The organism is Micromonospora sp. ZG13 (assembly GCF_059359355.1).
Genome location: NZ_JCADBQ010000002.1, coordinates 677,253 through 733,448, shown reverse-complemented (window position 1 = coordinate 733,448; position 56,196 = coordinate 677,253). Strand labels below are relative to the sequence as shown.

At 73.4% G+C, this 56,196-nt stretch carries 56 protein-coding genes, 1 tRNA gene and 2 pseudogenes (1 of these 59 cut by a window edge); 38 read left to right on the top strand and 21 right to left on the bottom strand.

Annotated features, from left to right (window positions below):
- Positions 1-992: the 5' portion of a DUF6311 domain-containing protein gene (locus tag AC5L34_RS07370; RefSeq protein ID WP_441174024.1), read on the bottom strand. It extends 829 nt beyond the left edge of the window; 992 of the gene's 1,821 nt are visible here — the first part of the coding sequence; its start codon is at positions 990-992; its stop codon lies beyond the left edge, outside the window.
- A 212-nt stretch (positions 993-1,204) separates the two neighbouring features.
- On the opposite strand from AC5L34_RS07370, the gene AC5L34_RS07365 reads away from it, so the two are divergent.
- Positions 1,205-1,915 carry a class I SAM-dependent methyltransferase gene (locus AC5L34_RS07365; RefSeq protein ID WP_357717757.1) on the top strand — a complete coding sequence of 237 codons (711 nt, stop codon included), beginning with the start codon at positions 1,205-1,207 and terminating at the stop codon, positions 1,913-1,915.
- 21 nt (positions 1,916-1,936) lie between these two features.
- Here the strand turns inward: AC5L34_RS07365 and AC5L34_RS07360 are convergent, their stop codons facing one another.
- Together AC5L34_RS07360 and AC5L34_RS07355 are read right to left on the bottom strand one after the other, a co-directional pair.
- Positions 1,937-2,470, bottom strand: a complete 534-nt coding sequence (locus tag AC5L34_RS07360) for a YbhB/YbcL family Raf kinase inhibitor-like protein (RefSeq protein WP_494824159.1) — start codon at positions 2,468-2,470, stop codon at positions 1,937-1,939.
- 320 nt (positions 2,471-2,790) lie between these two features.
- Positions 2,791-2,931, bottom strand: a pseudogene (locus tag AC5L34_RS07355) (FAD-linked oxidase C-terminal domain-containing protein); the annotation flags it as partial.
- A 2-nt stretch (positions 2,932-2,933) separates the two neighbouring features.
- On the opposite strand from AC5L34_RS07355, the gene AC5L34_RS07350 reads away from it, so the two are divergent.
- Positions 2,934-3,452 carry a hypothetical protein gene (locus AC5L34_RS07350; protein WP_494824158.1) on the top strand — a complete coding sequence of 173 codons (519 nt, stop codon included), beginning with the start codon at positions 2,934-2,936 and terminating at the stop codon, positions 3,450-3,452.
- 48 nt (positions 3,453-3,500) lie between these two features.
- Here AC5L34_RS07350 and AC5L34_RS07345 read toward each other — a convergent pair whose 3' ends face one another.
- Complete coding sequence (locus AC5L34_RS07345; protein ID WP_494824156.1) at positions 3,501-3,677, bottom strand: GntR family transcriptional regulator; 177 nt, start codon at positions 3,675-3,677, stop codon at positions 3,501-3,503.
- A 149-nt stretch (positions 3,678-3,826) separates the two neighbouring features.
- A tRNA-Ser gene (locus tag AC5L34_RS07340) sits at positions 3,827-3,913 on the bottom strand.
- A 95-nt stretch (positions 3,914-4,008) separates the two neighbouring features.
- On the opposite strand from AC5L34_RS07340, the gene AC5L34_RS07335 reads away from it, so the two are divergent.
- Entirely contained in the window at positions 4,009-4,548 is a 540-nt protein-coding gene (locus AC5L34_RS07335; RefSeq protein ID WP_441174017.1) for an AAA family ATPase, read from the top strand.
- Between the two features lie 9 nt (positions 4,549-4,557).
- Positions 4,558-5,535 (top strand): NAD(P)H-quinone oxidoreductase, encoded by a 978-nt coding sequence (locus AC5L34_RS07330; RefSeq protein WP_494824154.1) that lies wholly within the window; start codon positions 4,558-4,560, stop codon positions 5,533-5,535.
- A gap of 3 nt (positions 5,536-5,538) precedes the next feature.
- On the opposite strand, the gene soxR is transcribed toward AC5L34_RS07330, so the two are convergent.
- A complete protein-coding gene (gene soxR, locus AC5L34_RS07325) occupies positions 5,539-5,997 on the bottom strand; it encodes a redox-sensitive transcriptional activator SoxR (protein WP_441174015.1) in 459 nt (152 codons plus the stop codon).
- A gap of 47 nt (positions 5,998-6,044) precedes the next feature.
- On the opposite strand from soxR, the gene AC5L34_RS07320 reads away from it, so the two are divergent.
- Both AC5L34_RS07320 and AC5L34_RS07315 read left to right on the top strand, forming a co-directional pair.
- Positions 6,045-6,812 carry a thiamine pyrophosphate-binding protein gene (locus AC5L34_RS07320; RefSeq protein WP_494824152.1) on the top strand — a complete coding sequence of 256 codons (768 nt, stop codon included), beginning with the start codon at positions 6,045-6,047 and terminating at the stop codon, positions 6,810-6,812.
- Positions 6,813-6,814: 2 nt separating this feature from the next.
- Positions 6,815-7,717 (top strand): transketolase family protein, encoded by a 903-nt coding sequence (locus AC5L34_RS07315; protein ID WP_494824150.1) that lies wholly within the window; start codon positions 6,815-6,817, stop codon positions 7,715-7,717.
- Position 7,718: 1 nt separating this feature from the next.
- Here AC5L34_RS07315 and AC5L34_RS07310 read toward each other — a convergent pair whose 3' ends face one another.
- On the bottom strand, positions 7,719-8,426 hold the full coding sequence (locus AC5L34_RS07310; RefSeq protein WP_441174096.1) for a glycosyltransferase family 2 protein: 708 nt from the start codon (positions 8,424-8,426) through the stop codon (positions 7,719-7,721).
- 121 nt (positions 8,427-8,547) lie between these two features.
- Between AC5L34_RS07310 and AC5L34_RS07305 the strand changes: the two genes are divergently transcribed.
- Positions 8,548-10,803, top strand: a complete 2,256-nt coding sequence (locus AC5L34_RS07305; RefSeq protein ID WP_494824149.1) for a hypothetical protein — start codon at positions 8,548-8,550, stop codon at positions 10,801-10,803.
- Between the two features lie 236 nt (positions 10,804-11,039).
- Positions 11,040-12,638, top strand: a complete 1,599-nt coding sequence (locus AC5L34_RS07300) for a ricin-type beta-trefoil lectin domain protein (RefSeq protein WP_441174010.1) — start codon at positions 11,040-11,042, stop codon at positions 12,636-12,638.
- Between the two features lie 91 nt (positions 12,639-12,729).
- Here AC5L34_RS07300 and AC5L34_RS07295 read toward each other — a convergent pair whose 3' ends face one another.
- From AC5L34_RS07295 to AC5L34_RS07270, 6 genes are all read right to left on the bottom strand, one after another.
- Positions 12,730-13,320 carry a hypothetical protein gene (locus AC5L34_RS07295; protein WP_441174009.1) on the bottom strand — a complete coding sequence of 197 codons (591 nt, stop codon included), beginning with the start codon at positions 13,318-13,320 and terminating at the stop codon, positions 12,730-12,732.
- A 55-nt stretch (positions 13,321-13,375) separates the two neighbouring features.
- Positions 13,376-14,797: a sensor histidine kinase gene (locus AC5L34_RS07290; RefSeq protein ID WP_494824146.1), complete on the bottom strand. Its 1,422-nt coding sequence runs from the start codon at positions 14,795-14,797 to the stop codon at positions 13,376-13,378.
- Positions 14,790-15,482, bottom strand: coding sequence for a response regulator (locus tag AC5L34_RS07285; RefSeq protein ID WP_441174007.1), 693 nt, complete (start codon positions 15,480-15,482; stop codon positions 14,790-14,792). The genes AC5L34_RS07290 and AC5L34_RS07285 overlap by 8 nt, the downstream gene beginning before the upstream one ends.
- A 67-nt stretch (positions 15,483-15,549) precedes the next feature.
- On the bottom strand, positions 15,550-16,062 hold the full coding sequence (locus AC5L34_RS07280; RefSeq protein WP_089002903.1) for a hypothetical protein: 513 nt from the start codon (positions 16,060-16,062) through the stop codon (positions 15,550-15,552).
- Between the two features lie 183 nt (positions 16,063-16,245).
- Positions 16,246-17,271, bottom strand: coding sequence for an aminoglycoside phosphotransferase family protein (locus AC5L34_RS07275; protein WP_494824144.1), 1,026 nt, complete (start codon positions 17,269-17,271; stop codon positions 16,246-16,248).
- Positions 17,272-17,420: 149 nt separating this feature from the next.
- Positions 17,421-18,593 carry a thiolase family protein gene (locus AC5L34_RS07270; RefSeq protein WP_357659733.1) on the bottom strand — a complete coding sequence of 391 codons (1,173 nt, stop codon included), beginning with the start codon at positions 18,591-18,593 and terminating at the stop codon, positions 17,421-17,423.
- A gap of 88 nt (positions 18,594-18,681) precedes the next feature.
- Between AC5L34_RS07270 and AC5L34_RS07265 the strand changes: the two genes are divergently transcribed.
- Complete coding sequence (locus AC5L34_RS07265; protein WP_494824142.1) at positions 18,682-19,110, top strand: PH domain-containing protein; 429 nt, start codon at positions 18,682-18,684, stop codon at positions 19,108-19,110.
- Positions 19,111-19,168: 58 nt separating this feature from the next.
- On the opposite strand, the gene AC5L34_RS07260 is transcribed toward AC5L34_RS07265, so the two are convergent.
- Both AC5L34_RS07260 and AC5L34_RS07255 read right to left on the bottom strand, forming a co-directional pair.
- Positions 19,169-20,083, bottom strand: a complete 915-nt coding sequence (locus tag AC5L34_RS07260) for a rhomboid family intramembrane serine protease (RefSeq protein WP_441174003.1) — start codon at positions 20,081-20,083, stop codon at positions 19,169-19,171.
- 94 nt (positions 20,084-20,177) lie between these two features.
- On the bottom strand, positions 20,178-20,708 hold the full coding sequence (locus AC5L34_RS07255) for a peptidylprolyl isomerase (protein ID WP_494824140.1): 531 nt from the start codon (positions 20,706-20,708) through the stop codon (positions 20,178-20,180).
- 84 nt (positions 20,709-20,792) lie between these two features.
- On the opposite strand from AC5L34_RS07255, the gene AC5L34_RS07250 reads away from it, so the two are divergent.
- Positions 20,793-21,608, top strand: a complete 816-nt coding sequence (locus AC5L34_RS07250) for a hypothetical protein (RefSeq protein ID WP_441174001.1) — start codon at positions 20,793-20,795, stop codon at positions 21,606-21,608.
- A gap of 128 nt (positions 21,609-21,736) precedes the next feature.
- On the opposite strand, the gene corA is transcribed toward AC5L34_RS07250, so the two are convergent.
- The 4 genes from corA to AC5L34_RS07230 all read right to left on the bottom strand — a co-directional run bounded on the left by corA (position 21,737) and on the right by AC5L34_RS07230 (position 25,381).
- Complete coding sequence (corA, locus tag AC5L34_RS07245) at positions 21,737-22,885, bottom strand: magnesium/cobalt transporter CorA (protein ID WP_358166156.1); 1,149 nt, start codon at positions 22,883-22,885, stop codon at positions 21,737-21,739.
- 357 nt (positions 22,886-23,242) lie between these two features.
- Positions 23,243-24,337, bottom strand: a complete 1,095-nt coding sequence (locus tag AC5L34_RS07240; protein WP_441174000.1) for an aminotransferase-like domain-containing protein — start codon at positions 24,335-24,337, stop codon at positions 23,243-23,245.
- Between the two features lie 106 nt (positions 24,338-24,443).
- On the bottom strand, positions 24,444-24,902 hold the full coding sequence (locus AC5L34_RS07235) for an ester cyclase (RefSeq protein WP_441173998.1): 459 nt from the start codon (positions 24,900-24,902) through the stop codon (positions 24,444-24,446).
- 86 nt (positions 24,903-24,988) lie between these two features.
- On the bottom strand, positions 24,989-25,381 hold the full coding sequence (locus tag AC5L34_RS07230; protein ID WP_089002895.1) for a CBS domain-containing protein: 393 nt from the start codon (positions 25,379-25,381) through the stop codon (positions 24,989-24,991).
- A 116-nt stretch (positions 25,382-25,497) separates the two neighbouring features.
- On the opposite strand from AC5L34_RS07230, the gene AC5L34_RS07225 reads away from it, so the two are divergent.
- From AC5L34_RS07225 to AC5L34_RS07205, 5 genes are all read left to right on the top strand, one after another.
- Positions 25,498-25,947 carry an NUDIX domain-containing protein gene (locus AC5L34_RS07225; protein WP_441173996.1) on the top strand — a complete coding sequence of 150 codons (450 nt, stop codon included), beginning with the start codon at positions 25,498-25,500 and terminating at the stop codon, positions 25,945-25,947.
- Complete coding sequence (locus AC5L34_RS07220; protein WP_441173995.1) at positions 25,944-26,714, top strand: hypothetical protein; 771 nt, start codon at positions 25,944-25,946, stop codon at positions 26,712-26,714. Before AC5L34_RS07225 ends, AC5L34_RS07220 begins: the two co-directional genes overlap by 4 nt.
- 79 nt (positions 26,715-26,793) lie before the next feature.
- The gene (locus AC5L34_RS07215; RefSeq protein WP_441174095.1) at positions 26,794-27,525 is read left to right on the top strand and encodes a phosphocholine cytidylyltransferase family protein; all 732 of its coding nucleotides are present in this window, start codon (positions 26,794-26,796) and stop codon (positions 27,523-27,525) included.
- A complete protein-coding gene (locus AC5L34_RS07210; RefSeq protein WP_366641596.1) occupies positions 27,513-28,580 on the top strand; it encodes an iron-containing alcohol dehydrogenase family protein in 1,068 nt (355 codons plus the stop codon). The genes AC5L34_RS07215 and AC5L34_RS07210 overlap by 13 nt, the downstream gene beginning before the upstream one ends.
- On the top strand, positions 28,555-29,277 hold the full coding sequence (locus AC5L34_RS07205) for a CDP-alcohol phosphatidyltransferase family protein (RefSeq protein WP_494824137.1): 723 nt from the start codon (positions 28,555-28,557) through the stop codon (positions 29,275-29,277). The genes AC5L34_RS07210 and AC5L34_RS07205 overlap by 26 nt, the downstream gene beginning before the upstream one ends.
- Before the next feature lie 341 nt (positions 29,278-29,618).
- Here AC5L34_RS07205 and AC5L34_RS07200 read toward each other — a convergent pair whose 3' ends face one another.
- Complete coding sequence (locus AC5L34_RS07200; RefSeq protein WP_441173993.1) at positions 29,619-30,878, bottom strand: glycosyltransferase; 1,260 nt, start codon at positions 30,876-30,878, stop codon at positions 29,619-29,621.
- 24 nt (positions 30,879-30,902) lie between these two features.
- Here AC5L34_RS07200 and AC5L34_RS07195 point away from each other — a divergent pair, with 24 nt between their 5' ends.
- The 22 genes and pseudogenes from AC5L34_RS07195 (at position 30,903) to AC5L34_RS07090 (ending at position 53,959) form a co-directional block, all read left to right on the top strand.
- The gene (locus AC5L34_RS07195) at positions 30,903-31,763 is read left to right on the top strand and encodes an Fpg/Nei family DNA glycosylase (RefSeq protein ID WP_441173992.1); all 861 of its coding nucleotides are present in this window, start codon (positions 30,903-30,905) and stop codon (positions 31,761-31,763) included.
- Between the two features lie 264 nt (positions 31,764-32,027).
- The gene (locus tag AC5L34_RS07190; RefSeq protein WP_441174094.1) at positions 32,028-33,599 is read left to right on the top strand and encodes a sugar transferase; all 1,572 of its coding nucleotides are present in this window, start codon (positions 32,028-32,030) and stop codon (positions 33,597-33,599) included.
- A 38-nt stretch (positions 33,600-33,637) separates the two neighbouring features.
- Complete coding sequence (locus tag AC5L34_RS07185) at positions 33,638-34,888, top strand: sensor histidine kinase (protein ID WP_441173991.1); 1,251 nt, start codon at positions 33,638-33,640, stop codon at positions 34,886-34,888.
- 17 nt (positions 34,889-34,905) lie between these two features.
- Positions 34,906-35,667, top strand: a complete 762-nt coding sequence (locus AC5L34_RS07180) for a LytR/AlgR family response regulator transcription factor (protein ID WP_101415315.1) — start codon at positions 34,906-34,908, stop codon at positions 35,665-35,667.
- Between the two features lie 69 nt (positions 35,668-35,736).
- Complete coding sequence (locus AC5L34_RS07175) at positions 35,737-36,414, top strand: DUF5701 family protein (RefSeq protein ID WP_494824135.1); 678 nt, start codon at positions 35,737-35,739, stop codon at positions 36,412-36,414.
- Positions 36,415-36,718: 304 nt separating this feature from the next.
- Positions 36,719-37,069: a hypothetical protein gene (locus AC5L34_RS07170; RefSeq protein WP_441174093.1), complete on the top strand. Its 351-nt coding sequence runs from the start codon at positions 36,719-36,721 to the stop codon at positions 37,067-37,069.
- A gap of 2 nt (positions 37,070-37,071) precedes the next feature.
- Complete coding sequence (locus AC5L34_RS07165; protein WP_357717692.1) at positions 37,072-38,712, top strand: sodium/solute symporter; 1,641 nt, start codon at positions 37,072-37,074, stop codon at positions 38,710-38,712.
- Between the two features lie 92 nt (positions 38,713-38,804).
- A complete protein-coding gene (locus AC5L34_RS07160; RefSeq protein WP_441173989.1) occupies positions 38,805-39,569 on the top strand; it encodes an ABC transporter ATP-binding protein in 765 nt (254 codons plus the stop codon).
- Positions 39,554-41,254: an ABC transporter permease gene (locus AC5L34_RS07155; protein ID WP_494824133.1), complete on the top strand. Its 1,701-nt coding sequence runs from the start codon at positions 39,554-39,556 to the stop codon at positions 41,252-41,254. Before AC5L34_RS07160 ends, AC5L34_RS07155 begins: the two co-directional genes overlap by 16 nt.
- Positions 41,255-41,328: 74 nt before the next feature.
- Positions 41,329-41,823 (top strand): SRPBCC family protein, encoded by a 495-nt coding sequence (locus tag AC5L34_RS07150; RefSeq protein ID WP_441173987.1) that lies wholly within the window; start codon positions 41,329-41,331, stop codon positions 41,821-41,823.
- Between the two features lie 139 nt (positions 41,824-41,962).
- Positions 41,963-42,514 (top strand): annotated as a pseudogene (locus tag AC5L34_RS07145) (flavin reductase family protein); the annotation flags it as partial.
- 237 nt (positions 42,515-42,751) lie between these two features.
- Complete coding sequence (locus tag AC5L34_RS07140; protein ID WP_494824131.1) at positions 42,752-43,123, top strand: DUF485 domain-containing protein; 372 nt, start codon at positions 42,752-42,754, stop codon at positions 43,121-43,123.
- The gene (locus AC5L34_RS07135; protein WP_441173985.1) at positions 43,101-44,774 is read left to right on the top strand and encodes a monocarboxylic acid transporter; all 1,674 of its coding nucleotides are present in this window, start codon (positions 43,101-43,103) and stop codon (positions 44,772-44,774) included. The genes AC5L34_RS07140 and AC5L34_RS07135 overlap by 23 nt, the downstream gene beginning before the upstream one ends.
- 88 nt (positions 44,775-44,862) lie before the next feature.
- On the top strand, positions 44,863-45,840 hold the full coding sequence (locus AC5L34_RS07130; RefSeq protein ID WP_441173984.1) for a UDP-glucuronic acid decarboxylase family protein: 978 nt from the start codon (positions 44,863-44,865) through the stop codon (positions 45,838-45,840).
- A 78-nt stretch (positions 45,841-45,918) separates the two neighbouring features.
- Complete coding sequence (locus AC5L34_RS07125; RefSeq protein ID WP_441173982.1) at positions 45,919-47,157, top strand: LCP family protein; 1,239 nt, start codon at positions 45,919-45,921, stop codon at positions 47,155-47,157.
- A 233-nt stretch (positions 47,158-47,390) separates the two neighbouring features.
- Positions 47,391-48,605, top strand: coding sequence for an LCP family protein (locus AC5L34_RS07120; RefSeq protein ID WP_441173981.1), 1,215 nt, complete (start codon positions 47,391-47,393; stop codon positions 48,603-48,605).
- A gap of 228 nt (positions 48,606-48,833) precedes the next feature.
- Positions 48,834-49,772 carry an LCP family protein gene (locus tag AC5L34_RS07115; RefSeq protein ID WP_494824128.1) on the top strand — a complete coding sequence of 313 codons (939 nt, stop codon included), beginning with the start codon at positions 48,834-48,836 and terminating at the stop codon, positions 49,770-49,772.
- Positions 49,773-49,825: 53 nt separating this feature from the next.
- Positions 49,826-50,161 (top strand): rhodanese-like domain-containing protein, encoded by a 336-nt coding sequence (locus AC5L34_RS07110; protein ID WP_089002873.1) that lies wholly within the window; start codon positions 49,826-49,828, stop codon positions 50,159-50,161.
- A 10-nt stretch (positions 50,162-50,171) separates the two neighbouring features.
- On the top strand, positions 50,172-50,963 hold the full coding sequence (locus tag AC5L34_RS07105; RefSeq protein ID WP_441173977.1) for a glycerophosphodiester phosphodiesterase: 792 nt from the start codon (positions 50,172-50,174) through the stop codon (positions 50,961-50,963).
- 110 nt (positions 50,964-51,073) lie between these two features.
- On the top strand, positions 51,074-52,531 hold the full coding sequence (locus tag AC5L34_RS07100) for a PAS domain-containing sensor histidine kinase (RefSeq protein ID WP_441173976.1): 1,458 nt from the start codon (positions 51,074-51,076) through the stop codon (positions 52,529-52,531).
- Positions 52,532-52,598: 67 nt separating this feature from the next.
- The gene (locus AC5L34_RS07095; RefSeq protein ID WP_441173975.1) at positions 52,599-53,015 is read left to right on the top strand and encodes an ATP-binding protein; all 417 of its coding nucleotides are present in this window, start codon (positions 52,599-52,601) and stop codon (positions 53,013-53,015) included.
- A 59-nt stretch (positions 53,016-53,074) separates the two neighbouring features.
- Positions 53,075-53,959, top strand: a complete 885-nt coding sequence (locus tag AC5L34_RS07090) for a DUF5926 family protein (RefSeq protein ID WP_441173974.1) — start codon at positions 53,075-53,077, stop codon at positions 53,957-53,959.
- 74 nt (positions 53,960-54,033) lie between these two features.
- Here the strand turns inward: AC5L34_RS07090 and AC5L34_RS07085 are convergent, their stop codons facing one another.
- A complete protein-coding gene (locus tag AC5L34_RS07085) occupies positions 54,034-55,272 on the bottom strand; it encodes an arginine deiminase (protein WP_101413382.1) in 1,239 nt (412 codons plus the stop codon).
- Positions 55,273-55,435: 163 nt separating this feature from the next.
- Between AC5L34_RS07085 and AC5L34_RS07080 the strand changes: the two genes are divergently transcribed.
- Positions 55,436-56,176, top strand: a complete 741-nt coding sequence (locus AC5L34_RS07080) for a hypothetical protein (protein WP_363622966.1) — start codon at positions 55,436-55,438, stop codon at positions 56,174-56,176.
- Positions 56,177-56,196: the final 20 nt, after the last annotated feature.

The following is a 56,196-nucleotide window of genomic DNA, read 5'->3' as shown; positions in this document are numbered from 1 at the left end:
GGCCAGCCGAAGAAGGCGTTCTCCTCGGTGGGGTTCTTGGCCAGCCCCTGCGCGCTGCGGGCGTCGCCGGCCAGGGACTCCCGCGAGTACGCCACGAACGACGCGAGGTCCGTCGAGTAGCCCCGGATCAGCCGGGACAGCCCGTTGTAGGCCCCCGGACCGAAGAACTGGACGTACAGCGGGTACGCGAGCACCACCAGCGCCACGGCGGCGGCCACCCCCAGCCCCGCGAGGAACGGCCGGGCCCGGCGGCGCAGCCCGGGTCGGCCGAGGGCGAGCGCCCCGACGACCACGCCCAGCCCGATGGCGGTCATCAGCAGCACCTCGAGGTTGAGGAAGGCCTGCCACACGATGACCAGCGCGAGCAGCAGCCCGTTGCGAAGCCAGCGCCCCGGCTCGGCGAGCCGCAGGGTGCGCCAGACGATCAGGGGCACCACGTACTGCGAGACGATGTTGGGGTGCGCGTTGGCGTGCGAGACCATCGCGGGCGCGTACGCGCAGAAGGCGGCGCCGAGCCAGGCCGGCCCCCGGCTGCCGACGACCACCCGGGACAGCAGGAAGTACCAGGCCGTGGCCGTGGCGATCATGCCCAGCGTGAGGAAGAGCAGAAACGACGCACGGGTGCCGAGCAGGAGCGTGACGGGCGTCATTGGCAGAGATACGGATAATACGGACGTATTCGCCATGAGATTCACGCTCTCCGGCACGTTCATCCGGTCGGAGGTGAATGGATCAACAAAATCGGTCAGCACCCGAGCGCCGTGCGCCATCATCCACTCGAACTGCGACTGGTCCGTGCGGTTGTCCCGGATGCCGTGCGACGGGCGCAGCCAGAGCCGCGCGGTCACCCAGAAGCCCAGCACCACGAAGCTCGCCACGGCGGCGGCGTCGATCCACCACCCCTTCCAGGCCCGTACGCCCCGGTCGGGCCCGTCCGCCGACGTCCCGGGCCCTGGCCCGCCGCCAGGGAGGCCCGATTCAGGAGTAGTCATGACGATTCGTAGAGTAGTCAGGCTATGGCGCCGCCGTGACATGTTTCGGGGTACTGGCGTACCATGTGCCGGGTTCGCCGACCGCCGATCACGTGCCAACCCCCGACCGCATTTCGGCCACCACCGGTGCCCCGATTTTTCTCCCGCCATCGCGGATGATTCACTCTGTCGGTCCAGGCGCGGGTCGAGTTCATATCGTGAGGAATCGACGCATGGCAGAAATCACTGGGGATCAGCGCGTGCAGTCCGAGGTCCTGGAGGGCCTCGCGACGGCGGTCAACCACCGCCGCTGGTTCGTCGAGTTGGCCCTGCCGTACCTCGGTGACAACCCGATCGAGATCGGCAGCGGGCTCGGCGACTACGCGCTGGAGTGGGCGGAGCGGCTGCCCCGGTTCACCGCCACCGAGGCCGACCCGGACCGGCTCGTCTCACTCAAGGAGCGGCTGGCCGACCAGCCCCACATCGAGGTCCGGCAGATGCTGCTGCCGCACCCCGACCGGGGCGACTACAGCGCCGCCGTGTCGTACAACGTGCTGGAGCACATCGAGGACCACGTGGGCGCGCTGCGCAGCATGCGCGACCTGGTCCGGCCCGGCGGCAACGTCATCATCATCGTCCCGGCGTTCCAGTTCGCGATGAGCCCGGCGGACATCGCCACCGGCCACGTGCGCCGCTACACGAAGAAGACCTTGGCCGCCGCGATGACCGACGCCGGCCTGACGGTGGAGAAGATCCACTACGCGAACGCGCTCGGCCTGATCGGCTACTTCATGGCGACCAAGGTCTTCCGGCTGATGCCGAAGGAGGGCCCGATGGTCAAGGTCTACGACACCCTCGTGCTCCCCGTCACCAAGGCGGCCGAGCAGCGCCTCCTGCCCCCGTTCGGGCAGTCCGTCTTCGCCGTGGCCCGCGTACCCTCCTGACCGTCCCCTGCCCGGCCCGGGTCAGTCCTTGACCTGGAAGGTCGGGCGGATCACGGCCCGGGCCAGGGTGTGGAAGGCCAGGTTGAAGCCGACGTAGGCGGGGGTCGCGTCGGGGGTGACGTCGAGGCGCTCCACGTCCAGGGCGTGCACCGCGAAGACGTAGCGGTGCGGCCGGTCGCCGGCCGGCGGGGCGGCACCGCCGTAGCCCTGCTCGCCGTAGTCGTTGCGGACCGTGAAGGCGCCGCCGAGATCGTCCCCGGCCGCGCCGCGCGGCAGCCGCGTCACGCCGGCCGGCAGGTTCACCAGAACCCAGTGCCAGAACCCGCTGCCCGTCGGCGCGTCCGGGTCGAAGCACGTCACCACGAACCCCTTGGTCTCGGCCGGGAAGCCGGACCAGGTGAGCTGCGGCGAGACGTTGTCGCCGCCGACGCTGCCGTGGGCGTACGCGGCGTCCATCGGCTCGCCGTTCTGCACGTCCTCACTGGTCAGCGTGAACGACGGGACGGTCGGCAGCAGCTCGTACGGGTCCGGGGCGATCGGTCGTTCCAGGGTCATCGGGGCAGTCCTTCCGGTGAGCGGTTGTCTCTCCGCACCCTTCTTACCCCGTCGGCGCCCGCGATCGAACCGGAAGCGCCGGGCGTCCGCGCAACCCGGCGTCCCGACCGTCCACCCCGGCCAGCGGACGCCTACCTCAACGGCGTACGCACCTCGGATCGCAACCAGGCCAGGCCTTCCTCGTCCCGGTCGTCACCCGGTGCCTCGGCCCAGGCGATGACGTTCACCACTTCCCTGACGGTCAGGCCGAACTCCCGTCGCAGGGCCGAGCCGGCCCAGATGAGGGACCCGGAACGGTGAGCAATCGGAGGACTTCCGAAGACCTTGCCGGGGTCGAGCAGGCCGGCTCGGCCGAGGACGGTCTTGATCGCCTGGTGCACCCGCATGCCCACGGGGCCGATCTCGCGGGCCAGCCAGTCGCGCTTGAACCTCCCCTCGTCGCCCGGGCGCGTAGTCTCGCCCGGTGATCAAGATGCCTCTGACCGCTCGGCGATGGCGTCGCCGGGCGACGGTCGCCGCTGCCATCACCTTCGCGGTGGCCTGCATAGGTGCGCCGGTCAGGCAGGCGGTGACGAGGGCGGTCGAGGCGGGGCGGGGCGAGAAGACGCCCGCTGCGGCGGCCGAGGCATACCTCCTGGCGGTCTTCCAACCGGACGACAACCCCGACATCAACCGGTGCCTGTGCGGCGACAATCGGGACGAGCTGTTCCGGCAGGCTCGCGACCTGCGCAAACAGGTCGAGTCGCAGGTCACGTTCGGCGTGCGGGTCGAGACCGCCAACTGGCAGACCGACTCGGACGGCGGGGTCTCAGCGATGGTGGACCTCCGGTTCACGGAAGTCCACCCCTCGGGAAACGTCACCTTCACCGGTGCCACCTACCGGTGGCGCTTCCAGACGACGGAAGAGGGGGGCATCAGCGGCGGCTGGAAGGTCTGTCGCGTCGACGCGCCGCCGCTGTGCGGCACCTACCTCCGCTGCTGACGACACCTGCGCACGTGCGCGGCGAGCCGAGCGAGCAGGCTGGAGGCCCTACTGAGGGGCCACGTCAGGCCGGTCGGCCACGAACGTCCCTCGTGCGTGCACGGTAACGACAAGGCCCCGGTCGCGCAGCTCCCGCATGGCCATCCGCACCGTTCCCCGGGCTACGCCGTAGGTCTGCTGGAGGTGCAGTTTGTTGCGGTACCGGCTGAGCCACCTACTGGACATCGCCGCGGCAGTACGCGACGGCGCGCGCTGGGCGTAGCCGAACTCCTCGTTCTGCAGGGCGTTGGCCGCCCTTCCCCACGAGCCCCCACCAGCGATCAGCCCCGGCCTAGAAACCGGAGCTGACCTGCTTGAATATGAGATCAAGAAGGCGGAGGGTGTGGGATTCGAACCCACGAAGACATCGCTGCCTTACCGGTTTTCAAGACCAGCGCCATCGGCCACTAGGCGAACCCTCCCGCGCCGCGCCCGTGAGGTACGCGACCGTGCCTAGTCTGCCACGGACCCGCTGCGGGCGAGCGGGCACCGCACCCGCGCTGGAATGATCGGCGGCATGTGGGAGAACCCGTCGGTGGTGCTGATCAGCGGGATCATGGCCGCCGGAAAGTCCACTGTGGCCGAGGCGCTGGCCCGGCGGCTGCCCCGCGCGGTGCACCTGCGCGGCGACGTGTTCCGACGGATGGTGGTCAGCGGCCGGGAGGAGATGACCGCCGAGCCGTCGGCGGAGGCGTGGCGGCAGTTGCGGCTGCGCTACGACCTCGCCGCGTCGGCGGCGGACCGGTACGCCGCCGCCGGCTTCACCGTGGTGTTGCAGGACGTGATCCTCGGCGCGGAGCTGCCGGCGATGGTCGACCGCGTCCGGCACCGGCCGCTGGCGGTCGTGGTGCTCGCGCCGAGCCCCGAGGCCGTCGCCGCCCGCGAGGAGGCGCGGGAGAAGAAGGGGTACGGGGACTGGCCGGTCGCCGCCCTGGACGCGGAGTTCCGGGCGGAGACGCCCCGGATCGGGCTCTGGCTGGACAGCTCGGAGCTGACCCCGGCGCGGACGGTGGACGAAATCCTGGCCCGGGCGTGGACCGACGGACGGGTGGGGTAGACACGGAACATGCGCGCGATGACGATCCCGGAGCCCGGCGGACCCGACGCACTGGTCTGGAGCGAGGTGCCCGAGCCCGAGCCCGGGCCGGGCGAGGTGATCGTCGACGTGCGGGCCAGCGCGGTGAACCGGGCCGACCTGCTGCAACGGCAGGGGCACTATCCGCCGCCGTCGGGCGCGCCCGCGTACCCCGGGCTGGAGTGCTCCGGGGTGATCAGCGCGATCGGTCCCGACGTGGCCGGCTGGGAGGTGGGCCGGGAGGTCTGCGCGCTGCTGGCCGGCGGCGGCTACGCGGAGCGGGTGGCCGTGCCGGCCGGGCAGCTCCTGCCGGTGCCGGCCGGCGTCGACCTGGTCGACGCGGCGGCGCTGCCCGAGGTCGCCTGCACGGTCTGGTCGAACGTGGTGCGGGTCGCCGGGCTCGGCAAGGACGAGACGCTGCTGCTGCACGGCGGCGGCAGCGGGATCGGCACCTTCGCGATCCAGCTCGCGGTCGCGCTCGGCGCCACCGTGGCGGTCACCGCGCGGGCCGCCAAGCACGAGCGGCTGCGGGAACTGGGCGCGGCGCACACGATCGACTACCGCGAGCAGGACTTCGTCGAGGAGGTCCGGCGGGTCACCGGCGGTCGGGGCGCGGACGTCATTCTCGACATCATGGGCGCCGCCTACCTGCCTCGGAACGTGGCGGCGCTGGCCACGGGCGGCCGGCTGGTGGTGATCGGCATGCAGGGCGGCCGCAAGGGTGAGCTGGACCTCGGGGCGCTGCTAGCCAAGCGGGGCACGATCACGGCCACCGCGCTGCGTTCCCGGCCGCTGGACGAGAAGGCCGAGATCGTCCGCGGCGTCCGCGAGGAGGTGTGGCCGCTGGTCGAGTCGGGCGCGGTCCGGCCGGTGGTGGACCGGCGGGTGCCGATGACCGAGGCGGCGCGGGCGCACCGGCTGGTCGAGTCGAACGACCACGTCGGCAAGGTGCTGCTGACGACCGGCTGAGGCTCAGGGTGTCGGGTCCCCGGTCGTACGGGGGAGCACGAGGCGGGCGCCGGGGCCCTCGCCGCCGAGCGAGTCGCCGGGGTTGTTGAGCGTGCAGCGTTGCAGGGACAGGCAGCCGCAGCCGATGCAGCCGTCGAGGTCGTCGCGGAGCTTCGTCATGAGCCGGATCTTCTCGTTCAGCCGCTCCCGCCAGGTCGCGGAGAGCCGCGCCCAGTCCTCCGCGGTCGGGACCCGCGACGCGGGCAGGGAGTCCAGCGCCTCCCGGATCTCCTCCAGCGAGATGCCGACCTGCTGGGAGATCCGGACGAACGCCACCCGGCGCAGCTCGGTGCGGGCGTAGCGGCGCTGGTTGCCACCCGTCCGCTCCGCCCGGATCAGCCCGAGCCGCTCGTAGTAGCGCAACGCCGAGGGCGCGACACCGCTGCGGATGGAGAGCTGGCCGATGGTCAGAGACTCGTGCATCACGTTCGCCTTGAGTTGAAGTGGACTTCAACTTGCAGGCTAACGGCATGACCACGACCACCGCCAGCGCGGGCCCGGCCCGGACCGCCGCGCCGCCCCGCGACCCCGTGTCCGCGCCACCCCGTCATCCGGGCGCCCCGCCGTTGCCGGGACCCGTCGGGCCGCTGTACGAGCGGATCCGCGCCGGTCGCGAGTTCGGCGCGAACGTCCGCTCGACCGTCGACGTGCTCTGGGTGCTCTACGACCGCATCCTGCGGGTCACCCCGGAGACCGTCGACGACCCCGGCCGGGACCGGTTCCTGCTCTCCAAGGGGCACGCCGTCGCCGGCTACTACGCCGTGCTCGCCGCGAAGGGATTCGTACCCGCCGGCTGGCTCGACGACCAGGGCGGGCCCGACAGCCGGCTCGGCGACCACCCCGACCGGGTGCTGGTGCCCGGGGTGGAGATCGGCTCGGGCTCGCTGGGCCACGGGCTCGGGCTCGGCGTGGGCACCGCGCTCGGGCTGCGAGCCCAGGGCCTGCTCACGCCCCGGGTCCACGTGCTGCTCGGCGACGCGGAGCTGGACGAGGGCTCCAACCACGAGGCCATCGCGTACGCGGGGGCGACCGGGCTGGGCAGCCTGACCGCGATCGTGGTCGACAACGGCTCCGCCACGCACGGCTGGCCGGGCGGCACCGCGGCCCGGTTCACCGTCAACGGCTGGACCGCCGCCACCGTCGACGGGCACGACCACGACGCCCTGCACACCGCCCTGACCGGGCACGACAACCACCGGCCGCACGTCGTCGTCGCGGTCGTCGACCAGGGGGAGTGACCGTGCGGGACCGATTCGTCGAGACGACCACCGCGCTGCTCGCGGAGGATCCGCGTACGGCGCTGGTGCTGGCGGACATCTCCGCCGACGCGTTCGCCCCGGCCGCGTACCGGCACCCGGACCGGGTGCTCAACGTCGGAATCCGGGAGCAACTGCTGCTGGGCGTGACCGGCGGGCTCGCCCTGACCGGGCTGCGGCCGATCGCGCACAGCTACGCGCCGTTCCTGATCGAGCGGGCGTACGAGCAGATCAAGCTCGACCTCGACCACCAGGGCGTCAGCGCGGTGCTGGTCAGCATCGGGGCGTCGTACGACCGGGCGGAGTCGGGGCGTACCCACCTGTCCCCGGCCGACGTCTCGCTGATCGACACCCTGCACGGCTGGACCGTGCACGTTCCCGGGCACCCCGACGAGGTGCCGGCGCTGCTGCGGGACGCGGTGGCCGGCGACGGCTCGGCGTACCTGCGACTGTCCACGCTGCGCAACACCCGCCCGTACGGTGGCGACGGCGCGCTGCGGGTGCTCCGGGACGCGGGGCCGGGCGCGCCGCTGCTGGTCGCGGTCGGGCCGGTGCTGGACGCGGCGCTGGCGGCGGTCGGCGACCTGGGGGTGACGGTGGCCTACACCCACCGGCCGCGGCCGTTCGACACGGCGGGGCTGCGGGCGCTGGCCGGCGACACGGTGGTCCTGGTGGAGCCCTACCTGGCCGGGACGTCGACCCGGGTGGTGTCGGCGGCCCTGGCCGACCGGCCCCACCGGCTGCTGGCGCTCGGCGTGGGACGCGAGGAGTTGCGCCGCTACGGCTCGGCCGAGGACCACAGCCGCTGGCACGGGCTGGACGCCGCCGGGCTGCGCCGCTCGGTCGCCGGGTTCCTGGACGCGGCGCCGGTGCCGGCCGGCCGCTAGGTCAGCGGGTCGGGGCGCCGAGGGGGCGGCGGCGGGTGCGCTCGCGGCCGAGGATCCAGAGCGCCTCGACGCCGTCCTTCCAGGTGATCTTCTTGCCCTCTTCGCGGCCCCGCGCCCGGTAGCTGATCGGGACCTCGTAGGGGCGGATGCGCTGGCGCAGCAGCTTGCCGGTGACCTCGGCCTCCATGCCGAAGCCCCGCGAGCGGACGTCGAGCGAGCGGTAGAGCGCGACCGGCATCAGCTTGAAGCAGGTCTCCAGGTCGCCGATGTAGGAGTTGAACAGGACGTTCGCCGCCATCGTGACGCCCTTGTTGCCCATCACGTACCAGAAGCTGTAGGCGCTGTGGCTGCCGAAGGTGCGGTTGCCGTAGACCACCGTGGCCCGCCCGTCGAGCACCGGGTCGAGCAGCTTGGGGATGTCCAGCGGGTCGTACTCCAGGTCGGCGTCGAGAATGACCATGTAGTCGCCCTCGGCGTTGTCGACCGCCGTCTTGATGGCCGCGCCCTTGCCGGCGTTACGCTGGTGCGTGATGATCCGCAGACGCGCGTCGTCGGCCCGACCGAGGATCTCACCGGTGCCGTCCCGGCTGCCGTCGTCGACCACGACAAGCTCGATCTCACACGGGTAGTCGACCGCCAATGCCTGCTTGAGGGCATCCGCGATGCGTTCCTCCTCGTTGTAGACCGGCATGAGGATCGAGAGCTTCACGGGAATCTCCACGGTGGCGACGATATGTCGGCCCTAGCCTAGCCTGGCAGCCTGCGGGGCGGTGCTCAGCACTGCGGGCATTGGGCGCGGCCGCCCCAGGTTCATGGTGTTTACTGCCGCCATGTCGGCACTCGGCTACCCGCTCGCGCTGGCCCCTGTCGCCGCGATCGGACTGCTCGCCGTGGCGCTGCGCCCGGTCGCGCCCGCCACGGTCGCCCGGCGGCGCCTCGCGCTGGTCCGGGCGGCTCTGGTCACCGGCACGTTCGCGGTGCTCACGGTGGAGCTGCTGGGCGCGCTGCGGCTGCTCACCCTGCCGGCGTTCGCCGCCGCCTGGCTGACCTTCCTCGCCGCCGCGGCCGTCGTCGCCGGCCGGCGACGCCGCCGCGACGCCGCGCACGGCGGGCTCCGGGCCGCCGCGCACCGCGCGGTCGAGGTCGTCGCCGCGCCCGAGCCGGCGCTGGTCGGCGCGACGACGCGCCCGACCGCCGGCGCCCCCGCCCCCGCACCGCCGCCGCCGGCCGTCGACCCCGGCGTCGCCTCCCGCCCCGCCGGCTGGTCGACCCGGTTGGCCCGCGCCTGGCGTACGGCGGGTCGGGGCGAGCGGCTGCTCGCCGGCACGGTCGGCGGGCTGCTGCTGGTCGAGCTGCTGATCGCCCTGCTGGCGGAGCCGAACAACTTCGACTCGCAGACCTACCACCTGCCCAAGGTGGAGCACTGGGTCGCCCGGGGCGGCCTGGACTTCTGGCCCACCGCCATCCACCGGCAGGTGACCATCCCGCCCGGCGCCGAGTACCTGCTGCTGCACCTGCGCCTGTTCACCGGCGGGGACGCGCTGCACAACCTGGTGCAGTGGGCGGCGGGTGTCGGCGTACTGCTGGGGGCCACCCGGATCACCGCGCAGCTCGGCGGGGGACGGCGGGCCCAGTTGCTCACCGCGTTCGTGCTCGCCACCACCCCGATGGTGGCGCTCCAGGCGACCAGCACCCAGACGGACCTGGTCTGCGCCGCCTGGGTGGCCTGCGCGGCGACGGTGGCGCTGGACGGGCTGCGTCGGCGCGCCGGGGTCGGGGCGATGCTGGCGCTGGGGGCGGCCACCGGGCTGACCGCGCTGACCAAGACCAGCGGCCTGGTCGCAGTCGGGCCGCTGCTGCTGCTCTGGGGGCTGGCCCAGCTCCGGCTGGCCCGCACCGGCGCGGAACCGGACCCTGCGGAACCGGACCGCGCGGGGCTGGACCGCGCGGGGTCGCGCGACCTGGTCACCGGCACCGTCGGCCCGGCCCGTGCCGGCGGCTCGGGGTCGCGGCAGGTGCGCCGGACGGTCGCCGGGTCGGCGCTGATCCTGCTGGTCGCGGTGATGGTGGTCGGGCCGTTCCTGGCACGGGTGACGGCCGAGTTCGGGCATCCGCTCGGGCCGCCCCGGCTGCGCGAGTCCATCCCGATGGAGCGGCACGACCCGCCGTCGCTCGTGGTCAACGCGCTGCGGATCGCGCACACGGCGTTCGACACCCCGCTCGCGCCGCTGCGCCGGGCGGGCGCCGAGGCGATCGTCGGCGGCGCGGAGCTGATCGGGGTGGACCCGCAGGACCGGGCCACCACGTTCGGGCGGGAGCGGTTCCCGGTGCCGTCCTGGTATCCCGACGAGGACCGGGTGGCCTTCCCGCTGGCCGGGGCGCTGGCGGCGATCGGGGCGGCGTACGCGCTGGCCCGGCCCGGCCGGATCAGCCCGACGCGGGCGGGGCCGCTGCGCGCGTACGCGGTGGTCGTGGTGGCGGCCGTGCTGCTGCACACCGCCATGATCAAGTGGCAGCCGTGGGGCAACCGGCTGCTGCTCTACGCGCTGACGCTGGCCGTACCGCTGGCGGGCCTCTGGCTGGACGCGCTGTTCCGGCGCCGGGCCGCCGGCGCGGGGGGACGGCGGTCGGTGGCGGCCGGGCTCGCGGTGAGCGTGCTGGCCACCTGCGCGCTGGCCGGGGTGCTGGCGGTGTCGTACGGCTTCCCGCGCCGGCTGGTCGGGGCGGGCTCGGTCTTCACGACCTCCGAATGGGACACCCGGTTCCTGCGCCGTCCCCAGTGGGCGGAGGAGTTCCGCTGGGCCGCCGACGCGGTACGCGCGACGGACGCCCGCCGGATCGGCCTGGTGCAGCAGAACGACAACTGGGAGTACCCCTGGTGGCTGCTGCTGCGCGACGCGGACGGCCGCCCACCGCAGCTGCTGGCGCTCCAGTCGGTGCTGCCCGGGCGCCCGCCGGCCGACCCGGCCACGGTCGATGCCATCGTCTGCACGGGCAGCCGGCCGGCCTGCACGGCGCTGGTGCCGGCGGGCTGGCGCGTGCAGTTCCGGGGCTACGTCGGCTACGCCCTCCCGCCCGGGCGCTGAGCCGCCGCCTCGACGCCGACCGGCTGTCCGCCGCGCCGGCCCCTTGACGGCGCCGACCCGCCGGAAGGGCCCGCGCCCGCCCCGCCGGCGATCCGCGTGCCGCACGGTTTGCCCCTATCGCCAGGTTCTGCACCCTGCGCGCAACGAATCCGAGACGCATTCACTCACCTCGATGCCGACGCTACCTTCTGGTAACTCGATCGACGTCCCGCGATCGAGCCGAAAGGAGTGCGTCGATGCTTGGTTCCCCTGCCAGGCGCGAACGCGCGACCCGACGACGGGTGTCCACCGTCGTCGCCGCCGCCGCTCTCGTCCTGCCGATGCTCGCCGGAACGGCCTCCCCCGCCACCGCGGCCGACCGTCCCGCCATCCAGCCACTCGCCGCCAACCTGGAGGCGATCCGCGCCGCCGAGGCCACCGCGCTCTACGGCGCGCCCGCCGTCCGCCCCATCGAGCAGCGCCGCACCGCGCTGATCACCATGGGCGACAGCGAGATCTCCGGCGAAGGGGTCGGCAACTACGTCCCCGGCACCCACCAGCCCGGCAACTGGTGCGACCGCTCGTACGACCAGGCGGTCTTCCGCACCGGGCTCACCGCCGACGAGAAGTACAACATCGCCTGCTCCGGGGCGACCCCGTGGAACCTCATCCGGGGCGGGCCGACCCAGCACAACGAGCTGAACCAGGGCGACCACCTCGCCATCAAGGCCCGCAACACCCACATCAAGCTGATCTGGGTGGTGGTCGGCGCCAACGGCGACGGCACGATCCAGTTCGGCCCGGTCGCCACCGACTGCGCCGTCCGCCGGGTCTTCTTCCAGGGGCCCTGCTACCCCACCTACACCGACCAGTGGACCGTCCGCACCGACGGCAGCCGCCGGGCGGTCGAGGACGCGCTCGCCGACATCCGGCGGACCATGACCGGCGCCGGCTACCTACAGTCCGACTACGAGCTGGTGCTCATGTCGTACCCGAGCCCCGGCAGCCCGGACGTGGAGGACAACCCGAACTTCCCCGGCTGGTACTCCGGCGGCTGCCTGCTCTACCTGGCCGACGCCGCGTTCGCCCGGAACAAGGCGGTGCCGCTGTTCGAGTCGGCGCTGCGGGCGGCGGCGGCCAACACGGGGACCCGATACCTGGACGCCAGCCGGCTCTTCCACGGCCACGAGGTGTGCACCGACAGCACCTCCGTACGCGGCCTCTTCATCGAGATCGGCGTCTGGGACGAGAACGCGGCCCGGCAGTCGTTCCACCCGAACAAGCGCGGGCACGGAATGTTCGCCCAGTGCATCACCCAGTTCGTCGACTCGGGGCGGCAGCGGGCCACCTGCGTGGACCCGGCCAGCACCGGCAACGGCGTGCTCTACGACGGGCTCTTCGAGTTCAAGCAGCTGCGCAACGCCGCCACCGGCACCTGCGTCGACGGCAGGGGCTACGACTCGCGCAACGGCACCCTCCAGCAGTCGTACGGCTGCCACGGCGGGCGCAACCAGGGCTTCTGGTACGACCCGACCCGCCAGTCGCTGCACTCGGAGCTCTCCCACGACCGCTGCCTGGACGTCGCGGGCGGATCGTTGAGCGCCGGCACGGCGGTGAACATCTACGACTGCCACGGTGGGGCCAACCAGAAGTTCGTGGTCGCTGGCAACCAGATCAGGACGGCCGGCAACGGCAACCTCTGCCTGGCGTTCGACAGCCCGGCCTCGGGCACCCCCCGGCTGCGCCTGGCCGCCTGCTCCACCAGCACCCGCCAGCAGTGGTCCTTCGAGTCGCGCAACTTCGCCAACCCGGTGGGCTACGGGCACGACGACTTCATCGGCTCCCGCGTCTACTGAGTTCGACCGCCTTCGAGCGGTGTCGCCCTCCCCGGGGCGGCACCGCTCGCGCCGTCCGGGGTGGCCCGCCGTCGCCGACGGGCCACCCCACCTACTTCTGCCGGGCCGGCACGACGATCAGGCGGGCGACCCCGCCGTCGCCCGCCTTGGCACCCGCCACGCCGACCGTCGTACCGACCTTCACGTCGGCGGACCGGATCGTCGTACGGCGCTCCACGACGCGCAGTTCGTCGCCGAAGGTCCAGGTCATCGTGAAGCCGTCGGCGGACTTCACGGTCATCGAGTCGCCGTCGACGGCGGTCACCTCGCCCCGCTGCACGACGACCGTCTTCGTCCCGCCGTCCTTCGTACGCACCACGGCCTCGCCGTGCAGGGTGTTCCTCCGCAGTTGCACCCGGGCCTGCCGGCGCTCGCGCCGCTCCTCCGCGCGCTCGCGCCGCTGTTCCCCGGCCGGGCCCGGCGACGCCTGCGGCGAGGCGGGGGCGGCCAACGGTTCGACGTCCAGGTCGCCGGCGTCGAAGCCCATCGCGGCCAGCGCCTGGCCCTCCGCGCCGAGCGCGGCGACGACCTCGACGGCGGTCTCCCGGGCCGGCTGACCGGCCACCTCGGCGGGGCCGCATCCGCCGACGCCGAGCGCGACCGCCGCGAGCAGCGTGGTGGTGGCGATTGACCAACGTGCCATGAGTCTCCCTCTCGTCCGTGGGACACCAGCCTCCCGCCGTACCGCGAGCGCCAGGTCAGACCGATGTTCGGGTCAGGTAAGGATCCGGGGGCAGCCGGACGGTGAACGCGGCACCGCCCTCCGGCGCGTGCCCGGCCGCGATCTCCCCGCCGAGGCGGCGGACCAGGCCGGCGGCGAGCGCCAGCCCCAGCCCGCTGCCCACCTTGCGCACGCCCCGGTAGCGCTGGTGCAGGGCGCCGCGCTCGAAGGCCACCGCCAGGTCGTCGTCGGTGAGGCCCGGTCCGCCGTCGCGGACCTCGACGACGCCGCCCGCCGCCGGCTGCGCGCCGGCCGGCCGGACCGCGAGTACGACCGGCGCCGCCGGCGGTACGACCCGCAGCGCGTTCTCCAGCAGCCCGTCCACCACCTGCCGGATCCGGCCCGGATCGGTGTACGCCGGCACGGCGGCGTCCGGAACCTCCACGCGGAACGGCACCCCGACCGCCGCGCACCGGTCGGCCCAGGTCCGACCCGCGTCGGCGGCCAGCCGGGCGAGGTCCACCGGGACCGGTTCGAGCGGGAAGTCGGCGGCCTCCAACCGGGCCAACGCCAGCAGGTCGCTGACCAGCCGGTCCAGGTGCTGCGCCTCGGCGAGCACGGTACGACCGGCACCGGCCGCGTCCGCCGGCCCGATCACCCCGTCGGCCAGTGCCTCGGCGTAGCCGCGGATCGCGGTCAACGGGGTGCGCAGCTCGTGCGAGATGGAGAGCAGGAACTCCCGTTGCCGGCCCTCGCTGGTGGCCAGCGCGGCGGCCAGCCCGTTCAGCGCGTACGCCAGGTCGGCCACCTCGTCGGGCGGCTCCACCGGTACGCGTACCGCCCGGTCCCCGGCGCGCAGCCGGGCGGCGGCGTCGGCGGCCCGCCGGATCGGTCGGGCCAGCCTGCGGGCGAGCAGCAGCCCGGCGGCCACCCCGGCGGCGAGCCCGGCCAGCAGCGGCAGCCAGAGGCTGGGCACCACCTGGCGCCACGGCGCGGTCGACCGGGACCGGGTCAGCACCAGCCCGTTGCCGCCGGGCAGGGCACGTCCCTCGATGAGGGTGCGCCGCCCGTCGAGCGGCCGGCGGGTCGACACGTTGCGCCCCTCGGCGACGCGCCGCACCACCCGCGGCGGCAGGCCGGGGCGTTCGGCCACCCCGCCCCGGATCAGGTACGCGTCGACGCCCTGGGCGTCCAGCTGCCGGATGAGCCGCTCCTCGTCGCCGGTCCGGCCGGTCTCCAGCCGGGGGCGCAGCACCTCGGCCGCGAGCCGCGCCTGCGCGGCCAGCGCCTCCTGGTCGCGCCGCTCCACGCCGCGTACCGCCAGGGGCACCGCGACGATCGCCGTGACCAGCACGGAGACCAGGGCGACCGCGCAGGTGACCAGCACCGCGCGGGAGGTCAGCGTCCGGCCGGGACGGTGCCGCGGCGGTGGCGGCGGCGCGGCGGTCGGCTCAGCCATCGGCGGCGTACCCGACGCCCCGGTGGGTGCGGATCACGCCGGCTCCGCCCAGCTTCGACCGGACCTGTGCGACGTGCACGTCGACGGTCCGGGTGCCGGAGTGCGCCGCGTACCCCCACACCCCGGCGAGCAGTTCCTCCCGGGTGAAGACCCGGCCCGGCCGGGCCATCAGGTACGCCAGCAGGTCGAACTCGGTGGAGGTGAGCTGGACCGGGGTGCCCTCGACGGTCACCGTCCGGCGGGTCGGGTCGAGAGCCACCGCGCCGACGACCCGGGGCAGGCCCGTCCCCTCGGGCGCCCCGGCGGTGCGCCGCAGCACCGCCCGCACCCGGGCGACCAGTTCGCGGGGGCTGAACGGCTTGGTGACGTAGTCGTCCGCCCCCAGCTCCAGTCCGACGACGCGGTCCACCTCGTCGTCGCGGGCGGTGAGGAAGATGACCGGCGTCCAGTCGCCGGCCTCGCGCAGGCGACGGCAGATCTCGGTGCCGGTCAGGGCGGGCAGCGCGATGTCGAGGACGCAGGCGACCGGGCGCAGGCGGCGGGCGGCGGCCAGCCCGGCCGCCCCGTCCCGTTCGAGGTGTACGCCGAAGCCGTCCCGACTCAGGTAGAGCCGGACCAGGTCGGCGATGGCCGGCTCGTCCTCCACCACGAGGACGAGCCCGCGAGGCGGGGCGTCGGCGGTCACCGGCCCATGATTGCCGACGCGGCGGCGCCGCAGGGGCGGCGGATGTTCGGGTTCGGTAAGAAGGCGCTCAGCGCACCACGGCGGGGCGGAAGGTGGCGGGCCGCGCGACGGGCGGCGCCTCGCCGATGGTGGCGACGAGCCGCTCCCGGGGCGTACGCAGCCGGGTCCGGAAGGCGTGGTTGAGCAGCGCGTCGAGCTGCCACACCTGCTTCGGGTGGCGGGTGCGGATGAGGAACCGCTCGCGGATGCCGTCGATGGCGGTGGCGGCCAGCTCGACCGAGTGCAGGCGCGGGTCGGGGCTCCAGGTGACGTTGCTGAGTTCCCGCAGGTCCGTGTTGAGGTGCAGGCGCAGCCGGTGCAGCACGCGGGTCTGCTGGGTGACGACCAGCCGCCGGTGGGTCAGCAGGAGGAGGTATTCGCCGGCCATCGGGCGTTCGGGCCGGGCGCAGCGGGTGACGAGGATGGTGGCGTCGCCGGAACCGACGCAGCGTCGGAAGACCGGCATGTGCCGGGTGACGGTCTGCACCGCCAGCCCGGCCTCGGAGGCGGCCGGGAGGAACGTTCGGGAGAAGACGTCCATGCCCTGCCCAACGAGGCGCGACCTGGGGTGACGTGGGTCACGCCATAATTTTGGAAGTTCCACGGGTGCGCGTCGCACCGCCTGTCCGGCTCCGCCGCCACGGCGGGACGGGGCGGGCGGCGCCGCCGGGCCGATGGCGGGACGCGGGGCCGGAGACGGGACGGGACGCGCCGCCGGGGCGGCTCAGACCGGGTCCGGGGCGAACAGTTCCTGCAACCAGCCGGGCACCGCGGCGGCGTACTCGGCGCGGGTCGGGTCGGCGCCCTGGAGGGCGCGGCGCCAGGAGAGCGCCCGGCTGACCCGGGTCACGCGGACGGCCAGGCGGGCCGCCTCGCGCAGCGTGGCCCGGTCGTGCCCGTCCGACCACGGCTCCAGGTAGGCGTCGCGCAGCCGCGCCAGCGCCGGGTCGCCCTCGGGCAGCCCGAACGCGTCCGCGACCGAGTTCAGCGTCACCAGCAGCGTGCCGAACGGGTGGGCCACCGAGGCGTCGCCCCAGTCGAAGAAGCGGTACCCGTCGTCGGCGACGAAGACGTTGCCGTCGTGCAGGTCGTCGTGCTGGACGGTCGGCGCGACGCCGGAGCCGGCCAGCCGCCGGCAGTCCTCGGCGAAGGCGGAGCGGTGGGCGCGCAGCCGCCCGTACGCCTCGGCGGAGAGCCCGTCCTCCGCGCCGAGCAGCAGCGACCCCTCGTCGTCGAGCAGCGCCCCGAACAGCTCCGGCAGCGCCTCCGGCCGGTGGTCGGGCACGCCGAGGGCGAGCAGTTCGCCGGCTGCGGGCGCGACCGCGCGCTGGAGATCGGCGTACGCGGGCAGGACCCGTTCCCAGCGGGTCAGCAGGCCGCGGTCGCCGCCCAGCGCCTCGCGCAGCGTCGGACCGCCGTCGGGCAGCAGCGACCAGCCCCGCCCGGCGTCCACGGCGACCGGGTCGAGTACCCGGCCGGGAACGAGCCGGGCCAGCGCGCCCAGCAGCGCGGCCTCGTGCCGGGTGCCGGGGTTGTTCGCCTTGAACCAGACATCCCCGGCGTCGGTGGGCACCCGCCAGACCAGCGACCAGGGCCGGACCCGGGGCTCCACCGGCCCGACCACCCGGCGGCCGTGCCGGGCGAGGTGCTCGCCGACCCAGTCGAGGGCGGTGTCCCGCCAGCGCGGGTCGGCCCAGTCGGCGTACGGCGTGGCGGCCCGGTCTGTGGGTGGCGTGGCGGCGTCGGTCACGCCGGGAACCTAACCGCCACCCGCTCCGCCGGACCACGCGTTTTCCGTCGCCCACGACAGCTCGCGGCCCGGCGGCGACCCGACCCGGCGGCAAGCCGGATCGGCGGGTTGCCCGACCGGCGGCGAGCCCGACCGGCCAGAGCCGCCCGCTACAGCAGCTCGACGATGGTCGCGTTGGCCATGCCGCCGCCCTCGCACATCGTCTGGAGGCCGTAGCGGATGTCGTTGTCGCGCATGTGGGCGAGCATGGTGGTCATGATCCGGGCGCCGGAGCCGCCGAGCGGGTGCCCCAGGGCGATCGCGCCGCCGCGCGGGTTAAGCCGCTCCGGGTCCGCCTCGGTCTCCGCCAGCCAGGCCAGCGGCACCGGGGCGAACGCCTCGTTCACCTCGTACACCCCGATCTCCTCGATGCCCAGCCCCGCGCGGCGCAGCGCCTTCGCGGTGGCCGGGATCGGCGCGGTGAGCATGGTGACGGGATCGTCGGCGGCGACGACGGCGGTGTGTACGCGCGCCAGCGGACGCAGGCCGTGCCGGCTGGCCCACTCGCTGGTGGTGACGGCGAGCGCCGCCGCCCCGTCGGAGATCTGCGACGCGGAGCCGGCGGTGACGACGCCGTCGGCGCGGAACGGGGTGGCCAGCTCGCCGAGCTTCTCCAGCGAGGTGTCCCGCCGGATGCCCTCGTCGGCGGCGAACTTGCCGCCGTCGGCCAGGGCGACCGGGGCGATCTCGGCGTCGAAGGCGCCCGCGTCCTGCGCGGCGGCGGCCTTCTCGTGGCTGGCGAGGGCGAACTCGTCGAGCTGCGCGCGGGAGAAGCGCCAGCGCTCGGCGATCAGCTCCGCCCCGACGCCCTGGTTGAACGGCAGCGGCGCGTCGTCGGCGAAGCCCTCGACGCCGCGGTAGCGGTCACGAAGCTGGTCGCTGAAGGGCGACCCGCCCGCCACGCTGGAGCCCATCGCGACCCGGGTCATCGACTCGACGCCACCGGCGACGACCAGGTCGGCCTGACCGGAGAGGACGGTGGCGGCGGCGAAGTGCAGGGCCTGCTGGCTGGAGCCGCACTGCCGGTCGAGCGTGGTGCCGGGCACCGACTCGGGCCAGCCGGCGGCGAGCACGCCGTTGCGGGCGACGTTCCACGACTGGTCGCCGACCTGGGAGACGCAGCCCCAGACCACGTCGTCGACCTGGGCCGGGTCGATGCCGGTGCGCTCGGCGAGGGCGCGCAGCACGTGCGCCGAGAGGTCGACCGGGTGCACGGCGGCCAGGCTGCCCTTGCGCCGCCCCACCGGGGTGCGTACCGCGCCGACGATGACTGCGTCACTCATGACTACTCCCCGGTAACTTGGGCTGGCCCCGATCCTACGTCGTCGGCGGGCCGGGCGTCCTCCCCCGGTGCCCTGGCATGCTGAACGGATGTCCGCAGACCCGTCCCCGAGCCGGCAGTGGCGGGTGCCGGCCGCCCTGCCGGCGCTCAAGCTGACCGGCGCGGTCGCGCTGCTCGCGCTGGCGCTGCTCCTCGACGGCAGCGACCGGATCCGGTTGGCGCTGGCCGTCCTCACGGCCGCCGCGCTCGCCGGCTGGGCGGCGCGCGACCTTCTCGTGCCGGTCCGACTCGCGGTGGACCCGGCCGGGATCACGGTCGTCCAGGGCTTCGCGGGGCGCCGGCGGCTGCCCTGGTCGAGCATCGAGAAGGTGACCGTGGACCGCCGTGCGCGGCGAGGGCTGACCAGCGAGCTCCTGGAGATCGACGCGGGCGAGTCGCTGCACCTCTTCGGCCGCCACGACCTCGGCGCGGACCCCGCCGAGGTGGCCGAGGCCCTGCACGAGGCCCGCCTGCACTGAGCGGCAGGTCGCGGCGGTGGCCCCGGCTGGCCCGCGCCGGAAGGCGGCGGACCGGAGGTCAGCCGCCGACGATGGCCGCGGTGCGGACCAGGGCCAGGCCGATCAGCGCCGCCACGATCACCGCGCCGCCCGCGAGCTGCACCAGCGACCGCCGCGACCGCGGGGCGTACGCGAACACGAGCGCCAGCAGCGCGCCGACCACCAGGCCGCCCAGGTGCCCGGGGATCGAGATGCCCGGCACGGTGAACGTGAAGACCAGGTTGATCACCAGGATGGGCAGCACCTGGGAGATGTCCCGGCCCATCTTCCGTTCGATGACCACCAGCGCGGCGAACAGGCCGAAGATCGACGTGGAGGCGCCGGCGGTGAGCTGGTTCTCCGCGCTGAACAGGTAGGCGGCGACGTTGCCGCCCAGCCCGGCGACCAGGTAGAGCGCCAGGAAGCGCAGCGGCCCGAGGCTGGCCTCCAGTGACCGGCCGAGCACCCACAGTGCCCACATGTTCAGCAGCAGGTGGACAACGCCGTAGTGCAGGAACATCGCGGTGACCAGGCGGTACCACTCGCCCTCCGCGATGCCGCCGACCGTGCCGTCGGGGAAGAGCGCGCCACCGAGCACGGAGCCCCAGTCGGTCAGCGGGGTGCTGCCGCCCATCAGGCCGCCGAAGCCGGAGCCGCCGACCGCCGCGTCCCCGCCCCGGTCGGAGGCGATGGAGAGCAGCATCATCAGCACGTTGAGCGCGATCAGTGCCTTGGTGACGTAGCCGTGTCGGCCGGCGGCACCGCCACCGAAGGCGGTACGCGCCGGCCGCACGCTACGACGTCCCTCCGCCACGCACTCCGGGCACTGGAACCCGACCGATGCCTCCCGCATGCAGTCCGGACAGATCGGCCGGTCGCAGCGGGTGCACCGCACGTACGTCTCGCGGCCCGGGTGCCGGTAGCAGACCGGGGTCGTGGGTGGGGAATCGCTCACCGCGCGCGCCCGCCGTCGCGGATCGCGCGACCCACCAACCGGTCCCGGCCCTCGGAGCGCTCAGTCATGTCGGCAAAGGTACCTCGCGGACCGCTCAGGCAGCGTTCCGCTCGATCTCGACCCGCTCGATGACGACGTCCTGCAACGGCCGGTCGTTCGGGCCGGTCGGGGTGTTGGCGATCGCGTCGACGACCTTCACCGACTGCTCGTCGGCCACCTTCCCGAAGATGGTGTGCCGGTTGTTCAGGTGCGGCGTCGGCGACACGGTGATGAAGAACTGCGAGCCGTTGGTGCCCGGCCCGGCGTTCGCCATCGCCAGCAGGTACGGCTGGTCGAAGCGCAGCTCCGGGTGAAACTCGTCACCGAACTTGTAACCCGGGCCACCGCGACCGGTGCCGGTCGGGTCGCCCATCTGGATCATGAAGCCGCTGATCACCCGGTGCGAGATGGTGCCGTCGTAGTACGGCCCGCTGCCCGGCTGACCCGTACGCGGGTCGGTGTATTCGCGGGTGCCCTCCGCCAACTCGACGAAGTTCTTGACGGTCTTCGGGGCGTGGTTCTGGAAGAGCTCCAGCCGGATCGGGCCAGCGTTGGTGTGCAAGGTGGCGTAGACAGCCTCGGCCACGGGTACTCCTCAGTCGTTGGTCAGTTCCATGCGGATCCTCCCATGTGCCCGATCTGGCAGTGCGGAGGCATCCGAAGGTGGAGGATGACGAAGGAACAACTCCCAGGAGGTGGGACCGTGTTTGGAATCGGGCGGCGTAAGACCCAGGGGCAGCTGGCCAAGGTGGAGCTGAACCAGGGCCTCGGTCACCTGAGGCAGGCCGCGACGTACGCCGCGAAGGGTGCCGGCGCCACCGTCGCCCCGCGGGTCCAGGCGGCCCGGGGTGCGGTCGCGCCGACGGCCGTCATCGTGCGCGACCGCGCGTCCAGCGGCCTCGCGTCCACGGTCGCCGCGCTCGCGCCGCTGGCCCTGGCCGTCCGCAAGGCGCAGGCCGAGGCGGCGGGTAAGGCGGTCACCGGCCGGAAGGCCCTGGCAGCCAAGCAGGTCGCGGCCGGCAGGAAGGTCAAGGCGAAGAACATGAAGGCGTCCCGGAAGAAGAACTCCCGGCGGGGCGGGTCCATGATGACCGGCCTGCTCGCGGCCGGCGCGGTGGCCGGGGTCGCCGCCGTGGCGATGCGGCGGCGTCGGGAGCAGCAGGAGTGGGCCGAGTACGACCCGACCCGCAAGCTGGAGCCGATGCGCGAAGAGGTGGAGACCATGGAGATCCGCACGCCGGTGACCGACGCGTCGACGATGTCGAGCGGCTCGGACGTGGCCGGTGGCCCGACCGGCGCCGGCAGCTCGGCGGTGGCCGGCGGCGACAGCGCCTCCACCACCACCCCCGGCAAGCAGCCGACGGTGCACGCGACGGACAAGGTCCCGTCGGTGGCCGAGGGCGCGAAGGACACCTCGGGTCGTCCCGCGGACGACCTGACCGAGGCTCTCGGGAAGGGCGGCGCGCGGACCAACGGCCGCCGCTGACATCCCCTGTCGGTCCCGGAAAGCGCCGGCGAAGCGGCTCCCGCCGCCCCGCCGGCGCTTCCGCGTCCGACGGAAGCTGCGGGGTCCGGCGCCGGGTGCGGCGGGGGCTGCGCGTCAGGCTCGGGCCGTCAGAGCCAGCCGTTGCGGCGGAACCAGCGGTAGAGCGCGAGCGAGATCGCGAGCATCAGGGCGAGGACGACGGGATAGCCGTACGTCATCTTCAGCTCCGGCATCACCTCGAAGTTCATCCCGTAGATGCCGGCGATGGCGGTCCAGACGGCGGCGATGGCGGCCCACGCCGCGATCTTGCGCATGTCGTTGTTCTGGTCGACCGTGACCTGGGCCAGCCGCGCCTGAAGGATCGAGTTGAGCAGGTCGTCGTACGAGTTGACCTGCTCGACGGTGCGGCTGAGGTGGTCCTGCACGTCGCGGAAGTAGCGGCGGATCTCCTTCGGCACGTCGCGGTTCATCTGCGCGGTGAGGGTGAGCAGGGGGCGCTGCAACGGCATCACGGCACGCTTGAACTCCACCAGTTCCCGCTTCATCTGGTAGATCCGCTGGATCCGGCCGCTGGACTGGCGGTCGAACACGTCGGCCTCCAGGATGTCGAGGTCGTCCTCCAGCCGGTCGGCGACCTCGAGGTAGAGGTCCACCACCCGGTCGGTAACCGCGTACGCCACCGCCCACGGGCCGTGCAGCAGCAGGTCGCGCTTCGTCTCCAGGTCGGCCCGGACGGGAGCCAGCCGGCAGGCGTCCCCGTGCCGGACGCTGATCAGGAAGTTGGGGCCGATGAAGAGCATCACCTGGCCGGTCTCGACGACCTCCGAGTGCTCGGTCAGCTCGGCGTGCTCGCAGTAGCGGGCGGTGCGCAGCACCAGGAAGCTGACCTCGCCGAACTGCTCCAGCTTGGGGCGCTGCTGCGCCTTCACGGCGTCCTCGACGGCCAGCTCGTGCAGCCCGTACGTGGCGGCGATGGCGGTCATCTCGGTTAACTCGGGCTCGTGCAGGCCGAGCCAGACGAAGCCGTTCTCCGCACTGCGGGCAGCGGCGAGCGCCTCGGCGTACCGCCAGTCGCCGGGCTGCCGACGGCCGTCCACGTAGAGCGCGCAGTCGACCACGGCGTTGCGCTGCGGGCCGGCCGGCGCGGAGGCCTGCTGCGGATGGTCGGAGTTGAGCCGGCGGGTCATCGCCCGCACGGGCGCCACCCAGTCGCGGGGCCTGAGCACCCGTCCGCCGTTGGGCGCGGTGGCCCGCCCCTGCTGCCCCCGGTCCGTCATCCCGCCCCCTCCCCACGCGCTGCCGAGGGTGAACAGTACGCCGCCGTCGATGATCACCGCCGGTGACGATCCCGGGAGGGCGGCGCCGGGTGGGCCGGGTCGCTTCAGGGGGGTGAGGGGGCGACCCGGCCCAGCCCGGCGCCCTATTGGGGGCGGGGGTTGTGCTGGTCGCGACACTCCCCGTGTCGCCGGTCGGGCCGGCGGGGCTCGGCCACCGGGCGCGGTGGGGGCCGGCACCGGGCGGTGAGTTCCGCTACACGTGGTGAGTGACGCTCGCAGCATTGTGGGCCGTCGGCCGCCCCGGCGGGAGACCCGGGACGGCCACGATCGCGCAACTGTCAGAAATCTGACAGAAACTCAGCCCCGTACGGCCGCCATGGCCTCCGCCAGGCGCCGGACGCCCTCGTCGATGCGGTCGGCGGTCACCGCCGAGTACGCCAGCCGCAGCGCGTGCCGCCCGCCGTCGACGACGAAGTCGCTGCCCTTGACCACCGCGACGCCGCGCTCGGCGGCCGCCGGAGCGAGCCGGTCGACCTCCACGTCCTCGGGCAGCTCCACCCAGAGGAAGTAGCCGCCGTCCGGCTCCACGAAGCGGGCCTCCGGGATGTGCCGGCGCAGGGACTCGGCCAGCACCCGGGCCCGCTCGCCCAGCGCCGCACGCACCGTCTCGATGGAGCGCCCGATGTCGCCCGAGACGCAGAACTGGTGCACGATCGCCTCGGAGACCATGCCCGGCGAGATGTAGAGGCTCGTCGCCTTCTTCGCGATGTCGCCGATCAGGTCCGCCGGGCCGACCAGGTAGCCGACCCGTACGCCGGGGCAGACCGTCTTGGTGAAGCTGGAGGCGTGCACCACGACGCCGCGGGTGTCCATCGAGAGCATCGACGGCAGCGCCTCGCCCCGGAACCGGATGTCGGCGTACGGGTCGTCCTCGAAGATTGTGAACTCGTACTCGGCGGCGAGGTCGAGCAGCTCGCGGCGCTTCTCCAGGCTGAGCGTCACGCCCGCCGGGTTCTGGTAGTTCGGGATGACGTGCGCCAGCCGGGGTCGCACCCCCGACTCCAACAGCTTGCGCAGCTCGGCGGTGTCGAGCCCGTCCGGCTGGATGGAGACGCCGTGCAGCTCGCTGCCCATCCGCTGGAGGTTGAGCAGCGTCCGGTCGTACGTCGGGCGCTCCACCACCACCGCGTCGCCGGGGCGGACCAGGTGGTCGAAGAGGAACGCGTCCGCCTGCAACGACCCGTTGGTGATCAGCACCTGGTCGGCGGAGACCCCGTGCTTCTCGGCGATCCACTTCCGCAGCGGAAGGTAGCCGACGGAGGTGCCGTACGCGGTCACCCCGGCGGGATCGGCGTCGAACGCGCGGACGGCGGCGGCCTTGAGCCCCTCGACATCGACGATGTCCAGGGAGGGAGCGCCACGGGCGAAGGAGATCAGCTGCTCGGCGGTCATGGCTGTTCAGCGTACGGAAGGCGACGGGGTGCGTGCGCCAGGCACGGCGATGTCCGCATCCTGAGCCACCGGGACGGGTGACCGGCGTCGACCGGTCGGCGGCAGGTCAGACCGGAAGGCCGAGCGGGTCGTGCTGCGCTTCCCGGGAGAGCCCGTCCACGTGCAGGCCGAGCGCCGCGATGAGCTGCCCCCAGTCGAAGTAGGACCGCCAGGCCGCGATCCGGCCGCGCCGGACCCGGACGACGTCCACCACCTCCCAGCTCACCACCCGGCCGGTCGGTGCGACCGTGCCGAACGGGGTGTGCAGCACCCCGGTGTGGGTGCCGGTCAGCCGCTGCTCGACGGCCGCGCCACCCGCCGTCTGCACGGACCCGATCGGGTCGACGACCAGGTCCGGGAAGGCCCCGGTCCAGGTACGCAGCAGGGCGGGCAGCTCGATCGGGCGCACCGTGACGCCCGGCATGGAATAGAAGGCGTCGGTCGCGTAGAGGTCCGGCAGCCGGGCCACGTCCCGCCGCAGGAGCATCGCGTACTGCTGCTCGACCAGCCGATCCGCGCCACGCATGAGGACCTCCGACGCGGGTCACGGCCCGTCCGCGCCCGCATGGGATCCTTACCCGTCGATCGACCCGTCACACCCCGCACGGAGACTCAGGTCGTCCCGGCCATCCGGCTGGCCGCCCAGACCCGCATGATGTCCCGGACGGAGATCACCCCGGCCACCTCGCGCCCGTCGAGCACCACCAGGTGCCGGAAGCCGCCCCGGGCCATGGCCGCGGCCGCCTCCTCCACCGTCCACTCCGGGCCGGCGTAGACCACGTCCCAGGTCAGGTGGGCGGCCGTCCGCTCGACGTCGCAGTCCAGCCCGGCCCCGATGGCCTTGAGCACGTCCCGTTCGGTCATGATGCCGACCCCCTCGGACTCCGGGTCGATCACGACCGCCGACCCGACACCGCGGGCCGACATCATCCGGGCCGCCTGACGGAGCGTGTGCTCCGGGCCGACCACGAGAACCTCGCTGGACATCGCTTCCCGAACCTGCATCACGCATCACCCCTGTGGGACGGTGGCACCCGGTAGGGGACATGGTGCGCCCGGGTGCTGCCCGGCGACAAGACCGGGCGTCGCCGGAACACGCCCCCGCTCGCTACTGTCGTGGCGTGTCCACCGAGCCTCTGCGCTGCGCCGGCGCGCTGATCGTCGACGACGACGGTCGACTCTTCGTCCAGCGACGGTCTCCCCACCGGCGCATCTTTCCCAACTGCTGGGACATCGTCGGCGGCCATCTCGAACCGGGCGAGGACTGGATGGACGCGCTGCGCCGGGAGGTGACCGAGGAGACCGGCTGGACGGTGTCGCACGTGCTCGGCCACGTCGGGGATTACCGCTACGTCGCCGACGACGGCCTGGCCCGCGTCGAGCGCGACTGGCTGGTCCGGGTCGACGGCGACCTTGCCCGGCCGACGCTGGAGGCGGGCAAGCACACCGAGTTCCGGTGGCTCGCCGCCGACGAGCTCGACCTGCTCGACGAGCACCGCGACGTCAACGACGGCCTCATCCGCCGGATCGCGGCCGAAGGCTTCGCCGCCCTGCGTTCGATCGGTCTGTGAACGACACCGTCGAGCTGGCGCCGCACCGGTTCGCCGGCCTGGTCGCCCCGGCGGTGGACCGGGCGTTCGTCGCCGGCATCCTCGCCGGCCGCGACGGCGGCGGTGCCGAGCTGAGCCAGCGGTACGGCGGGCCGGCGGCCACCGGCTTCCTGCTGGAGTTCCGCACCCGCCTCGCGGCGCCGGGCGGGACGGTCGACGAGGCCGGCTTCGCGGCGGTCACCCGCTACCGGGACCCGGTCGAGTGCCGGCGCGCCCTGGACAAGCAGGTGGCGTACGGGATGATCCACCGCAGCCCCGAGGGCGGGCTCACCGCCACCGAGCGGGGGCTGGCCTTCCTCGCCGAGATCTGGCAGGTGCACGCCGAGGTCACCGAGGAACTCTGGGCGGGGCACGAGGACCGGGTGCTGCGGCTGGTGGAGGCGCTCGGCCGGGTGCTCACGTGCGCGCTGGTGCTGGCCGACGAGCAGGGCGCCGAGACCGGGGCGGCGTTCGCCGCGACGGCGCCGCCGTACGAGCCCGACGGCACCCCGCCCGGCGTGCTGCTGCTGAACCGGCTCGGCACGATGCGCTACCACCGGGCCGACGCGCACGCCGCCGCGTGGACCGCCGCCGGGCACGACGCGGCGAGCGCCACCGCCCTGCCGCCCGGCCCGGAGCAGCTCGCCATCGAGCTGGAGACCGACCGGCGGGCCGCCGCCCCGTACGCCGTGCTGAGCGCCGAGGAACGGCTGGGGGTGCTGGCGGACCTGGCGGCGCTGCCCGGCTGACCCGGTTGACCGCAGCGGTGCCGCCGCCCGGGGCTATCCTCCAGCGGTGACCGGGACTCGTACGACGGAGGACGCCTCAATGATCGGGATGGTGCTCGCAGCCGGGGCGGGGCGTCGGCTGCGCCCGTACACCGACACCCTGCCCAAGGCGCTGGTGCCGGTGGACGGCGACACCACCATCCTGGACATCTCGCTGCGCAACCTGGCCGAGGTGGGGCTCACCGACGTGGTGATCGTGGTCGGCTACGCCGCCGATGCGGTCGTCTCCCGCCAACCCGACCTGGAGAAGCGGTACGGCGTCACGATCACCCTCGTGCACAACGACAAGGCCGAGGAGTGGAACAACGCGTACTCGCTCTGGCTGGCCCGCGAGCACTTCTCCCGGGGGGTGCTGCTGGTCAACGGCGACACCGTGCACCCGGTGAGCGTGGAGAAGACCCTGCTGGCCGAGCGCGGCCCGGGCATCCTGCTCGCCGTCGACACCATCAAGCCGCTGGCCGAGGAGGAGATGAAGACCACCTTCGACGCCGCCGGCCAGCTCACCCGGATCACCAAGCTGATGGACCCGGGCGAGGCGTACGGGGAGTACATCGGCGCGACGCTCATCGAGCCGCAGGTGGCCGACGCCCTCGCCGACGCGTTGGAGGCGACGTGGCGGCGTGACCCGAACCTCTACTACGAGGACGGCTACCAGGAGTTCGCCGACCGTGGTGGCGAGGTGCGGGCGGCGCCGATCGGCGACGTCTCCTGGGTCGAGGTCGACAACCACGCCGACCTGGCCCGGGCGCGGGAGATCGCGTGCCGCTACTAGCCCGTACGGTCAACACCCCGCTCGTGATCGAGGTCCGGCGGGGCGCGGTGGCCGATCTCGGGCCGCTGCTGGCCGACCGGCGGATCTCGGCCGGCGGGGACGTGGCCGTGGTGGTCGGCCCCGGGCAGGGTGAACGGATCGTCGAGCTGTGCCGGCCGTCGCTCGGCGCGGCCGACGTCTTCACGGTCGTCGGCGGCACCATCGACGCGGCGAACGACCTCGGCGACCGGCTGCGCCGCCGCCACTACGACGCCGTGGTGGGCATCGGCGGCGGCAAGACCATCGACACCGCCAAGTACGCGGCCACCCGCTACGGGATCCCGATGGTGACGGTGGCGACCAGCCTGGCGAACGACGGCATCGCCTCCCCGACCGCCTCGCTCGACCACGAGGGCGGCAAGGGCTCCTACGGGGTGCACATCCCGATCGCGGTCATCGTCGACCTCGACTTCGTGGAGAACGGCCCGGACCGGCAGACCCAGGCCGGCATCGGCGACGCGGTGAGCAACCTGAACGCCTGCGCCGACTGGGAGCTGGCCCACGAGGTACGCGGCGAGCCCATCGACGGGCTCGCGGTGACGCTGGCCAGGACGGGCGCCGAGGCGCTGCTCAACCACCCCGGCAAGATCACCGACGACGGCTTCCTCACCACGCTGGCCGAGGCGCTGATCCTGGGTGGCATCGCCAGCTCGGTGTGCGGGTCGACGCGCCCCGCCAGTGGCGGCGACCACGAGATCTCGCACGCGATCGACCGGCTCCACCCCGGCACCGCCGCGCACGGGGAGCAGGTGGGGCTCGGTGCCCTCTTCTGCACGTTCCTGCGCGGAGACACCGAGCGGTTCGGTCGACTCGCAAGCTGCCTGCACCGGCACGGCCTCGCCACGACGCCGGGCGACCTGGGCCTGACCGACGAGCAGTTCGTCGATGCCGTGCAGTTCGCGCCCCGGACCCGGCCGGACCGCTACACGATCCTCGAACACCTGGCGATGTCGCCTACCGAGACGCGGGAGCGGCTGGCAGACTACGCCGGTGCAATCCGCGACCACCTTGGCTGAGCCCCGTCCCACCGTCGCCGACTTCCACCGGGTCAACCGGGGTGGCGGCCTGTTCAGCGAATCGATCAGCCAGTGGCTGGGCGCGGTCTTCGCGCTCGTCGCCCAGCGCCTCGGGCTGCGCCCGACCGCGCTGACCATCGCCAACCTGGTGCTCGGCCTGGCCACCTCGGTCACCGTGGTCGCGCTCGCCGGCCGGGTCGCCGCCGGCGACGTCCCGGCCTGGGCGGTCGGGCTGCTCGCGCTGGTCGGCTGGCAGGCGGCGTACGCCCTGGACTGCGCCGACGGCCAGCTCGCCCGGGTGACGGGTCAGGGCAGCGCCGCGGGCGCCCGGGTCGACGTGCTCGCCGACGTGGCCGCCCAGATCGCCCTGGTCGCCGCGCTGGCGGCGACGGCGGTGGCGCAGGAGCCGTCGACGCCGAGCTGGCTGGTCGCGATCTTCGCCGGCACCTGGATGGTCAACCTGGTCACGTCCGTGATGCAGGCCGGCCCGAACGCCGCCAGCATGGTCACCTCGACCTCGCTGCCCGTACGCCTCGTGAAGCTGGTCCGCGACTACGGCGCGGTGATCTTCGCCGCCGGCCTGGTGCTGGCCTTCGCCCCCGCCCTGGTCCTCTGGGTGATCGTGGCGTTCACGATCGTCAACGGCGGCTTCCTGCTCGCCAGCATCGCCTTCTCCGCCCGCGCCTCGCTGCGCTGAGGTGTGACGCCGGGGCGGCCCACCCTTCTTCGGTCCCTGTCGAGCTGCCCCGTTTGTGCTACCGATGGAGCGGCATGTCCGGCACACGCCGGGACCACGACTGACCGCACGTTAGATCTTGGTAGGAAAAAGCCCTTGGAGGGGCACTTTCCCACCAAGATCTCCGGGCGTCCCAAGAGCAGAACGGGATTCCAGGAGGGTGGCAAGATTCGGGGAGGGGCGGCGGTCAGATGGTCCGGAACGCCTGGCCCGAGCAATTGGCCCAGATGCCAACCCGGCTTGCCAAAAAGTCCTGCAGACACCGAGATCGCACCTACAGACCGTCCTCGCGGGCGGGTCGGTCAGTGGCGGCGCGTCACGTCGGCGTAGATGTCGATGAGCCGCTTGGTGACCACGTCGGGGTGGAAGGTGCGCTCGTAGCGCAGCCGGGCAGCCTGCGCGATCGCCGCTGCCCCTGCTGCGGCCACCGGCAGGGCGGCGGCCATGGCGGCCGGCTCCGGGGGCACCACCCAGCCCGCCTCGCCCGCCGTCACGCCGGTGGGCAGCGCGACGCGGCCCTCTCCCGGGGCAGCCGTGGCAACGGCGGCCGGGCCGGTGCCGGCGGGCTCGCGCGGGCCGTCCGCGCCGAGCAGGTACGGGATGCCGCCGAGCGCGGTGCCGAGCACCGGGCGGCCGGCGGCGAGCGCCTCGATGATCACGGTGGGCAGCACGTCGTGCCAGGTGGAGGCGGCCACGATGACCGCGCTGGCCTCGATGGCGGCGCGCACCCCGGCCCGGTCCAGCGGCCCGAGATAGGTCACGTCGGCGCGCTCGGCGGCGGCGGCCTCGGCCAGCGGGCGCAGCTCGCCGTCCCCGGCGATGCGCAGCGGGCCGAGCGCGCCGTCCGGGTGCCGCCGCCAGGCGTCCAGCAGTAGGCCCAGCCCCTTCTCCGGAGAGAGCCGGGCCATGTAGAGGAAGCCGTCGCCGAGCGGCGCGGGTGCCCCCGGGTCGGGGATGCCGTTGGGCTTCACCACGATCCGTTCCGCCGGGATGCCGTAGTCGCGCAGGTGGTCGGCGACCGCCGACGTGAGCGCCACGAACCGGTCCACCGAGCGCCAGGTGCCCCGGTGCACGGCCAGCGTGGTCGCCATCAGGGCGCTCTGCGCCCGCGAGCCCCGGTAGCAGCGGTGCACGATCGCCGGCACGCCCAGGGCCCGCCCCCGGCAGTCCTGGCAGATCATCCCGTCGCGGAAGTAGAGCCCCGAGGAGCAGACCTGACGGTAGTTGTGCACCGTCTGCACCACCGGCACGCCGTGCCGGTGCGCGGTCCGCACGATCCAGGGCGAGATCAGGGGGTACGGGTTGTGCAGGTGCAGCACGTCCGGCCGGTGCTCGGCGATGAGCCGGCTCAGGTCCTCCTGCGCGCGGGGCGCCCAGATCGGCGAGATCGGCAGCAGCGCCTTGGCCGACTTCGACATCGACGGGATCTCGTCCGAGCTGCGGATGAACGGCAGCACCTCCACCCCGGCTGCGGTGAGCTGGGCGATCTCCGCGTCGACGATGGTGTTCTCACCGGAGGGCTGAGCCTCCCGGTACCGGTTGTGCGCCACCACGATTCTCACGGGAAAGAAGGCTACCGTTGGCTGGTGCCCGAACTACCGGAGGTTGAGGCGCTCACGGACTACCTGCGTGAGCGCGCGGTGGGGCGGCGCGTCGACCGGTTGGAGGTCGCCGCGATCAGCGCCCTGAAGACGTACGACCCGGCGCCGACCGCCGCCGCCGGGCGGACCGTGACGGACGCGCGCCGGCACGGCAAGTTCCTCGACGTGGTGCTCGACGGCGAGCTGCACCTGGTGGTCCACCTGGCGCGGGCGGGCTGGCTGCACTACCGGGAGGCCTTTCCGTCCGCCGCCCCGCTGCGCCCCGGGAAGGGACCGATCGCGCTGCGGGTACGCCTCGAAGACGGCTCGGGCTTCGACCTGACCGAGGCCGGCACCCAGAAGAGCCTCGCCGTCTACCTGGTCACGGACCCGGCGGCGGTGCCCGGGGTGGCCCGGCTGGGCCCCGACGTCCTCGCCGCGGACGCGGCCACCTTCGCCGAGCGGATGCGCAGCCGCAAGGGCCAGGTCAAGGGCGTGCTCACCGACCAGACGGTGCTGGCCGGGGTCGGCAACGCGTACTCCGACGAGATCCTGCACGCGGCGAAGCTGTCGCCGTTCGCGCTGACCAACCGGCTGACCGACGACCAGCTGGCGACCCTGCACGCGGCGACGCGGGAGGTGCTCGGCGACGCGGTGCGCCGGTCGGTCGGGCAGAAGGCGGCCGAGCTGAAGGGCGAGAAGCGTTCGGGGCTGAAGGTGCACGCCCGCACGGGGCAGCCCTGCCCGGTCTGCGGGGACACCGTCCGCGAGGTCTCGTTCGCCGATTCCAGCCTCCAGTACTGCCCGACCTGCCAGACCGGCGGGAAGCCGCTCGCTGACCGTCGGCTCTCTCGACTTGTACGGTGAGTGACGACACTGCCGACTACGGAACGGAATCGGCCATCCCGCGTCGAAGGTCTGAGTTGCGGCTCTACCGGGCCCGTCATCCATCGGTATAGTGGCTCGGTCCCCGGCTTCTGAAATGGCGCGGAGCCGGCCAGACGCCCGGCGGCACCACACCGGCGCATTGTCCCTCGGGTCAGCGCGCGGGTCGGCGCCCGCGTGGGAGACTGGGACGGTGGGCGACCGGGCCCTCACGGCGAGTGAGCGGCCCGTGTCATGCGGGAGGACATGGGTGAGGTGACGGCAAGCCTCCAGCGCCCGGTAACCAACACAGGCCGGAGCAAACTCGTGCGGCACGTCGACAGCTTCGAGATCCAGCCGCCGGCACCGCCGTCCCACAACGGCGTACCCCGGTCCGCGTGGGCTCGGGCCCGCCGCCGCGTGTCCCGCTGGCACCGGCCCTACATCACCCTCCTGCTGCTGCTCGACTTCGCAGCCGCCGCGGTGGCCAGCCTGATCGCGATCGAGACGTTCGACCAGTCGCGCGCGGGCTTCTACAACGCCGAGCAGGACCCCACGTGGTTCCACACGGTGGCGTTCGTGCTCCTGCCGCTCGGCTGGATCGTCAGTCTCTGGGCCAACCGGGCGTACGACCGGCGCTACCTCGGCCTGGGCCCGGACGAGTACAAGCGGGTGATCCGGGCCGGCGTCGCCGTCGCCGCGACGGTGTCGTTCCTCGCCTTCGCCACCAAGACCGACCTGTCCCGCTACACGGTCGGCACCGCCCTGCTCGCGGCGCTGCTGCTGATCCTGCTCAACCGGATCCTCTGCCGCTTCGTGCTGCACGTGGTCCGGCGCAACATCAGCCAGGCCGGCCACCGGATGGTGCTGATCGGCACCCTGCCGGAGTGCCTGGAGGTCTACACGGCGGTCACCCGCAACCCGGCCGCCGGGCTGATGCCGGTCGCCATCCACATCACCGACGGCTACGCGGCGGCCAAGGGCATCGAGACCCCCGTCCCGGTGTACGCGGGCCGCGACGTCCTCGCCCTGGTGCGGGAGGTCGGCGGCGACACGATCGCGGTCTGCGGTTCGGCGAGTTCGGAGCCGGGCGAGCTGCGCCGGCTGGCCTGGCAACTGGAGGGCTCCGGCGTCGACCTGGTCGTCGCCCCGCAGCTCACCGACATCGCCGGCCCCCGGGTGCACATCCGCCCGATCGAGGGCCTGCCGCTGCTGCACGTCGAGGAGCCGACCCTCTCCGGACCGGCGCTGCTGGCCAAGAACCTGATGGACCGGGTGGCCGCGGGGCTCGGCCTGCTGCTGCTGGCCCCGGTCTTCCTGGCCATCGCGGTCGCGATCCGGCTCTCCGACCCCGGTCCGGTCTTCTTCCGCCAGCCCCGGGTGGGCCACGAGGGCCGCACCTTCCGGGTCTGGAAGTTCCGCACCATGTACGTGGACGCGGAGGACCGGCTGGCCAGCCTCGTCGACCGCAACGAGACCGACGGCATGCTGTTCAAGATGAAGCAGGATCCCCGGGTCTTCCCGGTGGGCCGCTTCCTGCGGGCCTCGTCGCTGGACGAGCTGCCGCAGCTGATCAACGTGCTGAAGGGCGAGATGTCGCTGGTCGGGCCGCGCCCGCTGCCCGCCGACGACGGTGACTTCCTCGGCGACGTACGCCGCCGGCTGCTGGTGCGGCCGGGCATGACCGGGCTGTGGCAGGTCTCCGGCCGCTCCGACCTGTCCTGGGACGAGGCGGTCCGGCTCGACCTCTACTACGTCGACAACTGGTCGCTGGCGTACGACCTGAGCATCCTGTGGCGCACGGTCGGGGTGGTGCTCGCCCGCAAGGGCGCGTACTGACCCTTGGCGTACGGGCCGGCAGGGGCCAGGATCGCTGCGTGGGTGGCAACCTCTCGGGCGTCCTCGGCGTCGTCTCGCTGCTCGCCGCGCTGGGGGCGGCCCTGTTCGCGGTGCTCCGACTGCGCGCGCGGCGGGGCATCGCCACGGCCACCCAGCGGGCCACGTACGAGGTGCTGCACACCGCCGGGCTGGCCGCCGAGCCGCTGCGCGCGGGCCTGAGCGCCGCGAACGCGGCGAAGGCCGTACGCCATCTGCGGGCGCTCGTGGGGGCGGCCGGGCTGGCGCTGACGGACCGGGAGAGCCTGCTCGCCCTCGACGGGCGGGGCGGGCACCACGACGCGCAACTGGTCGCGGCGGCCCGGCGGGCGGTGGCGACGGGGCGCTCGACCGTCCTCGGCGAGCCGGAGCTGCGTTGCGACCGGGTGGACTGCCCGCTACGCGGCGCGGTCGTGGCCCCGCTGACCGGCGCGGACGGGCGTCGGGTCGGGGCACTGGTCGCGGTCGCCGACGGTCAGCCGGAGCCGGGCCTGGTGCAGGCCACCCTGGAGACCGCGCACTGGGCGGGCAACCAGCTCGCCCTGGCGGAGCTGGACTCGTCGCGGGAGCGGCTGGCCCGCGCCGAGGTACGCGCCCTGCGCGCCCAGATCAGCCCGCACTTCATCTACAACGCGCTGACCGCGATCGGTTCGTTCGTCCGCACCGACCCGGACCGGGCCCGGGAGCTGATCCTGGAGTTCGCCGAGTTCACCCGGTACTCGTTCCGGGCGCACGGCGAGTTCACCACGCTGGCCGAGGAGCTGCGCTCGATCGACCGCTACCTGACCATCGAGCGGGCCCGCTTCGGCGACCGGCTCCAGGTGCGGCTCCAGATCGCCCCCGAGGTGCTGCCCGTGACGCTGCCCTTCCTCTGCCTGCAACCGCTGGTGGAGAACGCCGTCCGGCACGGGTTGTCCCGCAAGCCGGGCACGGGCATGGTGAGCATCGAGGCCCGGGACGCGGGCACCGAGTGCCACATCACCGTGGAGGACGACGGAGTGGGGATGGATCCGAGCACGCTGACCGCCGGCATCGCCGAGCTGGCCGGCGCCGCCGGGGGCCCGGGCGACGCCGCGCTGGCCGGCGTCGGAGACGACGCGGGCCAGCACGTCGGGCTCTCCAACGTCGACGAGCGGCTCCGGTCGGTCTTCGGCGACGGCTTCGGCCTGGTCGTCGAGACGGGCCTCGGCTCGGGTACGAAGGTGAGCATGCGGGTGCCGAAGTTCCACCCCGGCGTACGGGCCGGCTCGTGACCGAGCGGACCGCGGAGGTGGGCGCGGCCGGGTTCCTGCGGGTGCTGGCGGTCGACGACGAGCCGCCGGCGCTGGACGAGTTGGCGTACCACCTGCGGGCCGATCCCCGGGTGGCCCGGCTGCACACGGCGGGCGACGCGACGGAGGCGCTGCGGGTGCTGCGCGACGGCGACGTGGACGTGGTCTTCCTCGACATCCGGATGCCCGGGCTGGACGGCATGGAGCTGGCCCGGGTGCTGCGGCGCTTCGCCCGGCCACCGGCGATCGTCTTCGTCACCGCGTACGACGACGGGGCGGTGGACGCGTTCGACCTGGGCGCCACCGACTACGTCCGCAAGCCCGTACGCGCCGAACGGCTCGCCGAGTCGCTGCGCCGGGTGATCGGCGCGCGGGTGGTGCCGTCGCACCCGGCGGCGCTGGCCCGGGCGGAGGAGGATCCCACCATCCCCATCGAGCTGGCGGGCACCACGCGGATGCTGCCCCGCTCGGCGGTGCGGTGGGTGGAGGCGCAGGGCGACTACGCGCGCCTGCACACCGCCGACGGCTCGCACCTGGTGCGGGTGTCCCTGGCGACGCTCGCGGAGCGCTGGGCGGATGCCGGGTTCGTCCGGATCCACCGCTCGTACCTGGTGCAGCTCAAGCTGATCGCGGAGCTGCGGCTGGTCAACTCCGGTTACGTCGTGGTGATCGACTCGGCAGAGCTGCCGGTCAGCCGCCGGCACACCCGCGAGCTGAAGGACAAGCTGGTCCGCGCGGCGAAGCAGGACTGGAACCGCTGACCCAGATCTTCCTCGCGGGCCGGGAATAGGCACGCGTGGTCGTACGCTGTACGGTACTCCGTACGACAAATGGAGGCCGCCTTGTTCGACGCCGCGACCGAATTCGACCGCCAGCTCGACCGGCTGGTGGAGCTGGGCTATCCGGCCCTCGCCGAGCTGACCGAGGACGCCTTCCGTGACCTGGTCGCGCCGCTGCGCGCGGCGGCCGTCACCGGATCGGCCGGCCTGCCCGCCCCGACCGAGGGGCGGGTGCCCCTCCTCCTGGTGATCACCCGCGACCTGGTGCCGGTGGAGGAGCGCGTCGCGCTGACCACCCTGGCCGGCAAGCGGAAGCCGGGCATCATCGACCGGCACTACGCCGAGGGCGACCTGCCGAAGTTCGACCCGATCAAGGAGCTGGAGGTTCCGGCCGGTCCGGCGTACCTGCTCTTCGACGTCGACCGGGGCGAGGAGACGCTGAACCTGGCCCCCGCCGCCGCCATGGAGGTGATCACCGGCCAGGACCGGCTGCCGCTCACCATCGACGAGGGGCTCGCCTTCGTCACCCTGCACCCGGAGGCGCTGGCGAAGAACAAGTGCTTCTCGCTGGTCGGCTCCCGCTGCGGCGACAAGCGGGTGCCGGCGCTCTGGATCAGCCGGAACGCGCCGAAGCTCGGCTGGTGCTGGTACGGCAACCCGCACACCTGGCTCGGCTCCGCCTCCGCCCGCCCGGAGCGCGTCGGGCTGGAGCACGTCGGCGCGCAGTAGGTGCTGCGGCGGGGTGACCGGTCACCGGTCACCCCGCTGCGGTTCCACAGGGTTATCCACAGGGGTGACCCGTTCTCCACAGGTTGTCCACAGGCCCCGGTGGGGTGGATCCGGCCGGTCCCGCCCCACCGGCGCGACGCCTACCCAGGGCCCTTGACAATCACGGCGATCGGGCGAGACTGCCGGGGTGGCCGCTGCCGACGATCCCGTCCCGACGCCCCGGTCGAGCCGGTCCGGGACGCCGGAGCACGCGGGCCGGCCCGGGGCGCCGGGGCAGCCCACGCCACCCCAGCCCAGGGCGCGGATCGTGCTGGCCGAGGTGTCCCGCCGGGAGGACCGCGCGGAACGTACCCGCGCCGAGCTGGCCGAGCAGACCCGCGTCGGCGACGCCCTCGTCCGGGGGCTGGTCCGGGCCCAGTTCGCGCTGGCCCTGCGGCTCTCCCTGGTGGTGGCGATCGGGCTCGGCGGGCTGCCGTGGCTCTTCGCCGTCGCCCCCGCCGTCGGCCGGGTGACCGTGCTCGGCGTCCACCTGCCCTGGCTGCTGCTCGGGGTGGTGTCGTTCCCGTTCCTGATCGCCGTCGGGTGGGCGTACGTGCGGCTGGCCGAACGTAACGAGCAGGACTTCACCGACCTGGTCCAGCGGCCGGAGCGCTGAGGGTGGGCAACGGCTTCGTCGTACCGGCGATCGTGGCGGTCACCCTGGTCACCGTCGGCATCGGCTTCTACGGGCTGCGGCTGGCGCGTACCACCTCCGACTTCCTGGTCGCCTCGCGGGTGATCAGCCCGACCTGGAACGCCGCCGCGATCGGCGGGGAGTACCTGTCGGCGGCGAGCTTCCTGGGGGTCGCGGGGCTGATCCTCAAGTACGGCGTCGACGTGCTCTGGTATCCCGTCGGCTTCGCCGCCGGCTACCTGGCCCTGCTGCTCTTCGTGGCCGCGCCGCTGCGCCGCTCCGGCGCGTTCACCCTGCCGGACTTCTGCGAGCTGCGGCTCGGGTCGCGTCGGCTGCGCGTCCTGGCCACCGTCTTCGTGATCTTCATCGGCTGGCTCTACCTGGTGCCGCAGCTCCAGGGGGCGGGGCTGACGCTGGCCACGGTGACCGGCTCCCCGTACCCGTTGGGGGCCCTGCTGGTGGCCGTGGTGGTCACCGCGAACGTCGCGCTCGGCGGCATGCGCGCGATCACCTTCGTCCAGGCCTTCCAGTACTGGCTGAAGCTGACCGCGCTGGCCGTACCGGCGGTCTTCCTGGCGTTGCAGTGGCAGGCCGACGCCCGCCCGGCGGTGACCCCACCCGACGGGCCGACGTTCCGGACCGCGACCACCGTCGTGGTCGAGCACCGCGCGACCCTCACCCTGCCCGACGGCCGGACCCAGGAGGTACGCCCCGGCGACGAGCTCTCCTTCGCCGCCGGCGACCCGGTGCCGGAGGTCTCCGGGGTGGCCACGGACGCCGCCGACTGGCTGCTGCCCAGCACCGCCGGGGACGACGACCGGGGCCTGTTCGCCACCTACTCGCTGATCCTGGCCACGTTCCTCGGCACCATGGGACTGCCGCACGTGCTGGTGCGCTTCTACACCAACCCCGACGGCGCCGCCGCGCGCCGCACCACGCTGGTGGTGCTCGCCCTCGTCGGGGCGTTCTACCTGCTGCCCACCATCTACGGGGTGCTCGGCCGGATCTACACCCCGCAACTGCTGGTGACCGGGCAGACCGACGCGGTGGTGGTGCTGCTGCCCGGCGCCGCGCTCGGCGACGGCACCACCGGCCGGCTGCTCGCCGCGCTGGTCGCGGCCGGCGCGTTCGCGGCCTTCCTCTCCACCTCGTCGGGGCTGCTCACCAGCGTCGCGGGCGTCATCTCCACGGACGTGCTGGGGCGGGGCTCGGTACGCGGTTTCCGCCTCGCCACGGTGATCGCCGGGGCCGTGCCGGCGGTCCTCGCGCTCAACCTCGCCGACCTGGACGTGTCGCAGGTGGTCGGGCTGGCCTTCGCGGTCGCCGCCTCCAGCTTCTGCCCCCTGCTGGTGCTCGGCATCTGGTGGAGGGGCCTGACCGACCTCGGCGCCGCCGCCGGGATCCTGGTCGGTGGCGGCGCCGCGGTCGCGGCGGTGCTGGTCACGGTGCTCGGTCCGCCGCTGTCCGGCTGGCCCGCGACGCTCACCGCGCAGCCGGCCGCCTGGACGGTGCCGCTCGCCTTCACCGTGATGGTGGCGGTCTCGGTGGTGACCCGCCGCCGGGCGCCGGCCGACGTCGGCGCCACCATGCTCCGCCTGCACGCCCCGGAGGCGCTGCGGCTGTAGCGCGCCGGCCGGACCCGGGTACGACTCGGGGATGACCAGGGATCATCCTGCGGCCGGAGCGCCGGCTGGTCCGGGCCGGATACGGTCGACGCATGACTGCTGAGCACCCGGCGCTCTCCCTGCGTGGCCTGGCGAAACAGTTCGACGGCAAGGTCGCGGTGGCCGGTGTCGACCTCGACGTGCCGGCCGGTTCCTTCTACGGCCTGCTCGGCCCGAACGGCGCGGGGAAGACCACCACCCTGTCGATGGCGGTCGGGCTGCTCCGGCCGGACGCCGGTGGCGCGTGGGTGCTCGGGCACGACGTCTGGGCCGACCCGGTACGGGCGAAGCAGCTGCTCGGCGTGATGCCCGACGGCGTACGGCTCTTCGACCGGCTCAGCGGCGCGGAGCTGCTCGCGTACCACGGCCTGCTGCGGGGGATGGACCCGGCGGTGGTCGACCAGCGCGCCGCGGAGCTGCTGGACGTGCTCGCGCTCGGCGACGCCGGCCGGACCCTGGTGGTCGACTACTCGGCGGGCATGAAGAAGAAGATCGGCCTGGCCTGCGCGCTGCTGCACGGGCCCCGGCTGCTGGTGCTGGACGAGCCCTTCGAGGCGGTCGATCCGGTCTCGGCCGCGCTGATCCGCGACATCCTGCACCGCTACGTGACCGGGGGCGGCACGGTCGTCTTCTCCAGCCACGTGATGGAGGTCGTCGAGCGGCTCTGCTCACACGTGGCGATCCTCGCGGCGGGCACCATCAAGCGGGTCGGCCCCATTGCCGAGGTGCGCGGCGGCCGCTCGCTGGAGGAGGTCTTCGTCGAGGTGGTCGGCGGCCGCACGGCGACCGGCGAGGAGTTGGCGTGGCTGTCGCAGTGAGTGGGCCGACCGTCTCCGCCGCGCCCGTCCGGCCGGTCTCGGCTCGGCACTTCGTCCGGCTCAAGCTGCGGGTGATGGGCAACAACTTCCGGGGGCAGGCCTGGCGGGTGGCGCTCTTCGTGGGCGGCGCGGTGCTCGGGCTCTGGTTCGCCGGCACCGGCTTCTTCCTCTTCGCCGCGCCCGGCCTGGCCGGCGAGAGCCGCTACGCGCTCATGGTGGCCGCCTTCGGCGGTGGCCTGACGGTGCTCGGCTGGCTGCTGCTGCCGCTGGTCTTCTTCGGGGTGGACGAGACGCTGGACCCGGCGAGGTTCGCGCTGCTGCCGCTGTCCCGCCGTACGCTCGTCACCGGGCTCTTCGCCGCCGCCTTCGTCAGTGTCCCCACGATCGCGGTGCTGCTGGCCCTGTGCGGCCTGGTGGTCACCGCCGGATCGCTGGGCGGCTGGTCGGCCGCCGCGGTCGCCCTCGTCGGGGTGGTCGCCGGGCTGCTGCTCTGCGTGGCGGCGGCACGGGCCGTGACCAGCGCCTTCGCCACCGCCCTGCGGTCCCGCCGGGTCCGTGACCTGGCCGCCGTGCTGCTCGCCGTGCTCGCGGCGCTGATCGGGCCGTTGCAGCTCCTGGGCGTCGCCGCCCTCGGCGACGCCGACTGGGACCGGCTCGACGGGGTGGCCGAGGTGGTCGGCTGGACCCCGTTCGGGGCGCCCTGGACGGCCGGCATCGACATGGCCGAGGGCCGCCTCTGGGCCGCGCCGGTGAAGCTGCTGATCACGGCGGCGACGATCGTCGCGCTGCTGGCCTGGTGGTCCCGCTCCCTGGAGTCCGCCATGGTGGGTGCCGCCAGTGCCGGGCCGGTCCGCGCCCAGCGCGGTACGACCGGCGGGGCGGTCGCACAACTCTTCCCGAAGGCGGTCGGCTGGGCCCGGCGGGACCGGTTCGGCGCCCTCGTCGCCCGGGAGGCCCGCTACTGGTGGCGGGACGCCCGACGCCGGGCCAACCTGATCACCGTCGCGGTCGTCGGTCTCTTCGTACCGGTCATGGTCAACCTGGGCGGCTCGGGCTTCACCGTCGACAGCGCCGAGGGGTTCAACGCCAGTCTCGACCCGTCCCCGCTGCTGTCGAGCGTGTCGATGCTCTTCGTCGGGCTGCTCGCCGCCGTCACCGTGGCCAACCAGTTCGGTTTCGACGGCAGCGCGTACGCGGCGAACGTGGTCGCGGGCGTCTCCGGCCAGCAGGAACTGCGCGCCCGGATGGCCGCGTTCTCGCTCTACGTCCTGCCGATGCTGGTGGTGATCTCCGTGGTCGTCGCGGTGGTCCTCGGCGAGCCCGGCTGGATCGGGTTGATGGCGGGCACCCTGTTCGCCACGTACGGCGCGGGGCTGGCGGTGAACTGCTTCGTCTCGGTGCTGGGGGCGTACTCGCTGCCGGAGACGAGCAACCCGTTCGCGTTGAACACCGGTGCCGGGATCGCGAAGAGCTTCCTCACCCTGCTGGCGATGCTCGCCACGGCGGTGGCGGCGGTGCCGATGGTGGTGGCCGCCGGGCTGCTCGGCGACGTCTGGCTCTGGCTGGCCCTGCCGCTCGGGGCCGCGTACGGCCTGGGTGCGGCGCTGCTCGGCGCGTACCTGGCGGGCGACGTGCTGGACCGACGGATGCCGGAACTGCTCGCCACGGTGACGCCCAGGCGCTGACGGCGGGCCGGGCACGGAAGGCGGGCCAGCGCACTCCGGACGCGGTGGTTGCCGGTCGGCGGCACAATGGCCTGATGCCCGTCGTCGAAGCGGTGGTCACCGTGCCGGTCCCGCCCGAGCTGGCCTTCGCGGTCTCCCAGACCACGGCGCCGGTGCGCTACCGGTGGGACCCGTTCGTCCGCGAGCAGCACTTCACCGACGGGGCGACCCGGCCCGGCAAGGGCGTGCGCACCTTCACCCGGTCCCGGCACGGCCTGGCGATGGTCAGCGAGTACGTCTCCTGGGCGCCGCCCAGCCACGTCGGCATGAAGATGGTGCGCGGGCCGTGGTTCTTCGAGATGTTCGCCGGTGGCTGGCGGTTCGCGCCCGCCCCGGAGCCCGGCTCCACCGTCGCCACCTGGCGGTACAGCTTCCGCTGCCGGCCCGCGTTCCTGCGCCCGGTCGCGGAGCGCATCGGGTCCTGGCTGCTCGGCCGCGACATCCGCCGCCGGATCGCCGGATACGCCGCCGGCTGCGCGGACGCGGAGGTGCTGGCCGCCGCCCGCCGGTCACTGACCGCCGACGACTGACCCCTTCAGCGGTCGAGATCTTGGAAGGGAACGACCCCTGGAGGGGCGCAGGACGTCCAGGATCTCCACCAACTGTCCCGGGGGTCGGTGCCGCCGGTAGGGGCGGCGTGCACTCGGCAGGAGCCACATCCGGGCCCGTCGGGGCGGGGCAGGCCGCACAATGTTTCACGTGAATCATGAGCCGGGTGCCGAGATCCACCACACCGACCCCTTCGCCGTGCCCGCTGGCCAGCGCTCGCCCGTACGCCGGCTGCGGGGTCGGCTGGCGTCGCCGGTGACGCTCTGGACGGCGCCGGAGCCGGCGGGCCTGACGGTCTCCTCCACGCTGGTCGCGGAGGGTGAGCCGGACCGGCTGCTCGGCCTGGTCGACCCGGAGTCCGACCTGTGGGCGGCGGTCGAGTCCGCCAGCCGCTTCGCGGTGACCCCGCTCGGCCCGGCGCACCGGCAGCTCGCCGACCGGTTCGCGGGCCTCTTCCCGTCCCCCGGCGGCCTGTTCGCCACCGGCGCGTGGACCGACAGCCCCTACGGTCCGGTGCCGGCCGACGCCGGCGGCTGGGCGGGGTGCCGGCTCGACTCCGCCCGCGAGTACGGCTGGGGCCTGCTGGTGGAGGCCACCATCGAGGCCGTCGAGCTGACCGGGGAGACGGACCCGCTGCTGCACTACCGGGGCCGCTACCGCGAGCTGACCTGACGACGGCGGCTCCGGACCCGGCCTGACGTCGGCACCGCAGCCCGGCGGCCGGGCGACCGCTCGGCGGGTCGGCACCGCGCCCACTACCGGTGAACGGAGTGAGCTGGGTCACTCGGCGCAGCCACCGTGCCGTTCGGCGCAGCCGCCGACCGACGTCGATCTCGCCCTTCCCCGGCGGGGAGCGCGCTTTCTACCGTGCGCGAAACTCCCCACGCCTGTGAAGGTGGTGATCCACAAATGTCCACGGACACACCCGCGTCCACGCCGTCGGCCTCGGCCGCGGAGCGGTACCTGGCCGTACAGCGGTCGGACGAGTTCGCCGGGTTGCGACGCACGCTGCGCGGCTTCATCTTCCCCATGACCGTCGCGTTCTTCCTGTGGTACGCGCTCTACGTGATCCTGTCCGCGTACGCGCGGGACTTCATGGGCACGAAGCTCTTCGGCAGCAACATCAACGTCGCCCTCGTCTTCGGTCTGCTCCAGTTCGTCTCCACCTTCCTCATCGCCTGGCTCTACTCCCGGTTCGCCGGTCGGAGGATCGACCCGGTCGCCGACCGGATCCGCGCCGAGATGGGGGAGGTGGACCATGAACGCGGTCCTCGCGGCTGAGGCGGGCAGCACCACCGCCCGCAACCTCACCATCGCGCTGTTCCTGGTCTTCGTGGCGGTGACCCTGGTCATCACCATCTGGGCCAGCCGGCAGACCAAGACGGCCACCGACTTCTACGCCGGCGGGCGCTCCTTCTCCGGCTTCCAGAACGGCATGGCCATCGGCGGTGACTACATGTCGGCCGCGTCGTTCCTCGGCATCGCCGGCATGATCGCCCTGTACGGCTACGACGGCTTCCTCTACTCCATCGGCTTCCTGGTCGCCTGGCTGGTCGCGCTGCTGCTCGTCGCCGAACTGCTGCGCAACTCCGGCCGCTACACGATGGCCGACGTGCTGGCCTTCCGGATGCGCCAGCGCCCGGTGCGGACCGCCGCGGCCGTCTCCACCATCACGGTGTCGATCTTCTATCTGCTGGCGCAGATGGTCGGCGCGGGCGCGCTGGTCGCGCTGCTGCTCGGCATCAAGCCGGGCACCACGTTCCTCGGCATGGACGCCGACACCGCGAAGGTCGCCACCATCATCCTGGTCGGCGCTCTGATGATCATCTACGTCACCGTGGGCGGCATGAAGGGCACCACGTACGTGCAGATCGTCAAGGCGTTCCTGCTCATGGGTGGCGCCCTCGTGATGACCCTGCTGGTGCTGGCGCACTACAAGTTCAACCTTTCCACCCTGCTCGGCGACGCGGCGGCGGCATCAGGCAAGGGAGAGAACTTCCTCAAGCCGGGCGGGCGGTACGGCGTGGAAGTGGCCGGCAACGCGATGCAGACCTTCTACAACAAGATGGACCTGTTGTCGCTCGGTATCGCGCTGGTTCTCGGCACCGCCGGGCTGCCGCACATCCTGATCCGCTTCTACACCGTGCCGACGGCGAAGGCGGCCCGCAAGAGCGTGCTCTGGGCGATCGGCATCATCGGCACCTTCTACCTGCTCACCCTGGCCCTCGGTTTCGGCGCGGCGGCCCTGGTCGGCAGCGAGGCGATCATCGCGCAGGACAAGGCCGGCAACACGGCCGCGCCGCAGCTCGCCGAGGCGCTCGGCATCGACTTCCTCGGCGGCGACCTGGGCGGTGCCACCCTGCTCGCCATCATCGCTGCGGTCGCCTTCGCCACGATCCTGGCGGTGGTGGCCGGCCTGACCCTGGCCTCCTCGTCCAGCCTGGCGCACGACTTCTACGCCAACGTGATCAAGGACGGGACGGCGTCCGAGCGGCAGGAGGTCAAGGTCGCCCGGGTCTCCGCCCTGGTGATCGGCGCGATCTCGATCGTGCTGTCGATCTACGCGCAGAACCTGAACGTGGCCTTCCTGGTGGCGCTGGCCTTCGCGGTGGCCGCCTCGGGCAACCTGCCGGCGATCCTCTACAGCCTGTTCTGGCGGCGGTTCAACACCTCGGGCGCGGTGTGGGCCATCTACGGCGGCCTGCTCTCCGCCGTCCTGCTGGTGTTCTTCTCGCCGGTGGTCTCCGGGGCGCCCACCTCGATGTTCCCCGAGCAGGACTGGCAGTGGTTCCCGCTGTCCAACCCGGGCATCCTGTCCATCCCCTTCGGCTTCCTGTGCGGCTGGATCGGCACCGTGATCTCGAAGGAGCACGACGAGGAGAAGTACGCGGAGCTGGAGGTGCGCGCCGTGACCGGCGCCGGCGCCCACTGACGGCCGGCAGCAGTGCGGAAGGGGCCCTCGGTGACGGGGGTCCCTTCCTTGCGCCGGGCGGACCTGGGCACTCGGTAGGCTGACCGGCATGAACGCTGTCGCCCGTTTCGGACCCGGTCACCGCATCCTCGTCACGGGCGGCGCCGGCTTCGTACCGTCGCACCTGGTGGACGCCCTGATCGCTCGCGGCTGCACCGTGGTCGCGCTCGACAACTTCATCACCGGGTCGAAGGAGAACGTCGCCCACCTGCTGGACGAGCCGAACTTCACCCTGGTCGAGGCCGACATCTCCGACGGTCTGCCGACCCACCACCCGGCGATGGCCGAGCGGTTCGACGCCATCCTGCACATGGCCTCGCCGGCGAGCCCGACCGACTTCGAGAAGCTGCCGGTGGAGATCCTCCGCGTCGGCTCGGTGGCCACCCTGCACCTGCTGGACCGCGCGGTCGCCGACGGCGCCCGCTTCCTGATGGCCTCCACCTCCGAGGCGTACGGGGACCCGAAGGAGCACCCGCAGCGCGAGTCGTACTGGGGCAACGTCAACCCGATCGGCGTCCGCAGCGTCTACGACGAGGCGAAGCGCTTCTCCGAGGCGGCCACCATGGCCTACCACCGCAGCCGTGGGCTGGACACGGCCATCGTCCGGATCTTCAACACGTACGGCCCGCGGATGCGCCCGGACGACGGCCGGGCCATCCCGACCTTCATCTCCCAGGCGCTGCGCGGCGAGCCGATCACCGTGCACGGCACCGGCAACCAGACCCGGTCGATCTGCTACGTGTCCGACCTGGTGCACGGCATCCTGCTGCTGCTCGACTCCCGCGAGACGGGGCCGATCAACTGCGGCACCGAGCACGAGATGAGCATGCGGCAGCTGGCCGAGACGATCGTGTCGCTCACCGGTAGCAGCTCCGAGGTGACCTACATCACCCGCAGCGCCGACGACCCGGAGATGCGCCGCCCGGACCTGACCCTCGCCCGCGAGCTGCTCGGATACGAGCCGACCGTGGCGCCCGAGGACGGCCTGCGCCGCACCATCGAGTACTTCCGCGAGCGGATCGCGTAGCGAGCGCGCCCCGCCGCCGGCGCACACGTCGGCGGCGCTACGGGGCGACAGTGGCCGCGCGTACGTACCCTGAGTTACATGTCAGCGACCATGCCCGCCGGAGTTCCACTCCCGCACCTGCACCGCAGCGCCGGGCGCGCCTCGGTGCCCGGCTCCGGCCGGGACGCCGGCCGCGCCCGGCCCGCCGAGGCCCGCTGGTCCCCGTCCCCGGACGAGCCGCGCGCCGGCGGCCCGGGCGGTCCCGCCGGCCCCGGCGGGCCTGGTGGGGGGACGACCGGTCCGGGCGGGCCGGAGCGGCCGGGCAGGCGGGGCGTACGCCCGCGCTGGGGCCGCATCGCCCTGGTGGCCGGCGTGGCCGTGCTGGTGCTCGCGCTGCTCGGTGGGGCGGGCGCCTGGTTCTACGCCCGCGGCCTCAACGACGATTTGGCCCGCACCGATCCGTTCTCGGAGATCACCGGGGGCCGCCCGGCCAAGGCGGTGGACGGCGCGCTGAACATCCTGCTGGTCGGCAGCGACTCCCGGGACCCGGACGCCCCGGTGGACAAGTCCAGCAAGTGGCGGGCCGACACGATCATCGTGATGCACATCCCGTCGGACCACCAGAAGGCCTACCTGGTCTCCATCCCCCGCGACCTCTACGTGCCGATCCCGGAGAGTGCCAACGCGGACTGCGGCTCCGGGCAGCGGGGGAAGATCAACGGGGCCTTCGCCTTCGGCGGGCTGCCGTTGGCCGTCCGGACGGTCGAGTGCTTCACGGACGTCCGGCTCGACCACGTGATGGCGATCGACTTCGCCGGCTTCAAGCAGGTCACCGACGCGCTCGGCGGTGTCGACCTCAAGGTCGAGCGGACCATCACCTCGATCCACAAGCCGTACCGGACGTTCACCAAGGGCACCAACCACATGGACGGCGCCGAGGCGCTGGACTGGATCCGGCAGCGCAAGCAGTTCCCGGACGGCGACTTCGCCCGGATGCGCCACCAGCAGGAGTTCCTCCGCGCCCTGATGGACAAGGCGGCGAGCACGGGCACGCTGACCAACCCGAAGAAGCTGAACGACTTCCTCAAGTCGGTGACCGCCGCGGTCACCGTCGACCAGGGTTTCTCGCTGGTCGACATGGGGGTGCAGTTCCGCAACCTGCGCGGCGAGAACCTCACCTTCGTGACCAGTCCGCACGTCGGCAGCCAGACCATCAACGGCGAGTCGGTGGTGGTGTCGGACAGGGAGAAGGCGCTGACCATGTACAAGGCCATGTCGGCCGACACCATGACGGCCTGGGTCGAGGCCAACCAGAAGAAGGACGGCACCGGAAACTGAGCAGTGCCGCCGGCCGGCCCTCCCTCGTGATCGACGGACGTCATCACGATTCGGAGGGCCGGCCGGCCGCTTCCTGTGAGCCAACCGCCGACCAGCCGTATCGATCTGTCCGTTCGGTCAGTTCTCCTGGATGACGGCCGTACGAACGGTATTTGACGGTCGGACGACCTCGCCAGGACGGGAAAGCGTCCGTAAAGTGATCCCGCCCCCTGACAACGCGAGCTGGAGCACGCATGCCGGTTCAGACCAGCCGTCGCCCTCCGGCGCTGGAGTCCCCCCGCGGCCCGATCCGGGCCTCCACGAGCATCCCGAAGCAGCCCGTCAAGGGCGGCAAGCCCGGTGGCGGGTCCGCGAGGAAGCGGTCTCGCCGCAAGGACCCGCTCTGGGCCCGACTCACCCTGATCTTCGGCGCCGTGCTGATGGTCGCCAGCGGCGCGGCCATCGTCGGCAGCAAGGCGCTGATCAGCAGCGCCACCGGCAACATCGCCCAGCGCAACCTGCTCGGTGACGCGGGCAAGACCGACGCCGAGGGTGGCGCCAGCCTGGACGGCCCGATCGACATGCTGCTGCTCGGCGTGGACGCCCGGGAGCGGTGGGCCGCCGACGACGTACGGGCGGACAGCATCATCGTGCTGCACATCCCGGCGACGCACGACCAGGCGTACCTGATCTCGATCCCCCGGGACACCGAGGCGCAGATCCCGGCGTTCAAGAAGAGCGGCTACTCGGGCGGCACCGACAAGATCAACGCGGCGTTCCAGGCCGGCGCCCGCAACGGCGGCGGCTGGGAGGGCGGCGCCCAGCTGATGGCGCAGACGATCAAGAAGATGACCGGGATCAGCTTCGACGGCGCGGCGATCATCAACTTCGGCGGATTCAAGAACGTCATCGAGGCCCTCGGCACCGTGCGCATCTGCGTCAAGCAGGAGGTCGAGTCGATCCACATGTCGTACGTGGACGGCAAGCCGATGTGGAACGCCGACGCGAAGAAGACCGGCAAGCCGCGGACGCCCGTGGTGCACAAGAAGGGCTGCCGCGAGATGGAGGGCTGGGCGGCGCTGGACTACTCCCGGCAGCGCAAGAGCCTCAAGAACGGCGACTACGACCGGCAGCAGAACCAGCAGCAACTGATCAAGGCGATGGCGAAGAAGGCCACCCAGGACGGGACGCTGACCAACCCGATCAAGCTGAACAAGCTGATGGACGCGGCCGGCAAGGCGTTCATCCTGGACACCGGCGGCGTGCCGGTCGCCGACTTCGTCTTCACCATGCGCGGGGTGACCGGCAACGACCTGGTGATGCTGAAGACCAACGGCGGCACCTTCCACAGCGACGGCACCCGCGAGACGCTCAGCGCGCAGACGCTGGACATGTTCCGCGCGGCGAAGCAGGACAAGCTGGCCGAGTTCGTCTTCGCCAACCCCGAGGTGGTCTCCAACCGCGAGTAGCGGGGCCCGCCCGCCGGGTGTCCGCCCGGGCCGCGCAATGTCGGCGAAGCGGCCCGCGCGCCCTGGTCGACTCGTAGCCTGACGTGAGAAGGGTTCACGTACGGGTCGCGGGGAGGCGTCACGTCCAGATCGGCGGACGACGGCCGGAGCCGGGGGGTCGCTCCCCGGCCCGCCCGGCCGCGCCGCGTCCGCTGGCCCCGGCTGCTGCTCGGCCTGGGCCTGGCCCTGGTGCTGCTGGCCGGGCTCGCCGTGGCGGGCCTGCGCACCCTGACCGACCGCTACGAGCGCAGCGTCGTGCGGGAGCAACTGCTCGACCCCACCGCCCGCCAGGAGCGCACCGACCCCGACGGGCCACTGAACTACCTGCTGGTGGGGACCGACCGGTGGCAGAGCGGCAGCGCGGCGAACCGCCGCTCGGACACCATCCTCATCGTGCACGTCCCGGCCGGCGGGCGCGAGGCGTACCTGGTCTCCGTGCCCCGGGACCTGCTCGTCGCCATCCCCGCCGGCAACGGCTACGGCGGCGGCCAGGACAAGATCAATGCCGCGTACGAGCACGGCGGGGGCGGCCAGCCCGGCACCCGGCTGCTCTCGGCCACCCTGGCCCGGCTGACCGGCATCCGCTTCGACGGCGCGGCCCTGATCGACTTCTCCGGCTTCCGCAAGGTCATCGACCTGCTCGGCGGCGTACGCATGTGCGTCGACACCGAGGTCCGCTCGATCCACACCGACCGCGTCTTCCCGCCCGGCTGCCAGCAGATGGACGGCGGCGAGGCGCTGGACTTCGTCCGGCAGCGCTACGACCTGCCGGGCGGCGACTACGACCGGCAGACCCACCAGCAGCAACTGCTCCGGGCCCTGCTGGAGCGCACGAGCGAGACGTCGCTGCGGACCAACCCGGTCAAGCTGGACCAGGTCATCCGCGCCGTCGGCGGCTCGTTGACCGTGGACACCAACGGCGTACCGCTGGAGGAGCTGGTCCTCGCGCTGCGCGACCTGCCGGCCGACGCGCTGCGTGGCGTGCGGGTCCCCTCCCACCCACAGACCATCGACCAGGTGTCGTACGTGGTCCTCGACAACGGCGGGAACGGCCTCTTCGAGGCGGTACGCGGCACCCGCGTACCGGACTGGGCGCGGGCCAACCCGCGCTGGGTCACCCGACTGTGACGCCGGGGACCGGCCCGCCGCCGGCCGGCCGGGCGAGGATCTAGGCTTGGCCCGTGTTCGGATCCCAGGTTCCCACCGTGACCGTGCCCGAGATCGCCGACGACGCGTACCTGCTCGACGTCCGGGAGGACGACGAGTGGAACGCCGGCCACGCCCCCGGCGCGCACCACCTGCCGATGATGGAGCTGCCGGCCCGCATCGCCGAGGTGCCGACCGACCGCGACGTCGCCGTCATCTGCCGCTCCGGCGGGCGCTCCGCGCAGGTCGTCACCTACCTCATGCGCAACGGTTGGGACCAGGTGCGCAACGTCGAGGGCGGGATGGGCGAGTGGGCCGCCGCCGGGCGACCGGTGGTCGGCGAGGACGGGCAGCCGGGCCGGGTCCTCTAGGACGGGCGGGATGGACGCTCCTCTCGTCTTCGCCCACCGCGGCGCCTCCCACGACCTGCCCGAGCACACCCTCGCGGCCTACCTGCGTGCCCTCGACGAGGGCGCGGACGGGCTGGAGTGCGACGTCCGGCTGACCCGCGACGGGCACCTGGTCTGCGTGCACGACCGTCGGCTCGACCGCACCAGCAACGGCCAGGGGCTGGTCAGCGCGCGTACCCTCGCGGAGCTGGAGGCGCTGGACTTCGGCTCCTGGCACCCCGGCTGCGCGCCCGCCGACGGCGACGAGGTGCTGGACGAGTCGCACACCCGGCTGCTCACCCTCGAACGACTGCTGGACGCGGTGCTGGCCGCGGGCCGGCCGGTGCGGCTGCTGGTGGAGACCAAGCACCCCTCCCGTCACGGCGGGAACGTCGAGCGCCGGCTCGTCGCGCTGCTGCGCCGCTACGGCCTGGCCGAGCCGAAACCGGACGATCCGGTACGCGTCACCGTGATGTCGTTCTCCCCGCTGGCCGTACGCCGGATCCGGGGGCTGGCCCCCGCGCTGCCCACGGTGCTGCTGCTGGACGTGCTGCCGCGCTGGGTGCGGCCGGGGCGGCTGCCGTTCGGCATCCGCACCGCCGGCCCGGGCGTCGCCCTGGTGCGGGCCCGCCCGCAGCTGGTGCCCGCGCTGCGGGCGGCGGGCAACCAGGTCTACGTGTGGACCGTCAACGAGCCGGCCGACCTGGACCTCGTCCTGGCCGCCGGGGTGGACGGCGTCATCACCGACCGGCCGGCGCACACGCTGGCCCGCCTGGGCCGCTGACCGGCATGGCGCCGGGCGGCGGCCCGGTCGGGCGGGCAGCCCGTACGGGCGGTCGTGCTGAGCGCCGGGCAGGGGTGTCCCGGGACGGGCCGGCGGGGCACACTCGGAGCATGCCGGAGCGCACCGATTTCTCCGCTCTCATCGCCGGCCACACCACGGTGATCGAAATGATCAACTCGGGTGGCACCGGCCTGCCGGTGCTCATCCGCCTGCTCGACGTGGCCCAGGCGGCGCTCGGTGCGGCGGGTACGGCGTTCGTCGAGTTCGCGCCGACCGGTGGCCGGGTGATCGCCGCGACCGGCGCCGCCGAGTGGGCCGTCGGCCGCCCCGTGCCGGCCGACGACCCCGCCACCGTCTGCCTGCTCTCCGGCGCCCGCGTACGCCAGGCCCGCACGGACGAGCTCACCGGCGGGCTCTCCGGCGAGCTCGCCGAGCGGGGCCTGCGGCGGATGGTGGTCTCCCGCGCGGAGGTCGGCGGCCTGACGGTCGGCAGTCTGCACGTGCTCTACCCGGACGGCGCCGACCGGCTGGACGCCGAGCAGCACGCCGTCGTGGGCTACGTCGCCTCCTGCATCGCCCACATGTACGGCGACCAGACCGGGCTGCCCGTGCACGGCGACGGGCCGGTGGTGGCGGCGCTGGCGGACGGCCTGGCCGTGGTCGACCGCGACGGCCACGTCCGGCTCTGGAACCCGGCCGCCGCGCGGGTCACCGGCCGCCCCACGGACCAGGCGCTCAACCGGCCGCTGCCCTTCCCGCTGCCCCCCTCCGGGCGGGTGCTCGACCACCGGCTGCCGGACGGGCGCTGGCTGAAGATCACCTCGGGTGAGCTGCCCGGTCCCGGCACCCTGCGGGTGGTCACCTTCCGCGACATCACCGACCAGCAGCGCCGCGACCACGACCGGGACCTCTTCGTCGCGGTGACCAGCCACGAGCTGCGTACGCCGGTGACCGTCATCAAGGGCTACGCGGACACGCTCACCGACCACTGGGAGTCGTTGACCGAGACCGACCGGCGGCAGGCCGCCCGGGTGATCGGGCAACGCGCCAACGAGCTGGCCCGGCTGGTGGACCGGCTGCTCTCCTCCGCCGCCGAGGCGGGGCCGGGCGACGATCCCCCCGCCCCGTACGACCTCGGGGACGCGCTGCGCACGGCGGCGGCCGACCTGCCGGCGGAGCTGCGGCAGCGGATCGTCCTGCGCCTCCCCACCGACCTGCCGAAGGCGCTCGGTCACCGGCCGAGCCTGGCCACCATGCTCACGGAGCTGTGCACGAACGCCGGCAAGTACTCCGCGCCGGACTCGCCCGTCGAGATCACCGCCGGGGCCGACGGGTCGACGGTCTTCTTCCAGGTCGGCGACCGGGGCGTCGGCATCCGGCCGGAGCACGTGGAGCGGGCCTTCGACCGGTTCTGGCAGGGCGAGTCGGGCGACCGTCGCCGCTATCCCGGGGCCGGGCTCGGCCTCTATCTCGTCCGTCGGATCGTTGAACAGCAGAATGGATGGGTATCCCTACGGCCGAGGGCCGGTGGCGGTACGGTCGCAGAGGTGCGGCTGCCCCGCGGGTGACGGCGACGGGCAACGGGGGCGTGAAGGGGCGAAGGTGTCGACGGGAGCTGCCGATCGGGCATGGTGCGTGGTGGTGCCTCACCACCCCGCTGGGGCACGGCTGGCGCGGCGGCGGCTGGCCGAGGAACTGACCGACGTCGTACCCCCGCCGCTCCTGGCCGACCTCGTCGCGGTCCTGGCCGAGCTGGTGGGCAACGCGGTCCGGCACGCCGACCCCCTGCCCGGCGGGGTGGTCCGGGTGGCCTGGCGGCTACGCGCCTCACTGGCCGGGCAGCAGGTGCAGCTCCGGGTGACCGACGGCGGCGCCGCCGCGGGCCCCACCATGCGGATCGCCGACACCGACGCCGTCGACGGCCGGGGGCTGCACATCGTCACGGGGCTGGCCGACCGCTGGGGAGTCGAGCGCGACGGCCTGGGCCAGAGCGTGTGGGCCGAGTTCGACCCGACGGAGATCACCCGGTCGGACCTGGCCGTGGCCGGCTGACCGACCGCGAGGGCGGGTCCTGCCCCGCCGCCCGGCCGGGGCCTCTAGGCTGTGTCGCCGTGAGCAAGCGTCGAAAGAGCCAGCGGGCCGCCGAAGCCACCCCCAAGCGGGAGAAGGTGCGGGACATCTTCGTGCCCCGACCGTTCGAGGGGCTGACCGACGAGCCGGAGTGGATCGCCCTGCGGGAACTGGTGCCGGCCGCCTCGGCGCCGCTGCGGCTGGCTCCCGCCCTGGTGGAGGAGTTCGGCGAGCGGGAGGTCGTCCTGGCCACCGTGCTGCCGATGGCCGCCCCGGCCATGACCAAGCCCGACGGGCGGGTCCTCATCGGGCTCCAGCGCCACATCCAGTCGGGCGACGTCTCCCGGGACCTGGCCGAGGCGCTGCTCTGCGCGCTGCGGACCGAGCCGGGGCGCCCCGTGGCCGTGCCGCCGCTGCCCGGCCCCGGCCCCCGGTTGCAGGACGTCCTGGTCGACGGCCCGCTGGAGGTCAGCATGCACGACGGGTTCGAGTTCTGGCTCGACCCGGGGGCCGGCGACGACCCGAACGTGCAGGCGTCCCTGGAGCGGGCGAACGCCGCCATCTACCCGACCGTCCGGCTCACCGCCGCCCGCGCGGCGTACTGGTGCCAGGTGCCGGAGAAGGCGCACGTGCGCTGGGTGCTGCCCGACGACGAGGACGCCGCGCTGGACGCGCTGGCCCGGCTGAGCGTGGCCGGCACGCTGGTCCTCGGCGGGAACACCCGCTTCGCGGGCATGTTCCGGGCCCACGGCCGGCTGGTGCCCGTCTGGGACCTGCCGGAGGACGTCCCGGCCGCCGACTGGGAGCAGCCGGTCGCCGACTTCGCCAAGCGGTACGCGGAGGCACTCGCCGAGCCGGCCCCGCTGGACGCCGCCGGCCGGCGGGCCCGCCACGGCCTGCTCGGCCGCCAGCTCACCCTGCGCTGAGCCGGGGTGCCCCCGCCCGTCGCGGCGGGGGCACCGGGCCCGGCCCGGCGGCCTCCTGGTCCGCACCGGTGCGGCTACGGGCGGCCGGCAGGGGGCGTTCCCGCCCCGCCCAGCGGCTCGCGGACCAGGGGACAGGACATGCAGCGCGGCCCGCCCCGGCCCGAGCCCAGCTCCGAGCTGGCGATCGGGATGACCTCGATGCCGGCCCGCTCCAGCTGCGCGTTGGTCTCGGTGTTGCGCTCGTAGCCCACGCAGAGCCGGGGCGCGATCGCCAGGGTGTTGTTGCCGTCGTCCCACTGCTCGCGTTCCGCGGTGACCGGGTCCAGGCCGGTGTCGATGACCCGGAGCTGGGGCAGGTCCATCGCGTCGGCGGCGGCCCGCAGGAACGGCGCCGGGCCGTCGACCCGCGGGTCCGCGCCGTCCGCGCCGGCGATGACGGTGTACGCCGACAGCGTGTGGGCGATGTTCGGGTACATCAGCACCGCGTCGACGTCCACCATCGTGCAGACGGTGTCCAGGTGCATGGTCGCCCGCTCCTGGGCGATCGGCACGACGAGGATCGTGTGCGCGAGCCCGGCGGCGAAGACCTGCCGGGCGAGGCGCTCCGCCCCGGCCGGGGTGGTCCGCTCGCCCACGCCGACGGCGAGCACCCCCGGCGCGAGGAGCAGCACGTCGCCGCCCTCCAGGTGCTCCAGGCCGGGCTGGTAGACGAGTTCCGTGCCGGCGAAGCGCGGGTGGTGCCGGTAGATGGCGTCGGTCAGCGTGGTCTCGCGCCGCCGCGCCGGCATCGCCAGGCTGGTCACCCCGACCCGGTCGCCGACCCAGAACGAGGAGTCCCGGGTGAACAGCAGGTTCGGCAGCGGGTCGATGACGAAGTCGTGCCGGTCCATCAGGGAGTAGACGAGACCGCCCGGCCGTTCCCGGCTGACCCGCAGCTCCTCGTGGGCCAGCCCCGCGATGAGCACGTCGGCGAGCGCCACCGGGTCGAGGTACGCGAGGTGCTCGGCGACCCGGGCCCGCAGCGAGTCGCCGAGCCTCGGCGAGCGGAGCACCTGCTCGGTGAGTTCGGCCCGCGCGTCGGCGACGGCGAGCGTCTCGGCGAGGAGGGTGGCGAGGTAGAGCACCTCGACCCCGCGCTCGCGCAGGGCGGCGGCGAAGGCGTCGTGCTCCTCCTGGGCGCGTCCGACCCAGGGGATCGCGTCGAACAGGAGCGAGTCGTTGTTGCGGGGGGTGAGCCGGGCGAGCTCGGGGCCGGGGCGGTGCAGGAGCACCGTACCGAGCCGACCGACTTCGCTGTCCACGTAGTGGGTCACCCTCGCAGCGTAGGGCAGGGTTTGGCGGCATCCGATAAAACAGGGGTGGATGAATATGGCATTCATCCGCACTCACTCCGGCGTTCCAACTTGCCGACACGGGGGACTGGCAACGTAGGGTAGTGAGGACATAACTTCGAGGGACCTTTTGCCGGAGGTCGCGATGACTGTCTTTCCCGCTCGTCGAGCCGTACCGTCCAGTCGGGCACTGCCGCCCGCAGCGGTGCCACATCCCCGCGTGGAGTCGCCGGGGGTGCTCGCACCCGTCCGTCCGTCCCCGTTGGAGTGGGCCCGCCGCCGTCGCGCGGAGCGGGGCGCCCGGCGGCTGGAGGCGGCCGGGGCACGGGCGCTCGGCCGGCTCGACCATCTCGGGCCCGCGTGGCACGTCATCGAGTGGCCCCGCACGGACGCGACCGACCTCCTGCTCGACCACGAACGCGACGAACGCGCAGGCTTCCTCGCCATCGGTCCGAGCGGGCTCTTCGCGGTCACCATCGCCGACCACGGCCGCGCCCGGGTGCTGGTCGCCGGCGACGTGGTCCAGATCAACGGGAAGCGGCCGCCCTACGTGGCCGAGGCCCGCCGCGACGCCAAGCGCGCCAGCAAGGCCCTCTCCGACGCGGTGGGGCTGCCGATCCCGGTGACGCCGGTGCTGACCTTCGTCGGCTCCGGCGTCATCAGCGTCTACGGCCTGCCGAAGGACTGCCTCATGGCCACCCACCGCGAGCTGGACCGCCTGCTCGTCGCCGGTGGGAGCCGGATCAGCCCGGCCACGGCCGAGAAGCTGTCCCGGGTCGCGCAGCACCCGGAGACCTGGCTGAACGGCGCATACCGGCCGGCCGCCGACTACCGGTGGTACGAGGGCGGCCGAACGGCCGCTGACAAGCCGGCCAACCGACGGTAACGTCACCGGCGACGCCACGC

Coding starts and splice junctions, on each gene's coding strand:
- AC5L34_RS07125 (WP_441173982.1), top strand. CDS start 45,919: ATGTCAGCGACCATGCCCGCCGGAGTTCCACTCCCGCACCTGCACCGC.
- AC5L34_RS07130 (WP_441173984.1), top strand. CDS start 44,863: ATGAACGCTGTCGCCCGTTTCGGACCCGGTCACCGCATCCTCGTCACG.
- AC5L34_RS07290 (WP_494824146.1), bottom strand. CDS start 14,797: ATGGCTGAGCCGACCGCCGCGCCGCCGCCACCGCCGCGGCACCGTCCC.
- AC5L34_RS07080 (WP_363622966.1), top strand. CDS start 55,436: ATGACTGTCTTTCCCGCTCGTCGAGCCGTACCGTCCAGTCGGGCACTG.
- AC5L34_RS07330 (WP_494824154.1), top strand. CDS start 4,558: ATGCGCGCGATGACGATCCCGGAGCCCGGCGGACCCGACGCACTGGTC.
- AC5L34_RS07215 (WP_441174095.1), top strand. CDS start 26,794: ATGATCGGGATGGTGCTCGCAGCCGGGGCGGGGCGTCGGCTGCGCCCG.
- AC5L34_RS07175 (WP_494824135.1), top strand. CDS start 35,737: ATGGAGGCCGCCTTGTTCGACGCCGCGACCGAATTCGACCGCCAGCTC.
- AC5L34_RS07140 (WP_494824131.1), top strand. CDS start 42,752: ATGTCCACGGACACACCCGCGTCCACGCCGTCGGCCTCGGCCGCGGAG.
- AC5L34_RS07305 (WP_494824149.1), top strand. CDS start 8,548: ATGTCGGCACTCGGCTACCCGCTCGCGCTGGCCCCTGTCGCCGCGATC.
- AC5L34_RS07335 (WP_441174017.1), top strand. CDS start 4,009: ATGTGGGAGAACCCGTCGGTGGTGCTGATCAGCGGGATCATGGCCGCC.
- AC5L34_RS07345 (WP_494824156.1), bottom strand. CDS start 3,677: ATGTCCAGTAGGTGGCTCAGCCGGTACCGCAACAAACTGCACCTCCAG.
- AC5L34_RS07160 (WP_441173989.1), top strand. CDS start 38,805: ATGACTGCTGAGCACCCGGCGCTCTCCCTGCGTGGCCTGGCGAAACAG.
- AC5L34_RS07270 (WP_357659733.1), bottom strand. CDS start 18,593: ATGAGTGACGCAGTCATCGTCGGCGCGGTACGCACCCCGGTGGGGCGG.
- AC5L34_RS07295 (WP_441174009.1), bottom strand. CDS start 13,320: ATGGCACGTTGGTCAATCGCCACCACCACGCTGCTCGCGGCGGTCGCG.
- AC5L34_RS07365 (WP_357717757.1), top strand. CDS start 1,205: ATGGCAGAAATCACTGGGGATCAGCGCGTGCAGTCCGAGGTCCTGGAG.
- AC5L34_RS07105 (WP_441173977.1), top strand. CDS start 50,172: ATGGACGCTCCTCTCGTCTTCGCCCACCGCGGCGCCTCCCACGACCTG.
- AC5L34_RS07100 (WP_441173976.1), top strand. CDS start 51,074: ATGCCGGAGCGCACCGATTTCTCCGCTCTCATCGCCGGCCACACCACG.
- AC5L34_RS07240 (WP_441174000.1), bottom strand. CDS start 24,337: ATGACCGCCGAGCAGCTGATCTCCTTCGCCCGTGGCGCTCCCTCCCTG.
- AC5L34_RS07300 (WP_441174010.1), top strand. CDS start 11,040: ATGCTTGGTTCCCCTGCCAGGCGCGAACGCGCGACCCGACGACGGGTG.
- AC5L34_RS07190 (WP_441174094.1), top strand. CDS start 32,028: ATGGGTGAGGTGACGGCAAGCCTCCAGCGCCCGGTAACCAACACAGGC.
- AC5L34_RS07360 (WP_494824159.1), bottom strand. CDS start 2,470: ATGACCCTGGAACGACCGATCGCCCCGGACCCGTACGAGCTGCTGCCG.
- AC5L34_RS07150 (WP_441173987.1), top strand. CDS start 41,329: ATGCCCGTCGTCGAAGCGGTGGTCACCGTGCCGGTCCCGCCCGAGCTG.
- AC5L34_RS07135 (WP_441173985.1), top strand. CDS start 43,101: ATGAACGCGGTCCTCGCGGCTGAGGCGGGCAGCACCACCGCCCGCAAC.
- corA (WP_358166156.1), bottom strand. CDS start 22,885: ATGACGGACCGGGGGCAGCAGGGGCGGGCCACCGCGCCCAACGGCGGA.
- AC5L34_RS07320 (WP_494824152.1), top strand. CDS start 6,045: ATGACCACGACCACCGCCAGCGCGGGCCCGGCCCGGACCGCCGCGCCG.
- AC5L34_RS07250 (WP_441174001.1), top strand. CDS start 20,793: ATGACGAAGGAACAACTCCCAGGAGGTGGGACCGTGTTTGGAATCGGG.
- AC5L34_RS07230 (WP_089002895.1), bottom strand. CDS start 25,381: ATGCAGGTTCGGGAAGCGATGTCCAGCGAGGTTCTCGTGGTCGGCCCG.
- AC5L34_RS07120 (WP_441173981.1), top strand. CDS start 47,391: ATGCCGGTTCAGACCAGCCGTCGCCCTCCGGCGCTGGAGTCCCCCCGC.
- AC5L34_RS07265 (WP_494824142.1), top strand. CDS start 18,682: ATGTCCGCAGACCCGTCCCCGAGCCGGCAGTGGCGGGTGCCGGCCGCC.
- AC5L34_RS07235 (WP_441173998.1), bottom strand. CDS start 24,902: ATGCGTGGCGCGGATCGGCTGGTCGAGCAGCAGTACGCGATGCTCCTG.
- soxR (WP_441174015.1), bottom strand. CDS start 5,997: ATGCACGAGTCTCTGACCATCGGCCAGCTCTCCATCCGCAGCGGTGTC.
- AC5L34_RS07280 (WP_089002903.1), bottom strand. CDS start 16,062: ATGGACGTCTTCTCCCGAACGTTCCTCCCGGCCGCCTCCGAGGCCGGG.